This window comes from Bacillus sp. FG16 (genome assembly GCF_057809515.1).
Genome location: NZ_JBMDKC010000013.1, coordinates 1 through 57671, shown reverse-complemented (window position 1 = coordinate 57671; position 57671 = coordinate 1). Strand labels below are relative to the sequence as shown.

At 33.0% G+C, this 57671-nt stretch carries 66 protein-coding genes and 2 pseudogenes (1 of these 68 running past the window's edge); 19 read left to right on the top strand and 49 right to left on the bottom strand.

Annotated elements, in window-relative coordinates; genetic code table 11:
* Both ACODS7_RS07415 and ACODS7_RS07410 read left to right on the top strand, forming a co-directional pair.
* Positions 1–268, top strand: partial view of a (2Fe-2S)-binding protein gene (locus tag ACODS7_RS07415; RefSeq protein ID WP_029442563.1) — the 3' portion only. The gene continues 65 nt to the left of window position 1, outside the view; only the last 268 of its 333 coding nucleotides appear in the window; its start codon lies beyond the left edge, outside the window; its stop codon occupies positions 266–268.
* A complete protein-coding gene (locus ACODS7_RS07410; protein ID WP_016081262.1) occupies positions 265–1500 on the top strand; it encodes an NAD(P)/FAD-dependent oxidoreductase in 1236 nt (411 codons plus the stop codon). The genes ACODS7_RS07415 and ACODS7_RS07410 overlap by 4 nt, the downstream gene beginning before the upstream one ends.
* 24 nt (positions 1501–1524) lie before the next feature.
* Here the strand turns inward: ACODS7_RS07410 and ACODS7_RS07405 are convergent, their stop codons facing one another.
* Complete coding sequence (locus ACODS7_RS07405) at positions 1525–1833, bottom strand: YxcD family protein (RefSeq protein WP_000447759.1); 309 nt, start codon at positions 1831–1833, stop codon at positions 1525–1527.
* Positions 1821–2270 (bottom strand): hypothetical protein, encoded by a 450-nt coding sequence (locus ACODS7_RS07400; protein WP_000914478.1) that lies wholly within the window; start codon positions 2268–2270, stop codon positions 1821–1823. Before ACODS7_RS07400 ends, ACODS7_RS07405 begins: the two co-directional genes overlap by 13 nt.
* Before the next feature lie 258 nt (positions 2271–2528).
* Between ACODS7_RS07400 and ACODS7_RS07395 the strand changes: the two genes are divergently transcribed.
* The gene (locus ACODS7_RS07395; RefSeq protein ID WP_000447231.1) at positions 2529–3293 is read left to right on the top strand and encodes a DUF1836 domain-containing protein; all 765 of its coding nucleotides are present in this window, start codon (positions 2529–2531) and stop codon (positions 3291–3293) included.
* Positions 3294–3496: 203 nt separating this feature from the next.
* On the opposite strand, the gene ACODS7_RS07390 is transcribed toward ACODS7_RS07395, so the two are convergent.
* Positions 3497–3997, bottom strand: a complete 501-nt coding sequence (locus ACODS7_RS07390; RefSeq protein ID WP_016081261.1) for a GNAT family N-acetyltransferase — start codon at positions 3995–3997, stop codon at positions 3497–3499.
* Between the two features lie 36 nt (positions 3998–4033).
* Complete coding sequence (locus ACODS7_RS07385) at positions 4034–5149, bottom strand: HD domain-containing protein (RefSeq protein WP_016081260.1); 1116 nt, start codon at positions 5147–5149, stop codon at positions 4034–4036.
* A 277-nt stretch (positions 5150–5426) separates the two neighbouring features.
* On the opposite strand from ACODS7_RS07385, the gene uptA reads away from it, so the two are divergent.
* The gene (gene uptA / locus ACODS7_RS07380) at positions 5427–6032 is read left to right on the top strand and encodes an undecaprenyl phosphate transporter UptA (protein ID WP_000952913.1); all 606 of its coding nucleotides are present in this window, start codon (positions 5427–5429) and stop codon (positions 6030–6032) included.
* 168 nt (positions 6033–6200) lie between these two features.
* Entirely contained in the window at positions 6201–6425 is a 225-nt protein-coding gene (locus ACODS7_RS07375; RefSeq protein ID WP_000558692.1) for a hypothetical protein, read from the top strand.
* Between the two features lie 40 nt (positions 6426–6465).
* Here ACODS7_RS07375 and dltD read toward each other — a convergent pair whose 3' ends face one another.
* The 6 genes from dltD to ACODS7_RS07345 all read right to left on the bottom strand — a co-directional run bounded on the left by dltD (position 6466) and on the right by ACODS7_RS07345 (position 12846).
* Complete coding sequence (gene dltD / locus ACODS7_RS07370; RefSeq protein ID WP_043935655.1) at positions 6466–7647, bottom strand: D-alanyl-lipoteichoic acid biosynthesis protein DltD; 1182 nt, start codon at positions 7645–7647, stop codon at positions 6466–6468.
* A 335-nt stretch (positions 7648–7982) separates the two neighbouring features.
* On the bottom strand, positions 7983–9605 hold the full coding sequence (locus ACODS7_RS07365) for a peptide ABC transporter substrate-binding protein (protein ID WP_029442565.1): 1623 nt from the start codon (positions 9603–9605) through the stop codon (positions 7983–7985).
* A gap of 19 nt (positions 9606–9624) precedes the next feature.
* On the bottom strand, positions 9625–10626 hold the full coding sequence (locus ACODS7_RS07360) for a C40 family peptidase (protein WP_029442566.1): 1002 nt from the start codon (positions 10624–10626) through the stop codon (positions 9625–9627).
* Between the two features lie 40 nt (positions 10627–10666).
* Positions 10667–11728, bottom strand: a complete 1062-nt coding sequence (locus ACODS7_RS07355; protein ID WP_142333834.1) for a dipeptide epimerase — start codon at positions 11726–11728, stop codon at positions 10667–10669.
* A 176-nt stretch (positions 11729–11904) separates the two neighbouring features.
* Positions 11905–12231, bottom strand: a complete 327-nt coding sequence (locus ACODS7_RS07350; RefSeq protein ID WP_000271322.1) for a DUF3870 domain-containing protein — start codon at positions 12229–12231, stop codon at positions 11905–11907.
* A 258-nt stretch (positions 12232–12489) separates the two neighbouring features.
* Entirely contained in the window at positions 12490–12846 is a 357-nt protein-coding gene (locus ACODS7_RS07345) for an FtsB family cell division protein (protein ID WP_016081255.1), read from the bottom strand.
* 284 nt (positions 12847–13130) lie between these two features.
* On the opposite strand from ACODS7_RS07345, the gene ACODS7_RS07340 reads away from it, so the two are divergent.
* Positions 13131–14057: an aldo/keto reductase gene (locus tag ACODS7_RS07340; RefSeq protein ID WP_029442568.1), complete on the top strand. Its 927-nt coding sequence runs from the start codon at positions 13131–13133 to the stop codon at positions 14055–14057.
* A gap of 19 nt (positions 14058–14076) precedes the next feature.
* Here ACODS7_RS07340 and ACODS7_RS07335 read toward each other — a convergent pair whose 3' ends face one another.
* The 9 genes from ACODS7_RS07335 to ACODS7_RS07295 form a co-directional block, all read right to left on the bottom strand.
* Entirely contained in the window at positions 14077–14673 is a 597-nt protein-coding gene (locus ACODS7_RS07335; protein ID WP_016081253.1) for a DJ-1/PfpI family protein, read from the bottom strand.
* Entirely contained in the window at positions 14670–15161 is a 492-nt protein-coding gene (locus tag ACODS7_RS07330; RefSeq protein ID WP_029442569.1) for an ankyrin repeat domain-containing protein, read from the bottom strand. The genes ACODS7_RS07335 and ACODS7_RS07330 overlap by 4 nt, the downstream gene beginning before the upstream one ends.
* A gap of 537 nt (positions 15162–15698) precedes the next feature.
* Complete coding sequence (locus ACODS7_RS07325; protein ID WP_000789030.1) at positions 15699–15929, bottom strand: hypothetical protein; 231 nt, start codon at positions 15927–15929, stop codon at positions 15699–15701.
* Positions 15930–16197: 268 nt separating this feature from the next.
* A complete protein-coding gene (locus ACODS7_RS07320) occupies positions 16198–16461 on the bottom strand; it encodes a hypothetical protein (protein WP_016081250.1) in 264 nt (87 codons plus the stop codon).
* A 204-nt stretch (positions 16462–16665) separates the two neighbouring features.
* On the bottom strand, positions 16666–17430 hold the full coding sequence (locus ACODS7_RS07315) for a class I SAM-dependent methyltransferase (protein WP_029442570.1): 765 nt from the start codon (positions 17428–17430) through the stop codon (positions 16666–16668).
* Positions 17431–17656: 226 nt separating this feature from the next.
* Complete coding sequence (locus ACODS7_RS07310; RefSeq protein ID WP_029442571.1) at positions 17657–19396, bottom strand: Xaa-Pro dipeptidyl-peptidase; 1740 nt, start codon at positions 19394–19396, stop codon at positions 17657–17659.
* A gap of 319 nt (positions 19397–19715) precedes the next feature.
* Positions 19716–20558: a peptidylprolyl isomerase PrsA gene (locus tag ACODS7_RS07305; RefSeq protein ID WP_029442573.1), complete on the bottom strand. Its 843-nt coding sequence runs from the start codon at positions 20556–20558 to the stop codon at positions 19716–19718.
* A gap of 189 nt (positions 20559–20747) precedes the next feature.
* A complete protein-coding gene (locus ACODS7_RS07300) occupies positions 20748–22124 on the bottom strand; it encodes a sensor histidine kinase (protein ID WP_029442574.1) in 1377 nt (458 codons plus the stop codon).
* Positions 22117–22764, bottom strand: a complete 648-nt coding sequence (locus ACODS7_RS07295) for a response regulator transcription factor (protein ID WP_000865979.1) — start codon at positions 22762–22764, stop codon at positions 22117–22119. The genes ACODS7_RS07300 and ACODS7_RS07295 overlap by 8 nt, the downstream gene beginning before the upstream one ends.
* A 121-nt stretch (positions 22765–22885) precedes the next feature.
* Here ACODS7_RS07295 and ACODS7_RS07290 point away from each other — a divergent pair, with 121 nt between their 5' ends.
* Positions 22886–23302, top strand: a complete 417-nt coding sequence (locus ACODS7_RS07290) for a hypothetical protein (protein WP_000591761.1) — start codon at positions 22886–22888, stop codon at positions 23300–23302.
* A gap of 200 nt (positions 23303–23502) precedes the next feature.
* Here ACODS7_RS07290 and ACODS7_RS07285 read toward each other — a convergent pair whose 3' ends face one another.
* The 7 genes from ACODS7_RS07285 to ACODS7_RS07255 all read right to left on the bottom strand — a co-directional run bounded on the left by ACODS7_RS07285 (position 23503) and on the right by ACODS7_RS07255 (position 29960).
* On the bottom strand, positions 23503–23997 hold the full coding sequence (locus ACODS7_RS07285) for a GNAT family N-acetyltransferase (RefSeq protein WP_140163767.1): 495 nt from the start codon (positions 23995–23997) through the stop codon (positions 23503–23505).
* Between the two features lie 33 nt (positions 23998–24030).
* Positions 24031–24705 (bottom strand): HAD hydrolase-like protein, encoded by a 675-nt coding sequence (locus ACODS7_RS07280; protein ID WP_016081243.1) that lies wholly within the window; start codon positions 24703–24705, stop codon positions 24031–24033.
* Positions 24706–24724: 19 nt separating this feature from the next.
* Positions 24725–25426 (bottom strand): 5'-methylthioadenosine/adenosylhomocysteine nucleosidase, encoded by a 702-nt coding sequence (locus tag ACODS7_RS07275; RefSeq protein WP_029442578.1) that lies wholly within the window; start codon positions 25424–25426, stop codon positions 24725–24727.
* 20 nt (positions 25427–25446) lie between these two features.
* Positions 25447–26445, bottom strand: coding sequence for a phosphotransferase (locus tag ACODS7_RS07270; protein ID WP_050843971.1), 999 nt, complete (start codon positions 26443–26445; stop codon positions 25447–25449).
* A 15-nt stretch (positions 26446–26460) separates the two neighbouring features.
* Positions 26461–27213 carry a WecB/TagA/CpsF family glycosyltransferase gene (locus ACODS7_RS07265; protein ID WP_088114747.1) on the bottom strand — a complete coding sequence of 251 codons (753 nt, stop codon included), beginning with the start codon at positions 27211–27213 and terminating at the stop codon, positions 26461–26463.
* Between the two features lie 12 nt (positions 27214–27225).
* Positions 27226–28809, bottom strand: coding sequence for a M3 family metallopeptidase (locus ACODS7_RS07260; RefSeq protein ID WP_243168314.1), 1584 nt, complete (start codon positions 28807–28809; stop codon positions 27226–27228).
* A gap of 290 nt (positions 28810–29099) precedes the next feature.
* A complete protein-coding gene (locus ACODS7_RS07255; protein WP_016081238.1) occupies positions 29100–29960 on the bottom strand; it encodes a DegV family protein in 861 nt (286 codons plus the stop codon).
* A gap of 224 nt (positions 29961–30184) precedes the next feature.
* Here ACODS7_RS07255 and ACODS7_RS07250 point away from each other — a divergent pair, with 224 nt between their 5' ends.
* Positions 30185–30616: a GNAT family N-acetyltransferase gene (locus ACODS7_RS07250; RefSeq protein ID WP_029442581.1), complete on the top strand. Its 432-nt coding sequence runs from the start codon at positions 30185–30187 to the stop codon at positions 30614–30616.
* A gap of 402 nt (positions 30617–31018) precedes the next feature.
* Here the strand turns inward: ACODS7_RS07250 and ACODS7_RS07245 are convergent, their stop codons facing one another.
* Positions 31019–31789 carry a GNAT family N-acetyltransferase gene (locus ACODS7_RS07245; protein WP_243168315.1) on the bottom strand — a complete coding sequence of 257 codons (771 nt, stop codon included), beginning with the start codon at positions 31787–31789 and terminating at the stop codon, positions 31019–31021.
* A gap of 315 nt (positions 31790–32104) precedes the next feature.
* Between ACODS7_RS07245 and ycaC the strand changes: the two genes are divergently transcribed.
* Entirely contained in the window at positions 32105–32740 is a 636-nt protein-coding gene (ycaC, locus tag ACODS7_RS07240; RefSeq protein ID WP_016081235.1) for an isochorismate family cysteine hydrolase YcaC, read from the top strand.
* Positions 32741–33094: 354 nt separating this feature from the next.
* Here the strand turns inward: ycaC and ACODS7_RS07235 are convergent, their stop codons facing one another.
* The gene (locus tag ACODS7_RS07235; protein WP_029442582.1) at positions 33095–33874 is read right to left on the bottom strand and encodes a BC_2878 family exosporium-associated protein; all 780 of its coding nucleotides are present in this window, start codon (positions 33872–33874) and stop codon (positions 33095–33097) included.
* A 252-nt stretch (positions 33875–34126) separates the two neighbouring features.
* Here ACODS7_RS07235 and ACODS7_RS07230 point away from each other — a divergent pair, with 252 nt between their 5' ends.
* Positions 34127–34447, top strand: a complete 321-nt coding sequence (locus tag ACODS7_RS07230; RefSeq protein WP_016081233.1) for a hypothetical protein — start codon at positions 34127–34129, stop codon at positions 34445–34447.
* 54 nt (positions 34448–34501) lie between these two features.
* On the opposite strand, the gene ACODS7_RS07225 is transcribed toward ACODS7_RS07230, so the two are convergent.
* The 5 genes from ACODS7_RS07225 to ACODS7_RS07205 form a co-directional block, all read right to left on the bottom strand.
* Positions 34502–36034: an MDR family MFS transporter gene (locus tag ACODS7_RS07225; protein WP_029442583.1), complete on the bottom strand. Its 1533-nt coding sequence runs from the start codon at positions 36032–36034 to the stop codon at positions 34502–34504.
* 23 nt (positions 36035–36057) lie between these two features.
* Positions 36058–36765, bottom strand: a complete 708-nt coding sequence (locus ACODS7_RS07220) for a polymer-forming cytoskeletal protein (protein ID WP_000401031.1) — start codon at positions 36763–36765, stop codon at positions 36058–36060.
* A gap of 18 nt (positions 36766–36783) precedes the next feature.
* Complete coding sequence (locus ACODS7_RS07215; RefSeq protein ID WP_016081230.1) at positions 36784–37494, bottom strand: bactofilin family protein; 711 nt, start codon at positions 37492–37494, stop codon at positions 36784–36786.
* 13 nt (positions 37495–37507) lie between these two features.
* On the bottom strand, positions 37508–38131 hold the full coding sequence (locus ACODS7_RS07210) for a YhbD family protein (protein WP_016081229.1): 624 nt from the start codon (positions 38129–38131) through the stop codon (positions 37508–37510).
* A 159-nt stretch (positions 38132–38290) separates the two neighbouring features.
* A complete protein-coding gene (locus ACODS7_RS07205) occupies positions 38291–40027 on the bottom strand; it encodes an ABC transporter substrate-binding protein (protein WP_029442584.1) in 1737 nt (578 codons plus the stop codon).
* A 101-nt stretch (positions 40028–40128) separates the two neighbouring features.
* Between ACODS7_RS07205 and ACODS7_RS07200 the strand changes: the two genes are divergently transcribed.
* Positions 40129–41343: an MDR family MFS transporter gene (locus ACODS7_RS07200; RefSeq protein WP_029442585.1), complete on the top strand. Its 1215-nt coding sequence runs from the start codon at positions 40129–40131 to the stop codon at positions 41341–41343.
* A 153-nt stretch (positions 41344–41496) separates the two neighbouring features.
* On the opposite strand, the gene ACODS7_RS07195 is transcribed toward ACODS7_RS07200, so the two are convergent.
* The 9 genes from ACODS7_RS07195 to ACODS7_RS07155 form a co-directional block, all read right to left on the bottom strand.
* Positions 41497–42168: a YjgB family protein gene (locus tag ACODS7_RS07195; RefSeq protein WP_042968965.1), complete on the bottom strand. Its 672-nt coding sequence runs from the start codon at positions 42166–42168 to the stop codon at positions 41497–41499.
* 22 nt (positions 42169–42190) lie between these two features.
* A complete protein-coding gene (locus ACODS7_RS07190; protein ID WP_043938085.1) occupies positions 42191–43045 on the bottom strand; it encodes an aminopeptidase in 855 nt (284 codons plus the stop codon).
* A 135-nt stretch (positions 43046–43180) separates the two neighbouring features.
* Complete coding sequence (locus tag ACODS7_RS07185) at positions 43181–43327, bottom strand: hypothetical protein (protein WP_029442588.1); 147 nt, start codon at positions 43325–43327, stop codon at positions 43181–43183.
* A gap of 323 nt (positions 43328–43650) precedes the next feature.
* Positions 43651–44046: a hypothetical protein gene (locus tag ACODS7_RS07180; protein ID WP_000834885.1), complete on the bottom strand. Its 396-nt coding sequence runs from the start codon at positions 44044–44046 to the stop codon at positions 43651–43653.
* Between the two features lie 79 nt (positions 44047–44125).
* Positions 44126–44368, bottom strand: coding sequence for a GlsB/YeaQ/YmgE family stress response membrane protein (locus ACODS7_RS07175; RefSeq protein WP_000638310.1), 243 nt, complete (start codon positions 44366–44368; stop codon positions 44126–44128).
* A gap of 179 nt (positions 44369–44547) precedes the next feature.
* Positions 44548–45513 (bottom strand): nucleoside hydrolase, encoded by a 966-nt coding sequence (locus ACODS7_RS07170; protein ID WP_043938024.1) that lies wholly within the window; start codon positions 45511–45513, stop codon positions 44548–44550.
* A gap of 77 nt (positions 45514–45590) precedes the next feature.
* Positions 45591–45779, bottom strand: coding sequence for a DUF3970 family protein (locus ACODS7_RS07165; RefSeq protein WP_000621885.1), 189 nt, complete (start codon positions 45777–45779; stop codon positions 45591–45593).
* Between the two features lie 69 nt (positions 45780–45848).
* A complete protein-coding gene (locus ACODS7_RS07160) occupies positions 45849–46634 on the bottom strand; it encodes a class I SAM-dependent methyltransferase (protein WP_016081223.1) in 786 nt (261 codons plus the stop codon).
* Positions 46635–46829: 195 nt separating this feature from the next.
* Entirely contained in the window at positions 46830–47198 is a 369-nt protein-coding gene (locus ACODS7_RS07155; protein ID WP_029442590.1) for a hypothetical protein, read from the bottom strand.
* A 477-nt stretch (positions 47199–47675) separates the two neighbouring features.
* On the opposite strand from ACODS7_RS07155, the gene ACODS7_RS07150 reads away from it, so the two are divergent.
* The 8 genes from ACODS7_RS07150 to coaW all read left to right on the top strand — a co-directional run bounded on the left by ACODS7_RS07150 (position 47676) and on the right by coaW (position 53770).
* Complete coding sequence (locus ACODS7_RS07150; protein WP_000291907.1) at positions 47676–47828, top strand: YqbF domain-containing protein; 153 nt, start codon at positions 47676–47678, stop codon at positions 47826–47828.
* A gap of 169 nt (positions 47829–47997) precedes the next feature.
* Positions 47998–48432, top strand: coding sequence for an exosporium protein ExsC (gene exsC / locus ACODS7_RS07145; RefSeq protein WP_016081220.1), 435 nt, complete (start codon positions 47998–48000; stop codon positions 48430–48432).
* A 293-nt stretch (positions 48433–48725) separates the two neighbouring features.
* Positions 48726–49928, top strand: coding sequence for an MFS transporter (locus ACODS7_RS07140; protein WP_043938026.1), 1203 nt, complete (start codon positions 48726–48728; stop codon positions 49926–49928).
* A gap of 153 nt (positions 49929–50081) precedes the next feature.
* Positions 50082–50381, top strand: coding sequence for a hypothetical protein (locus ACODS7_RS07135; protein ID WP_043938028.1), 300 nt, complete (start codon positions 50082–50084; stop codon positions 50379–50381).
* A 169-nt stretch (positions 50382–50550) separates the two neighbouring features.
* Complete coding sequence (locus ACODS7_RS07130; RefSeq protein ID WP_043938030.1) at positions 50551–50913, top strand: hypothetical protein; 363 nt, start codon at positions 50551–50553, stop codon at positions 50911–50913.
* Positions 50914–51209: 296 nt separating this feature from the next.
* The gene (locus ACODS7_RS07125; protein ID WP_243168316.1) at positions 51210–52409 is read left to right on the top strand and encodes an LL-diaminopimelate aminotransferase; all 1200 of its coding nucleotides are present in this window, start codon (positions 51210–51212) and stop codon (positions 52407–52409) included.
* Between the two features lie 56 nt (positions 52410–52465).
* Positions 52466–52864: a 3-hydroxyacyl-ACP dehydratase FabZ family protein gene (locus ACODS7_RS07120; RefSeq protein ID WP_029442594.1), complete on the top strand. Its 399-nt coding sequence runs from the start codon at positions 52466–52468 to the stop codon at positions 52862–52864.
* Positions 52865–52948: 84 nt separating this feature from the next.
* The gene (coaW, locus tag ACODS7_RS07115; RefSeq protein ID WP_043938034.1) at positions 52949–53770 is read left to right on the top strand and encodes a type II pantothenate kinase; all 822 of its coding nucleotides are present in this window, start codon (positions 52949–52951) and stop codon (positions 53768–53770) included.
* Positions 53771–53784: 14 nt separating this feature from the next.
* Here coaW and ACODS7_RS07110 read toward each other — a convergent pair whose 3' ends face one another.
* The 7 genes and pseudogenes from ACODS7_RS07110 to ACODS7_RS07080 all read right to left on the bottom strand — a co-directional run.
* A complete protein-coding gene (locus ACODS7_RS07110) occupies positions 53785–54294 on the bottom strand; it encodes a 2'-5' RNA ligase family protein (RefSeq protein ID WP_243168317.1) in 510 nt (169 codons plus the stop codon).
* A 119-nt stretch (positions 54295–54413) separates the two neighbouring features.
* Positions 54414–54893: a CcdC family protein gene (locus ACODS7_RS07105; RefSeq protein WP_243168318.1), complete on the bottom strand. Its 480-nt coding sequence runs from the start codon at positions 54891–54893 to the stop codon at positions 54414–54416.
* 39 nt (positions 54894–54932) lie between these two features.
* The gene (locus tag ACODS7_RS07100) at positions 54933–55604 is read right to left on the bottom strand and encodes a DUF4052 domain-containing protein (protein ID WP_243168319.1); all 672 of its coding nucleotides are present in this window, start codon (positions 55602–55604) and stop codon (positions 54933–54935) included.
* The gene (locus ACODS7_RS07095; protein ID WP_029442598.1) at positions 55601–56473 is read right to left on the bottom strand and encodes an ABC transporter ATP-binding protein; all 873 of its coding nucleotides are present in this window, start codon (positions 56471–56473) and stop codon (positions 55601–55603) included. Before ACODS7_RS07095 ends, ACODS7_RS07100 begins: the two co-directional genes overlap by 4 nt.
* A complete protein-coding gene (locus tag ACODS7_RS07090; RefSeq protein ID WP_050843999.1) occupies positions 56470–56850 on the bottom strand; it encodes a GntR family transcriptional regulator in 381 nt (126 codons plus the stop codon). Before ACODS7_RS07090 ends, ACODS7_RS07095 begins: the two co-directional genes overlap by 4 nt.
* Positions 56851–56975: 125 nt before the next feature.
* Positions 56976–57464: pseudogene (locus ACODS7_RS07085) on the bottom strand (DinB family protein).
* A 13-nt stretch (positions 57465–57477) separates the two neighbouring features.
* Positions 57478–57615: pseudogene (locus ACODS7_RS07080) on the bottom strand (DUF4825 domain-containing protein); the annotation flags it as partial.
* Positions 57616–57671: the final 56 nt, after the last annotated feature.

Below are 57671 nucleotides of genomic sequence, written 5' to 3'. Positions count from 1 at the left end.
ATTTAACGGTCATCAATACGAAGCATATGAACATGAAACGATAGCTGCTGCCCTGTTAGCAAATGAAATACGGACATTAAGAGTTCATGAAGATAGCGGGACACCGCGAGGTATTTATTGTAATATCGGGCACTGTTCCGAATGCCGCGTGACAGTAAACAATCAAACAAATGTACGCGCATGCTTAACTGTTGTAGAAGAAAACATGGTTGTTGAAAGCGGGAAACAACATCCGAATATCGTGAGAAAGATGGTGAAAAAACGATGAGTGATGTAATTATTATCGGTGCAGGGCCAGCGGGATTATCTGCTTCTATCTCTTGTGCTCGTTTCGGACTAAAAGTGCTCGTTATTGATGAATTTATGAAGCCGGGCGGGAGATTGTTAGGACAGTTGCATCAAGAGCCTACTGGAGAATGGTGGAACGGAATAGAAGAATCGAAGCGACTTCATGAAGAAGCAGAATCACTTTCAGTACATATCAGGTGCGGTGTGTCGGTCTATAATTTAGATAAAGATGAAAACAATTGGTTTGTACATACTAATATCGGTACGTTAGAAGCGCCATTCGTACTACTTGCTACTGGTGCTGCGGAATATTCTATTCCCCTTCCAGGCTGGACACTTCCAGGAGTGATGTCAATTGGAGCAGCTCAAGTTATGACAAATGTTCATCGCGTGCAAGTTGGAAAAAAAGGAATCATTATTGGTGCTAACATTTTGTCTTTCGCCATTTTAAGTGAATTGCAATTAGCGGGAATTAAAGTAGATCATATTGTACTCCCTGAAAAAAGCGAGTTAAGTCAAAAAGCTGGTGAACCTGAAGAAGTTTTAAACTCTCTTTTAAATGCAGCACATCTCGCTCCTTCTGCTATTTTACGAATAGGTAGCCACTTTATGAAATATGATTGGATTCGAAAAGCTGGATTAACATTCTATCCAAACAGCGGAATGAAAATAAACGGAACGCCACTTCACCTTCGGAAAGCAGCTCTTGAAATTATCGGAACAGATCAAGTTGAAGGTGTACGTATTGCTAATATTGACTCTAAAGGAAATGTTATTAATGGATCAGAGAAAATATATGAAGCAGATTTTGTTTGTATTGCCGGGGGATTATATCCACTTGCCGAACTTGCAGCTGTAGCTGGTTGTCCCTTCCATTACATTTCAGAATTAGGCGGACATGTTCCTCTCCATTCCGAAACAATGGAAACCCCTCTTCCTGGTTTATTTGTAGCTGGCAATATTACAGGCATTGAAAGCGGAAAAATTGCGATGGCGCAAGGAACAGTTGCAGGTCTATCAATTGCTAAATACGCAGGTGAAAAACATGATATAGTCGACCAACAATTATATCACGCCATTCAAAACGTTCACTCTGTTCGTCAAAAAGCTGCAATTCAGTTTAATCCGATGGTAGATATCGGTAGACGAAAGATGAATGAAATTTGGCGTGATTATTCTTCTACATATGCACATACTAAAAAGAGCTGCTGAGATTATTCTCAACAGCTCTTTTCTCTACTCATCCGAGTTATTAAATTTCGCTAATGCGTAAATACCTTCTTCATCATCTAATTCAAGTTGTAATCTCGCTGCGAATGAATTGACATTATATTCTCTGTCAAGCAATAAGCGTAATGCTTCGATTAAGTTTGCTTGAATTAAAATTTGCTGGCGACCATTTACCTCTACTTCCGCAGAGAAACCGTAGTCATCGTCATACATGAGTTCAACTAACACTTCTTCTGGACCCACTTGTCTTTTTTCAGCTATATATACGCAAAGCGCATTTATTAATTCTTGTTCAGAAATTTTTATTGTTTCCATGCTACTTCATCTGCCTTCTTCTTACGTTGGTCTTTGAAGTATTTAAATGCACGAACTGCTAACATTACGATACCAGCCATTACTAACATATTTACCATAAACGCTAATACAGAACCAAGAGCTCCCATATTTGCAAATAAGCTACCCATTAGTAAACCACCAAGACCACCTAGTAATAAACCTTTCATAAAGCTTCCTTTATTACTTTTTGGTGCTGTGTTTGTTGCTTTCGTTTTTGAATCTGGAGTCGTTTTTTGAGAATTTACATTTGAGTCTTTTTTGTTTAAATCAACTTTTGACTTTTGACCTGAACTTGGTGTAAATGATTTTTTACCAGATTTGTAACTTTTCGCTGCTGCATGATCTACGAACATAAAGCTGCTAGCCCCAAAGATAACCATGAATGCTGTCATTACTGCTACAAGTTTTTTCAACATATTATATCCATTCTCCTTTTATATAGATATATGTGAAATCTATCTTTCTAGTAAATTCAGAATGATAGATTTGTTTTTAAGAACATTTTAAAGGTTCTTATGAACTTATTATATGAACTTTTGTCGAAATATGCAAGTATTATTTACTTTCAACAGTTTGGTGACAAAGGAAAAATTAAGCAAAACAGAATTGACTTTAAATGAAACAAAACATATTATAAGTTCATAAGAACTTTTTATTATTTTGGAGGTGAAAAGATGGAAACATTTCATCTCACACGAAACGAAATGGCTACCCTTCTTCTATCACTAAGAGGATGGAATACGAAAAAGCCTCTCGGTATTTTACAAGAAGCTTGGGCAAAGTCACATAAAAAAGATATTGAAAGCGGACAAAGCGTTACAGCTTTTATTACTACCGCACTTTCACCTATTTTTGAAAAGCTGATTAAAATTGACGATACTGATGTCGGTTTTTCTTTAAATGAAATAGTTGCGCTTGGCAATCAGATTGAAAACACAAGTTTCTCTGTAACTGCTATGCAAAACTGGGTGAAACGAGATATAAAAGAAATGATTGGCTCTCCTCAAAAAGGGAAAAAATATTCGATTGAACAAGCAGCCTTACTGTTCATTGTCGAAGATTTAAAAACAGCACTTGATTTTGAATCAATTCGTAAGCTATTACGCCTTATCGTTAATGACCCAGCCGATCGAAGTGATGATTTAATCAATCCTGTTCATTTATATGTAGCATACTCTTCTCTATTTGAAGAACTCAATCAAGGGAATTGCTTACAACTAAATGCAACAGATACAGTTCATACAATTGAAAACATCGTAAAAGAAAAAGCTGATAAAATCGCAAGCAAGTTCGATCAAATTAATAACGAACAACGCGAAGCAATTCGTAACGCTATTATTATTGCGACCCTTTCTGTACATACCGCTTATGTACAAATGTTAGCAAAACGTTACGTAACAGCAACGTTATTTTTACAGAACTTAGATGTGAAGCCTTAAAAAATAGGAGCAGAAATGCTTCTATTTTTTTATAACGGAAACAAGCAAGCATCTGTTCCAAATATACAACAAATGCTTGCTTGATTTATTTAAATTTAAGTTTCATTTCATATAAAGCCGTAGTATTACGCATATCTACAAGTAGTGTCATTTAAGGTTCCATATATCCCTCTAACCCTCATTACATTCAGAATTAACTTTTTTTACCGTGCTATTTTCTCATTCTTAATTCTATGCATATCATACACTTTCACTTCATTCTCTATATATGATTTTACTTTTTTAAATTCAGCTTTCTCATAACAACGAATTGCCCTTTTGTTATCTTCCCTTACCTGTAATACAACTGCTTGTATATCGGAATCTAAAAACGATTTACTTATGAAATACTTTGTAATTTCTGTTCCAAGTCCTTTTGAATATAAATTCGAAACGCCAATAAGAATAGAGTATTCCATCACATAGGTATCATCATATTTCGTCTTTTTTAATCCGACTCTTCCTATTACTTCATCTCTCACTATTATTACATGATAACTTGCATAAGACCGCGCTAATTTTTTAGTCCAATACTCCCGAAGTTCTTCTATTGTATATCGCTTAAATGGTTTCACATCTGCTATGTTATGTAATTCTTCGTCGTTATACCATTCTAATATAATTGGTAAATCATCCAATTCTAGAAGACGTTCTTCCCAGTTCACATTTCCACCCCATCTATTTTATGTTTTCAAACCATTTTAAAAAGAATATGCATATTCTTTTTTAGGTAATCTCACTATCTGTTGAATAAAAGGGGATTTTTCTACAATATCCTCTAACTGCCCCTCACTATAAACATAAATACCACCTACATATGAACTGTACGCCTTTTTCTCAGTTATTATCGCTAAATTGTTATTTTCCTTTTTAAAATCACCCTCCACTCCTTTTTGAAATGATAAACTTTTAGTTGGTGAAACATAAAGTTGAATTAAAGATACTATTTCAACATCATCTGATTTTGCAAAGCACTGTATTTCATTTAAAATTATTTCATCTTGTAACGGAAGAAAGTCTTCTACTTCTAACTTCTCTCCTTTATGAAAAAAGTTTTGAAGTTCAGGAGTATAGAACGAAAGATTTTTCTCCTCTATCATTTTAAAAATTGTTTGCAGCAATATGTCTTTTCCTATCACAAACGGGTGGCCAAATCCATTATTGTAAAGCCCTTCTTTCATTTTCATTAATTGTTCGATGAAGGGGATTCCCGATTCTTCAATAACAAGTTTACCGTCAATTAAACGCATGTTAGCAATCAATTCTTCTATCTGTAAACCTTCTAATTCAAGCGATGAGTAATATAAATCTCTATTCCAAAAATCTAATTGATCCATTCCTAATGAATTAAATAAGAGCTCATCTATAATTGGAAAAACTCCATCTTCTGTTAAAACTTTCGTTACATCACCTATTAATCCAGTTGTTTGATTTAAAATCGTACGTATTTCTTCGTCCTCTTGAATGATTCGTACCGTCCACTCACCATGATCTTCACCCGATATTTGCTGAAAACAATGTGAATATGGCCCATGTCCAACATCGTGTAAAAGGGCTACAGTAGATACTAGCTTTCGTTCATATTTCGATAAATGTATGTCACCAATCTCAGTAAGATGTTCTATCACTTTATTTACTAGCACATATACACCTATCGAATGTTCTTCCCTCGTATGTATTGCGTTCTCATGTAAAAGATAAGTATGTCCTTGTTGTTTAATATTCGCCAACCTTTGAAATGCTTTTGTATCTATCAATCGAAGGATATCTCTATCACGAATAAAGATTGGTCCATAAATCGGATCTGTAATATACATACGTTCTCCTCCTATTTTTGTAAATGAAAGACCTATACCATTATACTTAATTTTCAGTCTATTATCATTGATATATGAGAAATTTTTAATAATCTTTTCATTAACCCTTCATGAAAACGCGGCTTATATCCTTTACTATAATACTTATGAGAGACATAAAAGAATTGAAATAGCAATCCCCTATGTAAATAAGGTATAATCTACATATAGTGAACCTTTTACGTTATTAAATAAAAGGTTCTTATACTCAAAAATTCATAAACTAGAAGGTGCAACAATGTTAAGTAGTTTTATTCATTCAGTATTAACGTTTTTTGAAGGATTAGGTTATTGGGGCATTATGCTTGGACTTATGATTGAGATTATTCCAAGTGAAATAGTCCTTGCTTATGCAGGTTACTTAGTATTCAATGGTAGTATCTCATTTATAGGTGCAGTCGTATTCGGTACAATTGGCGGTGTTATTGCCCAAATCTTTATTTATTGGCTTGGACGATACGGCGGACGCCCCATATTAGAACGTTATGGAAAATATATTTTCATACATAAAAAACAAATAGATGCTGCAGAAGATTGGTTTAATCGTTACGGAACTGGCGTCATTTTTACAGCACGCTTCATTCCAGTAGTACGTCATGCGATTTCAATTCCTGCTGGTATTACAAAAATGCCTTTACTACGTTTCACTACATTAACAGCACTTGCGATTATCCCTTGGTCTATTATTTTCATTTATTTAGGTGAAAAACTAGGCGAAAACTGGGAGAATATAAACGATATTGCTGGTCCGTATGTGAAATCATTTGCAATTGGTGGCGTCGTACTTATACTTTTATACTTCGTTATAAAAAAATGGACAAAAAAGCGCAAAAATCTTGCTTAAGAATATAATAAAAACCGCTATAAATTCATTCGGAATTATAGCGGTTTTTTATTTATATATGAATTAATCTTCAGGAATTATATAACACCTTTCCATCTACATTTACATGGATAAGCAACCATTCGATCATTCTTTTCGTATATTATCTCAAAAAGGAGTGATTCCCCTATGCATTGGCAGCAAAAAATACCATACTTAATCGGACGCCCTATCGGTATTTCCTTCATAAATGGGCAAGGAACTTCTGGCGTATTATGTTCAGCGCATGATGGTCAATTATATGTGTATGAATACCTTTATCAAGCTCAGTTCGCAATGAAACATTATGATTATAGACAGGTTCAAGATATACATGCATTCCCAAATTGCCCTCACCAAAATCCTCTATACTAAAAAAATCGGAACGGCTCATAGCCATTCCGATTTCTATACTTTATTTCTCAGAATAAAATTTCTGCACTGCTTCATCAAAATAAATCCAACCTTTCCAGCCTAAATGAATCGTATCTTTTAAGAAATACTTATCATATTCATGACCAGAGAAATCAACTACTGGATATCCTGCTTTCTCAACCTGTTCTCGAACTTTATTATAATACACTTCACGGCGTTCTTTCGGGAAGCCAGTATAATCATACCAAGGCCCATTTACAGGTACAGAAATAAAGAGTGGTTTGACATTTTTCTCTTTAAATAAATCTAAAATAATTTGTAAATCATCATATTCTGGTGATTCATCATATGTTTCATTTGCTCTAAAGTTTTTTAAACCTTTTAGTTTTTTCTTCAGATTATTCTTATGATAATACGGATTTTCAATTCCGAATGTATTTGTAGTAGACTCAGCTTTCCCTTCTTGTTCCGCGTGTTTACGTGCATCTTCCCAAGAAATTGAACGAAGTCCGATATTTGTTTTCTCTTTCATCGGTTCGATTTTAAATAAAGAGTTAAATAAATCTCTATGATCTAAAATATTTCGATGCATATAAGCAAGTGGTTTAGCTAAACCTGCTTTTATGTTATGTTTTGTATCATTATATACAATACCTTCTAATGAATTTTTTAATATATCATCTTCTTGAACAACTTTATAATCTAATAGCCGTTTCGCGATTTGCTTCTTCATTTCTGGATTTATCTCATCATTAAAAATAAAATGATATGCTTGTTGTTTGGAGAAATTATTAGTGAAATCCCCTTGTGAGACACCAGTCTTTGTAAACCATTGTGGTGAAAGAACAAAGACTACTTTTTTACCTTCTAATTCATCCATAGTAGATGTCATATTTAAAATATGAGCTAAGCTTTGTGTACCGCCAGTTCCAATTAAAAACGGTGTAAAACCAGCTGGATTTACTTTGAAATAATTAGACGGATGATATGCATCCATTCGTAAAAATTCTGATGAACCGTACATCGGTAAATACTGTGAATTCTCTAACATTTTTTGCTGTAAGAAAGCACTTTGTAATTTCTCTTTTTGTAAAGAAGTTGCCGCATCTTCTACCTTCTTATCACTAATAAGCGATACTAAACTTTTCGATGGGATTAGAATGATAATGAAAAACAGCACACACGCTAAAATTATAGGACCAAAAGCATGCTTCATTTTCATTTTCTGTCCCTCTTTCTATCGTTATTAACTTGTAACCCTTGTTTTTGACACGCCATCTTTTCTCTCCTTTTTCTCTATACATGTTCCATTCTATTTATCTATTATATACATGTATGTATTTCCTTCCTTGTTCTATTAAGCCCTATATAAATAGCGCCAGAAAATGTTTCCATAGAAACACGTTAATTATACAAGATTCTACATAAATTTCACACTGGAATTTTAGTAATAATTTTATTTTTAAGTCGTGAAAAAACATATGAAATGTCTATATTTCATTCGGAACTGTACAAAAAACAGACTATCACACACGTGAAGTCTGTTTCCCCATTCTTTTATTTTTGTACATCTGCCCATTTTAAACTTGTAGATGGACCAAATTGATGTACATATAAATCTTTCACATATGGTTTTTGTAAGTAAGATAATCCACGCTGGAATACCGGTGCAATTACTGCATCATCAAGTAGCATTTTTTCAGCATCTTGCATTGCTTTCCAGCGAGCCTTTTCATCATTACCTAATTCTGTTTTAATCTTCTTAATTAACGCATCATATTCTGGGTTTGCATATTCTGTATTATTAACACTGCTTCCAGAAAGGAATACTTCTAAGTAAGTCATTGGATCTGGATAATCCGGTAACCAGCGTGATAACGACATTTCATATTCTTTCTTCTTCTCAAGTGCTAATTTTTGCGTATGTGGCTGTAATTTCACATTCACTTTTAATCCAGGTAAATTTTTCTCAAGCTGCTCTTTAATGTACTCTCCGACTTTTTTAAAGTTTTCTAAGTCATAATTTAATAGTTCTAACGTCACTTCATTTGTACCTGTCTCTTGTTTTGCTTTCTCCCAATATTCCTTCGCCTGTTTTACATTCGTCTTATTAAACTCAACAGCCGTACTTCTAAAATCTTTCTTATCTGGGCCTTTTAAGAATCCTTTTGGTACGTAATAATTTGCAGCAACCGAACCATCATTTAAAAATGAATCCGCAAGTCCTTTCTTATCAAAAACTGTACTTAGCGCAAGCCTTGCATTTTTATTTTTAAGAATCGGTACATTTTCATTAAATCGGAAGAAGTACATAACTGGATCTGTGTATTGTTTTAGCTCTTTATTATTTTTATATTTATCTACGAACTCTGTAGAAATAACAGCTCTATCAACTTTATCTGTTTCATATAAATTTACCGCAGTTGAAATTTCTTTTACAATTTGATAGTTTACTTCATCTAACTTCACTTCTTTTTTATCCCAATATTTATCGTTTTTCTTCATTGTAAAGCTAGCTTCATGCTTCCACTCTGATAATGTAAACGGTCCATTATATACCGCTTTATTTGCTTCTAATCCGTATTTATCACCTTGCTCTTTCGCATATTTTTCGTTAATTGGATAGAAAGATGGTAAAATTAATAATTTCGTAAAATACGGTACAGGATGTTCTAGCTCTACGACGAATGTTTTATCATCTTTCGCTTTTACTCCTAATTCATCTAGACCTAGTTGTTTTTTATTTATCTTCTCAGCGTTTTTCACATCGTACGCAATGTATGCATATTGAGAAGCGGTATCTGGATTAATCAATTGCTTCCAAGCGTATACGTAATCATGAGCAGTTACTGGATCTCCGTTAGACCATTTCGCATCACGCAATTGGAATGTATATGTCTTTCCATCTTTACTCACTTCATATTTTTGTACGCCTGCCTCAATTACTTCATCATTTTTCGATAGACGGAATAGTCCTTCCATTACGTTATTCAAAACGTTAAACGAGACTGCATCTGTGACTTTCCCTGAGTTTAACGACGGAATTTCACCCGTTTCTAGTAACTGTAATACTTTCTTTTCATCTTTCGGCTTTGTTGTAGTTTTTTCTTTTGCGCAGCCAACTAAAAATGAAGAAACTAATAGAGTACTAACTAATGAGTAACGAACAACTTTTTTCATTTAAAAACCCCCTCTATTTTTAAGGTAAGTAACGACGAGCACCAGCGTATTCTTCTATATATCCTGGTGTATTTAGTGGTATAATCTCTACCGACCTTTCAGCTCTTGGTGAGTGAATCATATTGCCATCACCAATATACATTGCAACGTGATGGACACTACCTTTCCCTTGATTATGCGCAAAGAAGATTAAATCTCCCTTTTGTAAGTTTTCTTTATCAACTGCAATTCCTGCTCTTGATTGCGGTCCAGAATCTCGCGGAATTGTAATGCCGTGCGATTTATAAATCGTATGCGTGAAGCCAGAGCAATCAAATCCAAAACCACTTGTACCAGCCCATATATAAGGTAAACCTAAAAACATTTTCCCTGTGTTAATTAAATCATCAGCGGTCGGTTTTGGAATATCAGTTTGAGAACGGTAAACTGTTCCATCATTTTTTCGTAGCCATGCTTTCTGACCATTTGGCAACAATACACGGTATGACATTGTGTCTTCACTTAATAGCGGCAGTCTTGTATTATAACTGACTTCAAGTGATTTATGTTTTTCAGAAGGATTTATATATAAAATCGCTGTTGGCTTTGTTATTAACACAAAAGGTTCATTTGTTTTATCTGCAAATTCTTGATTATATGTTAATTGCTTTTCAGGCATCCAGCCCGGATAACCTTCTTCATTTCGTGGTGTTGGCTGTCCATGCACTAATACCTTCACCCATTCGCCTTTCTTATCAATAACAGTTACTTCTTGACCGAGTAACGCTTGTGTTTCTAATTTATTTGCATTTGTTAACCATAGTTTCTCGTCAAGTGTCATTGATTTTGTCCATTTCCATAGATCCACTGGGTTTGTTGCACTTGGTGTATCGATTGACCTTAATGAATCAGGTGCTGTCCATAACGTTGCAGCAGATACATCTATAAATGCTTTATTATCCTTCTTTTCTTCAGCATTTGCCGATGTAAACGATGAAAATATAAATAAAGTTGTTAAAAATGCAGTTCCTACTTTTTTCATATATATCCCCCTTAAAAAAATAGTTTACTAGTCTCTTCTCCTAAGACTTACTATTCACTGTCGATTGAAGGTTTACCTTTGATCCAGAATAAGTCATTCCTTCCGGCTCTTCCATTAACCAAAGCGGTGCATCAAGATCAAAATAATGAATATTAGGATGCGCTGCCGCTAAATGCGCAACAGCACTAACGGAAAGTGAAGATTCCATCATGCTTCCCACCATACACTTCACACCAGCTGTTTCTGCGATATCTGCAATACGCCATGCTTCACGTATGCCACCACATTTCATTAATTTAATATTAATTAAGTCTGCATATCTTCCTTGAACGAGCTTTAATGCATCACTTGCTGAAAATATACTTTCATCGGCCATAATTGGCGTTTGCACACGATCTTTGACGTACTTTAACCCATCCCAATCTTTCGCGTGTACTGGTTGTTCAATAAATTCTATATTTAAATTACGATTTTCCATCTCTTGAATGATAGAGACCGCTTCTTTTGGACTCCAACCTTGATTCGCATCTAAACGTAATGTCGTATTTCTTGGTACCACATTTCGAATTGCCTCAATACGTTCCAAATCTAAATGCGCCTCTTTACCCACTTTAATCTTTAATGTTTGAAATCCTTTTTCTATATGTTTCTTCGCTTCTTTTGCCATTAATACAGGCTCATCCACACTCACTGTAATATCCGTATAAATTTCTTTCTTCCCGCCTAACAATGCATATAACGGCACATTTTGATATTGGCAATATACATCATATAAAGCGATATCTACCGCTGCTTTCGCACTTGAATTTCCAATACAACTCATTTGAATGCGCTCTAGTAACTGCTGAAACTGAATGATATCTTGACCAATTAAACATGAACGCATCGGTCCTAAAATCGCTTCTTCCATTCCACTGGTGAAATCACCCGTAATAACTGGCGTTGCGGCTGCAGCCCCCTTACCAATCACTCCTTCGTCTGTATCAATATAAACATCTATACTTTCAATTTCTATTACAGTACGAAGCGCGGTTTTAAACGGTGTATGAAGTTTTATACGTCTACGATTTACTTTTACGTCTGTAATTTTCATTTTGTTCATCCTTTCGTTCTCCAATGAAGTGAAATCTTAATCCACCGGAAATTTATACCCACAGATTATTAGGTAAACCTATTGAGCATTTACTCTCCTATCTCTCTACTTTGCTTTTGATGTAGGACTTTAATGTGGAATAAAAAAATCCAGCCATAAGAATGATTCTTACGGCTGGATTTTGTCTATGATTGAGTAGACAAAGCAGCAATCTGATTATATTTTTTCTGTGCATCTTTTAGCGCTACAAGTAACGCTTTTTGAGAAGAACCGAAATATCGATTCTTTACTTCCATTACTAACGCCGGGTCATTTATATTTTTATGTAGAAATAAATATTTAACAAATTGAGATGTTAATGCAATTGTCGCTGAGCAGTCTGCATCTACAATTTCCCCTGTATCCTTAACAAGAACAAATGCTACGAAATAGCTTTTAAACTTTTCAGTAATGGGATTATTTTGAGGTGCTTTCGCATCCCCTACGACATAAATTGTATTTGAAGCGTACACAGCTACCTTCCTTTCTTATACGAGGATAACGGGTTTCTTAATAGTCGTATGAGCGATGAACTCAACGTTGATTAAAAAATGTATCCGCTTATCTTGTATTATAATACAATTAACAGAATTTTAACAATATTTATTTCAGTGTATATTCCATAATTGTGAAAATATCTCAAACTCTTCATTTTTACAATATGTGATTGTTCCTTGTACCATGACATTTAAACATGAAAAAACAGTTAGCTATGGCTAACTGTTTTTTCATTACTTTGGCATCACAAATATAGTTTCATTTGACTTAGAAAATTGATACTCTTTTCTCGCAAACTTCAAAATTTCTTCTTCATCGTCTGTTAAATTTTCTATGTTAGTCTTTAAAGAACCTTTATCTTTCTTTAAAGATACTAATTGTTTCTTTTGATCCATAATCGTATCTTTCTTTTTATCAATTATTTCTTGTTGTTTCGTTAAAATATATTGAACGTACAAAGTAGTTGCCGCAATAAAAAGGACCATTAAAATAAGTCGCCTTAACTTCTTTTTATTTACCCTACGCTTGTCACTAGGTTGTGATAATTGCTCTGGTATATTAGGAACATTTACTCGTTTGAGTTTCCTCATTCAAATCCCCCTAACCCATATTTTTCACTACCATCGGCACGTTTTCTTACTAAACTAAATTCTATTCTTATAAAATAAACTCCTTCACAAAAATATCCCATAAATTAACCAATTAAAGATAGCATTCGACGACATTTCCATATTTACATCGAAATTTTTTATGTATGCTGCTATAAAATAGTAGTTTCTGTAATTCTTTTTCTACTATTGTAGAAGAGTTTTTTTACACACAAAAATCCTTGCCTACATATCCATGTTATAACATGCTTATAAGGAGGGAAAATATGCATTACCGTACATTAGGTAAAACTGGAATAACTGTTTCTGAAATAGGTTTTGGGGCATGGGCAATCGGTGGTGATGAATGGGGACCGGTTAACGATAAACAATCTATAACCGCTATAAAAAAAGCAATTGAGTGTGGTGTGAATTTTATTGATACTGCGGATGTGTATGGTTTAGGACATAGTGAAAAGTTGGTGGCTACCGCGATTAAAGGACATCGTAATGATATTATCCTATCAACGAAAGGTGGTTTAATCGGACACCACTACGACCCTAATGGAGTTCCTGTATATGATACTCCCGAAAAAATCATCGCCGTATTCGAAACAAGTTTACAACGTCTTCAAACAGATTATATTGATCTTTATTTTTGTCATATTTGGTGGCATAATCGTAGAGAAACAGAAGCATTTCTACGTGCATTTGACATATTAAAACGTGATGGAAAAGTAAGAGCAGTCGGTGTTTCGACTCATGATTTACAATACATTCATCATTTCAACAACAACAACGAAATTGATATCGTACAACTTGATTACAATATATTAAATCGAAAACCAGAAAAAGATATATTACCATTCTTACAAGAGAAAAATCTAGGAGCTATTATTCGTGGTCCATTAAAAATGGGCATTTTAACTGGAAAATTCACAAATAAAACAATTTTTCCAGATGGAGATTTACGCAAAGATTGGCCAAATGAAACTTGGTTTCAAGAAGACTTACAAACCGTAGAGAAACTTCGGTTGCTCTCAAATAAAAATCAGACCCTAGGGCAACTTGCACTTCGCTATGTACTCTCTCATCCGGCAGTAAGCGTTGTAATTCCTGGTGCCAAAACCGGAATGCAAGCACAAGAAAATGCAAATGCATCTGTTCGCCCTATTTTGAGTGATGAAGAGCTTAACTATATTCATTCAATATAAAAAGCCCAATCCGGGCTTTTTAATTTGGCAAACTAATATCATACTCCATTCGCTTCGCTGTGTCCTCCGCAACATGCACACCTAACAAGTTTTTCACAATATGAAATGCCATATTAATTCCAGCTGAAATTCCGGCAGATGTTATAATATGTCCTTCATCTACAAACTTTACATTTTCTATAACTTCAACATTTTGAAACTCATTTTTAAACTTTTCAATACTAGCCCAATGTGTTGTTGCTTTTAAACCTGCCAATAAACCTGCTTTCGCCAGTAATAGCGCTCCTGTACAAACTGACGTCATCAGCTTTACTTCTTTCATTTGCTGGCCAATCCATTTTATTACTATTTCATTTTTTATTTCATATTCTCTAGCACCTAGCCCACCCGGAATTATTAAAATATCCACTGGTGGTAAATTTTCAATACTATAATCTGGCTGTACCTTCAATCCGTTCCTTGCTGTAATCATTTCCCCATTCTCGCTAACTGTATAAACAGTAAATGTTTTTTCTTCATTCACCTCAGTTACAGAAAAAACTTCAAATGGCCCTGCAAAGTCTAACACTTCTACTTCATTAAATAAAAATATACCAACACTCCATTTATTCATCATAAGTTCACTTCCTGTTTCAAATGATGTAATAGGTGATCGTATCCTTTTTCTAATGCAATTTCATACGCTGTTTTCCCATCATTTTTCTTAATCATCTTATTAGCTCCATTTTTAAGGAGTAACATAATTATTTCTTCATTTCCTAATAATGCTGCTTCGTGAAGTCCTGTCCAGCCACCACTTTGCATAATATTTACATCTGATCCTTTTTCAATTAAGAAAGTGACAAGTTCACTTTGCTTGTTCGCAATTGCTGCTTGCAAAGGTGTATTTTCATTTTCGTTTTTTGCTCTACTATGTATATCTGCACCGCTTTCTAAAAGAAAACTCGCTATTTCTTTCTGTCCAAAATAAGCTGCTAAATGAAGTGGTGTCCAGCCATCTTCACTACATTCGTTAACAATACTTGGACTCGCCTTTATAAACTCCACTACTTTTTCCCTATTACCACTTATAACAGCTTGTGCTATTGATTGTAAATGCTTCATAATAATCTCCCATCCTTCAAAATATTTAAGCATCCCCCTTCTACATGTTCTATTAATTATTACATTTCCCTTTTAAAGCCCTAAGTTTACATAATAATATTATATATTACTTTTTGTACTTAATATTGAATAGCAATAATGTTAAAAATAATGCCTTTAAACAATGAAGACTATGATTTCATTATAGTTACTGAAAAAGCAATCAAAAAAAACTATACACATAGTTTTCATCATATTTGTCAATTGCATGAACTAAAACAGGTAATTTCTATTACTGCCATTCATGCTTTCAACATATCAAATAATATTATTCCAATAAAAAAACAATCCTTTTTAAAATGGATTGTTTTTTTATTTCTGTTTTATGCAGTTTATTTTATTTTTGTATTTTCAATAACGAAATAATTACATTCACAAAAATGAAATGCTACTAACTTAACCACTCTTATAGTAAGATTCTCGTTTGAAAACAAAAAACACATTTTCGCCTTACGATTGAAAAAAACATATGTAAAAGCTTCTAAAACAGCCGCCTTATCATATTAATCTATAGCAATTCTGTCTTCTTCCCTTACCTGTTTCCTTTAACACATACGATTTTAAAACTAGCGCCGTTAATGAATCTGTTAATGTTTTATATGATAAATTTGATAATGCCAATAGATCGTTCGTATATAACATTCTATGCTTCTCTAATAGTAATAGTACTAATCGTTCAGACGGTTTTAATGCCTCATCACTTTCTAGTATAAAGTCTATATTTTTCATTTCTCTAATTATTACTCCTTATATAAAAAAATACTTTAAGTGCTAATTTAATATAAAAATAATACACAACAAACTTTGAAATATATTAAAATAACATTACTTTAAGACACTATTATACTATAACATATAAAAAGCATTTGCCGAAATAGGAAATGCTTTTTATATTGCTTATATAATTCTTCAAAAACTACATTTAAAAACGGTTGGTCATTCTCTAAATATGAATGACTAACCGTTTTCCAGCTTCTTCTCAATTACATGTTTTACCTTAAATATTTCTTGCAATATGTGGCTTACTGTAATGACTTGTTCCACCGCCACCTACTACTACTTTACCGCCTTTTTCGAAAATTAATAATTTACTTGAACCATCTGCAAGAAGTACTATTACTTCAGCATTATTACTTGTTGCTACATAAATTACATAACCACTCTTTGATATACAAGTTTCCCAATTCGCATCAAATTCTGATCTTACTACACGATTTGAATACACTTGATTTTCAATTCTATCTTGTTCTATATTTTCCAAATTGATTCCTCCCACTTCACTAAAATAGCATTTATAGGAAAATGACAGCCCTATATAAAATAGTAGCTGACTTTAACATAAATAGTATATGTAGTAAGTAGCAGAATGCTTGGACAATGAAAACCTAATAACATGTAAGCGATATACAATTAAAATAAGGCAATCGATATTATATCAATTGCCTTATTTTCATAGATAGTTCTTTTATTTCTCGTTTCGCACAGCTTCAAAAGTAATCATTTGATTTGCATTTGACGGTTCTTTTTCATAATCATATTCGGCAGAGCAAGTAATGTTAGAGAAACCTATACTTTCTAAAAGGAGTTTAAACTCTACTATTCCATACCAGCGCAGCGCAAAACGTTGTAACTCTGTTTGTACTAGCTGTCCTTTACTCCACTTTTCATATTTCAAATATGATACAGTAACTTGGTTCAGCCAATCTATTTCAATTGATTTATTTTCTAATGTGATTCCGTCTCCGCTCGGCAAAGAAAAAGTCGATGTATGAATTTCCCCAGTCTTCCAGTCATGCGGAAGCATAATATCTACGATTAATCGTCCGCATGGATTAAGATGTTCATAAAAACATTTCAATGCGTTTATAGAATCCACACGATTTTCAATTAAACAAAAAGATCCAGTAGGAATGATAATTGCCTCATATTTATACGGAAGTGAAAATTGTTGCAAGCTTCCTTCATATAAATTAGGATGTAAGCCTCTCTCTTTACACCGCTTACGGCAAGAATCAAGCATTTCAGGTGAATAATCTATCCCATCAACTTTAAAACCAGCTTCAAGAAACGGAATAATGACACGTCCCGATCCTACTGCAGCTTCGAGAATTCTTCCCTTACAATTTTTTAAACGTTCTTTGTAATACTCAATATCACCATTTAAAGAATAACCGACTGGTTTTGTGTAATCATACAGTTCCGTACAAAGTGTACTATAAAAACTAAACATTTATTTTCTCCTCCGTTTTTACGTACGGAAGATTTCAATTAAACTAATCTTCTCGTACCTCTAATTTTAATGCGCTTTCGAAAGAGCTGACTGTCATAATATATCACTCACTTTCCATAGAATATAATGATATTGTATTACATAACCTTCCAATCCGAAATATAAAATTAAAAATTCAGACTATAAAATAAAAAGCTTACTTTAGTAAGCTCTTTGTAAAAAATATTTATTTCACAATCGGCAATGTCACTTCACTTAATTTCACTGTAAGTTTCGTGCCCGCTTTCGGTCTAATTGTATAATCATAGTCGCTAGCAATTAAAACAACCCCTATTTGATGTCCAGCTTTAAAGACATAATCATCTGGCTGCATGTCCCATGTAAATGTATAATCTTTGCCCGGTTGAATCACTGTTGAATTTTCTATACTCTTTAAGTTTTGTGGATCCATCCAGCCTCGTGTTACGATTTCCGGCTTCGTTCCTCCATAGTCAACAAGTAATGCTGTTAAATTTGATACAGATCGATCAATATTTCCTGTAATTGAAATCTTTGGTGTACCACTTATGCGTGTATCTTTTTGAAGTACAGGCATTGTATATACTAATCGATTGGCTACTTCTAATTCTGGGTTTGCTACTAATTGATTTGATTTCATTTGTGCATCATCTAAGAATGAGAAAACTTTATTAGCCGATCCCATACTTAGTGGCAAATTGACTGATTTATTACTTAGATACATACGGATTTTTGAAGGTACAGCCGCTGGATCTGGCCAATTTTTTATCTTTTGCCACGATTTATTTTCTCTTTGCACATCAACCATTGGTTCATCCATAATTCCATTTTCAATTCCATACAACCAATAATCTAACCATTTATTTTGTGTTTGCTGCCAGTTATTACTTGATGTCCCACCATGACCACCTTGGTGTAGCCACATTTTACGAGGAACATTATTTTCTCCGAGTGCATCCCACCATTGCGCGAACTGCTTCGTCTTAACATTCCAATCATTTAAACCATGAACAACAAATACGCTTGCTTTTACATTTTTAGCATCTTTTACATAATTGCGTTTATCCCAAAAATCATTATAATTACCAGTTTTCCGGTCCTGACCAGCTGTTAACTCTTTTATTACTTGCCCGCAAACCTCAGGATTTTCTCTTGTTAGTACTGCTTCTGCCATATTATCTGTATCTTCTCCTTGATATCCACCTGGCGCAATGACTGCACCATTTGCACGATAATAATCATACCAACTACTAATTGCTGCGATTGGAATAATTGTTTTTAAACCTTCAACTCCAGTAGTCGCAACAGCATTTGGTAATGTACCATTATAAGAAACTCCAGTCATACCTACATTTCCTGTAGACCAATTTGCCTGAACTTCCTCACCCTGTTCTGTAAATGCTTTCGCGCGACCGTTTACCCAATCAATAACAGACTTTGTACCGAGTATTTCTTGTTCATCTCCAGTTGTAGGGCATCCATCTGATTTTCCAGTACCGATACTTTCGCCTAGAATAACTGCATAACCTCTTGGCACGTAATAGTTCCCATACGAACCAAGATTAACCGCTCCATACGGTTTTCCTTCATACGCATACAATTCTTCATCTACATTATATACAGGAACATCTTTTAATCCAGATCGATATGGACTCATTTCATAAATAACAGGAACCTTCACATTCGGATCTGTCTTTGGACGCATAACTTTTATCGATACTCTGTCTTTCTTACCGTCGCGATCACTATCAACTTCTGTCTCTACATATAAATTTTCGATAATGGCTTCATCGAGAGAATAAATCGGTTTTGTCATCCCATTTTCTAATTCAATTTTCGTATTTTTAGTCTCTTCCTTCTTCTCTGCATGCACATCCATAGTAAAGCTAGGTATAATTGTTGCAGATAGCATTGCTGACAGTGTAATTGCCATTTTCTTTTTACTCAAAATGTTCCCTCCCCTTATTCGTTCTCTTTTACTATATAACAAAATAACTGAAAATTCAGTTTTATTTTTATATAAAAGTTGAGAAACTCAAAGATTTCTTGTTAAGTAAAATTCAATACAGGTGTGAAAGTATTTTCCCACTCCCAGCTTCTATATAAAGTGAGCCCTCACCAATCGGGCGTTTACGGGCAGCGGGGCCCCCACCTAACTTCTTTGCTTCCGCTGAATTTTGAGGTGGGGTCTTACTGCCCGGCAAATAGCGGGATAAATAGAGAAAAAGACAACCAATATTTCTATCGATTGCCTTACATTCCATTTATTATTTTTCCAACTCTTTAAAGGTATCTTTCAAGTCTTTATCAGATACCTTTATATCTGCATTTTTAAGCAGATCTCTAGTAACTTGTTGATGGAATTGAGGATCTTGTATACGTTGCTGTTCTAATTCTTTACGAATATTCTCTTTCTCTTCCTCATACGGTTTAAGCTCTTTTTTATCCGTTAACTTAATAATATGATATCCGAAAGAAGATTTAACAGGTTCACTCAATTGACCAACTTCTAACTTATATGCAGCATCCTCAAATTCTTTCACCATCATACCAGGTCCAAATTCAGATAGTTCTCCACCTTTTTCTTTAGAACCTGGATCCTCTGAATATTGTTTAGCCAATGCCGCGAAATCTTCGCCACTATTTAATTTTTCTTTAATTTCTTTTGCTGTCTTTTCATCTTTCACTAAAATATGGCTAACTTGAAGCTTTGGCTTATAGTGATCTTTAATATCTTTTTCCGTTACGGTTGCTTTAATAGCTTTTTCAAAAGCGAAAGTAAGCTTTAATTTCTCTTTCAACTGATCTTCATTTTTCACACCATTAGATTCCATATATGTACTAAAATTATCGCCCATCTTGTCTTTTAATTCTTTCAGTTGTTTCGTTACCTCTTCATCCGTAACTTTATATTTATCATTTAATACTTTCTCTACTACCATTTCAGATAAATTCTGTTTACCGTAGTTTTCTTTTAATTTTTTGTTAAAATCACTTTCTGAAATGCTTCCTGATTTTGTAGTTACAATATTATCTGATGAACCACATGCAGATAAAGATAACGTCATCCCCATTAAAATGCTACCAATTACTAATTTCTTTCTTTTCAAATCCGAATACCTCACTTCATTAAATTCAAATGTAACTATGTAAATATAACGTTTCCCTGTGAACTTCACGTGAATTTAATGAAAGTAGAACATTTGCTAATTCTCCATTTAATACATCTATTCTGAAAATTAAGGTGATTCATCCTGTATCGCTAACCTCTAAAGCTGCAAAAAGGACTAATATTTTCATTAATCCTTTTTCACATTTATATAAAATTGAATTTCTCCATCTATAGAGGAAACTCCATATTCAAAACCATGTCTTTCTAAAATACTTTTCACTATCGCTAGTCCTAATCCTGTACCTGATTTTTCTTTACTACGAGAAGATTCTAGTACGTAAAAAGGCTCCCAAATTTTATCGATATCTTTAATTTTTTCCGTATGAATGCCATTTTTTATTTGAAAATATATACTTTTATTTCTATCTTCTAAAGTAATTATTATGTTTTGATTTGCTGAATATTTTATTGCATTAGAAATTAAATTTTGAAACACCATTCTCATTTTATTTAAATCTGCATAAACGATTGTATCGCTCGTATTACAGTTTACTTGCAAGTTAATTTCTTTCGAATCCAGTTCTATCTGATGCTTATCTAATATACTCTGGACCAGTGATTCAATGGGGAATTCTTCTTTTTGTAAAATATCTCTTTCTAGTTTAGAAAATCGTAATAGTTCTTCAATTAAATTTGATATTTGATCTGTTTGTTTAATAATTGTATCTACGTAAGTCCCATCATCTAATCCATCTTTAATCCCCATAGAGTATGCTTTTACTAATGCGATCGGTGTCTTTAATTCATGCGTCACATCACCCATAAATCGTTTTAAATGTTCATTACGATCAGTTAAGTCTTGATGTGCTTCATGTAGTTTTTCACTCATGATATTAATACTATTGGCCAACTCTCCTATTTCATCATTCGTTTTCACTTTCGTTCTTTTAAACTGCAAATGTGAAATATCCTGAGCCACATCACTTAGCTCCTTCAGTGGCGTCGTTATTATTTTTGAAAGTATCCACACAAGTAAAATAATAAGAAGGAGCGAGAAACATACGATGTATAAGTAAAATGTATTTAACGTATTTATAATTTCATTTGAATTCGCAATGGAAGTCCCAATTAAAATTATCGTATCATCCTTCGCAATATATTTAGCAAAAAAACTCGCTTTTACCTTTCCTTGATCGTACAGTTTATTCGATTGTCCTTCCGTCTTCACTTTCATAACTTCGTCTTTCGTAATCCAAAGCTTATTTAAAGTTACTTTCTTTTTCGTAAGTTGCATGCGTAACGCTTCGTTCATAGCATCTTCTGACTGATTAATTGGCGTATACGCAATTGTAACGTTATTTTCACTTTCAATTGTATGAATAACATCCTCTATATTTTCCACTGTTGTATTTTGTATTTGTGTTGTAAATTTATTTAAGTTTTCACGTGTTTTATAAATATTATAGTTCGGTAAGAGATTGTTAATGAATAATAATGAAATCATAAAGATGAGAATAACAGTTGCAGAAATACTGAAAAATAACTTTTTCCCAAGTTTATTCACTTTGTTCCTCCAAACTATAGCCCAGCCCGCGATGCGTCTTAATAATATTTTCTCCAATTTTTTTACGCAGCCTTCTTACATGTGTATCAACCGTTCTCTCTTCTCCAAAATAGTCAAATCCCCATACAATATCTAGCAATTTTTTACGAGTTAAAATCGTTCCTTTATGATTTAAAAAGCATTTTATTAATTCGAGCTCTGTTTTTGTAATTTCTAACTCTATATCATTTTTATATACTTTATTTTTGGCGAAATTTATCTTTACATCTTGTACTTGAATAATATCATCATGCTGAATAAGTTTTTTCGCTCGCGTAATTAGTACTCCTGGATGAAATGGTTTTTTCACGTACTCATCTGCCCCGCTTTGAAGTGCTGCTAATTCATCTTCACTTTCACTTTTCGCCGTAAGCATTAATACTTTTACGCTTGAATTCTTTTTTATTTCCTGACAGACAGTAATACCACTATGTTTCGGCATCATCCAATCCAAAATAGCTAAATCAATTTTTTCATCATAAAATATTTGAAGTGCTTCCTCTCCGTCTTTTGCTAATAAAACTTCGAAGCCTTCTTTTTCAAAATAAGCTTTTAAAATTCTTAACATATCTTGTTCGTCATCTGCAATTAAAACTTTCATATTTTTTCCTCCATTGCTTTTAAACAAAAACCAATTGTATCATACAACATCTTTGTTACATGAATGTGACAGAAAAATATTTAAAGCTTTTGAGGGGATAGTAATGGTGAGGTGTTGTATTATGATAAAAAAAATCGGGGTCATTTCTCTTCTTTTATTTCTATTATCAACAAATGCATTCGCAAATACAAATCAACAAATTGAAGTGTTTGATTGTCAAAAAGAAATGGTCATTCAAAAACAATCTTTAGATCCAATAGTCCAAAAAGAAGCAGTTCAATACGCTAAAGCAATTACTGGTCCATTTAAAAACTTAAATGTCGTTCCAAAAGATGGCTATATGATAAAAATCCCATTATCTAAGCCGGTTTCTATTACTAATCAATGGTTACACACTACAATAGACGAAGTACTTATACTGCTCCCACTAAATGAAAAGCCTTATATTATGCTTTATGATGATGAAAATAATCCGCATTTTTATTATGTAAAAGGTAAACCAGGATTATTATTGAAACAAATGAACGTTAAAACGTAATTGACTGAAAAGGAGTCACCTTATAAGCTAAATTTTAAAAGCTAAGGTGCTCTTTTTTATAATAACAATTTAGTAAATGAAATTATAAAAGTTGTTTTTTAATATAAGGGTCGCAACTTCATATATATCTCAGCGATTTTTAAGATATATCGATTTACCAACAAAAACCCTGTTCGTAGCTATTCTTTGGATAGAACTCTCTATAATAGTTTGTAGTGACTCGATCCCTTATATAATCCCCCTTTTACAAATCCATTTGCAGTATAAAACACATCCCCTTGCTTTGTGTCAGCATATAATACAATCACTTCAAAATACTTTTCCGCATGACATAATAGTTGGTTTAATAATAAGTTCCCTAACCCTATACGCCGAAAATCCTTTGAAATATAAAATCTCCTTAACCGCCCAATCTTATTGTCTTTTGTGTAAGGATCCTCATTTAAACCTCCAACTCCAATTAACATATCACCTCGGAAAACACCATATAAACATTCTCCAGTTTTATTGAATACATTTATTTTGTTTTTATATTCATTTATTAGCCTTATAAGGAAATTAAAACCTTCTTCTTCACTGTCTTGAACGAGATGACTGAATTCATATTCCATTAAATTTTCTATTTGTTGAATATGTATATCTTTCAAGTCCATTCCCCCTAAGTATGAAAATACATAAAAACGCTCGAGAATCATTTATTCTGAGCATTTTTATGGTTGTTAACTTATTTAATTCATAGCGTGCGTATTCTTCACTTCAGATAATATCCCCTTCAACTCCATTAAATCATCTATTACTACATCAGCCTGAGCAAGTTCATCTTCTTGCGCAAAATCAAAATTACACCCAATTGCAAGTAAACCGTTGTCTTTCGCTGCATTTATATCAGATAGCCGGTCACCAACTACCGCTGCCTCTTTTATATCATATTTATTCATAATACTTTTAACTAAGTCACCTTTATTTAGCGATTGTATTTGTTCAATACTAAACGTTTCAGTCACCCACTTGTCTAAAGCATAATAAGTTACGATTGCTCGTAAATATTCTTTCAAACCATTACTAGCAATGTAAATTGAACAATTATTTTCTTTTATATATGTAAATATTTCTTTTACATTTGGATATAAAGCGCCTATTCCACTTTTTATGTTTTCAATAAGTCTATCTAAAAAATACGCATCTGTTTGTTCTCTTACTTCAATAGAATGGTCCGGTAATAAAGCTTCCCAAACTTGCGGTAACGGCACACCCATAATTTCTCTATATTTATCAATTGGTGTTACTGTATCCCATAATTGTAGTGATCTTAAGTGATCAAAAGTATCATCTAATGATAATTCTAAAATTTTATCTGTTTGAAATAACGTTCCGTCCATATCAAAAATTAATGCTTGTAACATCTCATTCTCTCCTTTTGAACTATAGTACAGTTTTACTCTTTATATTTTTAAGCATCTCAATAATAATTTCTGAGCAATAATTCGCAGCAGTTTTCGCGAAGTCATCATAAGAAATTTGAGCTTCATCATCTGCGCTGTCAGAAATACATCTTATAATGAGAAACGGTATATCATTTATGTAGGCAACATGTCCAATTGCTGCCCCTTCCATTTCTGTACAATGAGGTGCGTATTGGTCTATTAATTTCGCCTTTAACTTTGAATCTTCAACAAAACATTCACCGCTGACAATTCTTCCTTCATGAACTGCAATCTGTAAACTACTACTAATACAAGCTTTACGTGCTAACTCTACCAATTCCTTACTTGCTATAAATTCCTCTTGGAACGGAAATAAATTTTTCATTTGAGTTTTACTTACATCATGATGAGTAACGTTAGTTGAAATAACTATATCGCCGACTTTTACATCTGAATGTAATCCGCCAGCAACGCCCGTATTAATAATAGAGTCTACCTCAAATTTATGAATTAATGTTTGCGCGCATGCAGCTGCATTTACTTTCCCTACACCAGAACGTGTAATAATTACTTCTATTCCCATGAATTCTCCAATATAAAAAGGCATTCCCGCTATTGTCTGTTCCTCTTGTATAACTAGTTTTTCTAAAAGTAAATCTATTTCAATTTGCATTGCTCCAATAATGCCGATTCTGTTCATGTATGTAGTCTCCTCTTTATTTATAAGTCGGCCAATATATTATGTAATACACCATAATTTTCAGCTATCCAATTCATTTCATCTGCAAAGCGTGAAGGTGGTACACTATGCTGATCCATATTGGCATGAATCCACCAAGTACTTTCCATGTACCAAAGGATTTGAATTGCCCGAACAATATTCCCTACTGGAAAGTCTACTTCATTGCGGTAACCTTCTAAAAATGATGCAACAAGACTCTTATTTAATACTCCGTCACTTAATGCACACGATATAACTACACGGCCAATATCTAACTCTACATAATCGTAATCCATGCGATCAAAATCAAGAATCGCTGATACTTTATCATTAAGAAACAAGAAATTATCTACCCATAAATCACGGTGCACCCATCCACATTTGCTATTATGAAATTGATCTACACTTACCAATTGTGTTGCCTCTTGTTGTAATTTTATATAAGGGAGAATGTGCTCTTTTCCTAGATTCTCTACTTCTCTCCTTTTATCTTCCCAATGTTTCAATCTTGCCTCTTTAGTAGGTGGAACAAATTTAGGATTTTCTCCTTTTATTAAAGAGCCATCATTTAACAAGTTATGCATATAACCTATCGTCTGACCAAGAGAGTGAATTTCCTTTTGATTCACTTTTCCTGGTGAAACTAAGCTACCTTCCTTATGTTCTAATACTATAAATCTTTCATCACTTTTTGATATATGCATTACATTATTTTTATAAATTAATACCTTTGGACAACTTACACCATTATTATGTAATCTTTGCTGTTGTTGTAATGCTTGTATTAAAAGGTCCGAGTTATACATTTTGTACCGTTCTTGATTATATTGCTTTAATACAAAATCCCCTGCATCCGTTTCGAGTTTCCACTTCAAATTTAGCCAACCACGATGAATAGGTATTGCATTTCGAATTTTAAATTCAAATAAAGTTTCGCATTCTACTTTCAACTCTTGAAAAATGATTGTAGCTTTTTCATTAGATAACGGCTCTATCATCTTACTTGTCCTTTCTTAACTTGGCATTCCTTTCACTCTCTCTAACATAACCGACAATAAAAATTTCGGAAGTACAAGTTGTCTCTTTAACCTTTTTGGCTGTGAGAGTAACCTATACAGCCATTCAGTTCCAGTATCCCTCATTATTTTCGGCGCTCTTTTTACAGTACCAGATATTATATCAATCATGCCTCCGATACCAATAGATAGCGGAACGTTTAATGTTTGTATGTTTTCATAGATGAACTCTTCTTGTTTTGGTGAACCTAGTCCTACGAGTAGTAAATGCGGCTTGAATTGCTTAATTTTTATTTTTATTTTTTCTATTTCTTCACCATTTACAAATCCATGCTGTCCTTTAAACTGTGCTCCTGGGAACTGCTCATTTAATTTTTCTAATGCCTTTTTATTACTTTCTGGAGCGGCTCCAAAAAGAAAGACACGATATTCATTGTCGTTACAATATTTTATTAAATCACGAGTTAAATCCGCCCCAGTAACACGTTCTTTCAAAGTTCCTTTTAATATTTCCGAGCCAATTATGACACCAATCCCGTCCGCTGTTATTAAATCCGCAGATAGTAACATCTTTTTAAAGCGCTTTGCTTTTTCCGTATTTTCCCTTGCAGACATAACAATTTCAGGATTTGCAGTTACTACAAACCTTGGTTTCTCTTGCTGCTCATGTAGCCAACCTTTTAATAAACTTATAGCTTTTGCATATTCTAAAGTTGAAAAAGGTATACCTTTTATAAACTGCTGATCCACTATACTCTCTCCTTAAATAAGCTGCAAATATTCATCAATGTCTTTAGAAATTTGAATAAAAGCCTTATTCCAAAATTCATAATTCCTTATATCTATTTCAAAATATTTTTTCATAAGCTCCTCTACTGGAGCCTTTCCTGTTTCTCGTAAAAACTCTTTATATTTCGGATGAAAAGTACTTTTACTTTCTTGAGCTATTTCTAATAAACTAAAACTTACTAAATATCCAAATGTGTATGGATAATTGTAAAAAGGAACATCTGCTATATAAAATTGAATATATTTCATCCATACAAACGGCTGGTATTCACTTAAAGCATTTCCATATGCTTCTTTTTGTGCCATTATAGATAATTTCTCAATTTTATCAGCACTTAATAGACCCTCTTTACATTTTTCATAAAATGTTTTTTCAAACTGATACGATGCTCGTATTGCCATTACATAATTAAAACTATTTCTTATTTTCCAGCTAAGCAATGTCTTTTTCATATCTTTACTATCCGTTGTTTCAATTAGATAATTTAAGAGTACCGTTTCAAAGAAAATAGATGCTGATTCAGCCATACTCATCGGCAAATAATCATCTAAAAAAGATGTAGATTGTTCAAAACTCATATTATAAAAATGCCAACCATGTCCTAATACATGAGCCAGCACTCTTACACTATCTATGCTCCCATCATAACGCATGGAGATTCTCGATTCTTTCTCACTGAAAAATGGAGCACAAAACCCACCTGATGGTTTATTCTCTCTCGGTTCAGCATCTATCCATCCACTTTCTATCGCATTACGTGCAAATTCTGCTAATTCTTCATCAATATTTTTACATGCATCATAAACGTTTTGTACTGATACTGAAAAAGGAATAGTAACCTCATTACTTTCCTTTACTGTCATAAGTTCATGCCATGTAATCGAAGCCTTCCCTTTCTTATACATGTTTAAAGCACTTACTAATTTATCAAGATTTTCTTCTGTCACATTCCACATTTGTAATAATACAGTTTCTGAAATGCCATTCGCATGAAAAGATTGTGTTAAAATCTCTCTATCTTCTATGTCATTACTCTTTGTATTACGCAATCTTCCTATTTGATTTAATACAGTAGCAAAGATTTCTTTTTCTTTATTTAATGCATTTGTAAGTAACTCGAATACTTCTAATCTTTCCTTTTCATTATCACTATTCATTGCAATAGTATTTGCTTGTCCAAAGGATAATAGTTTATTATTGTGCTCTATTTCTATTCTATCCCGTAATTGTATGTACATATTTTCCCACGCATTAAGTTCATCTTTTATTAACTTAGTATTATCTGAAGTTTCCACTTCATTATGTTTTATTACTTGCTGTACTTCACTTTTTAGTTCCTTCACTTTCACAGTCAATTTAGTAAGGTCAGATGAAATACTTTCTTCAACCGATTGACAGTAGAAATAGTATTCCGCTTTTTCAATAGCTTGTATAAGCTTTGAAAGAACCTCTACATCTTTTGTTACAAAATATTGCTCTTTCAACTCCAAAATCGGAAATAGAATATCCTCATTCAAATACAATCGATTTAAATCCCATCTAGAAATTTCTTGCATTTTTATAGCCGCCTCCTATTTTTACAAATAGTTACAGATATTTCTCCCTACACAATTATATATGAAATGACAAAATTTCGATATCATTAAATATTCAGATTTCTATAAATACATTCGTATTTATACTCTTTTCTTCTACCATTAAGTATCATTCCACATATAAAAAATACTCCCTCTACAAGAGGGCATTTGATATAGGAAAACTTCAAAGATTTTATCTTCATCAATACCATATCGACCGATTATCACAGATTAAAAAATAAAAAAGGATTGATCAAAAGATCAATCCTTTACTCTACTTCATTTAAGAAAAATAACGTTATAACGCCAGGACCTGTATGTGCTCCGATTGCTGCACCAATTGTATTTACGATAAATACTTCACAGCCAAATCTTTCCGTAATTAATGATTTTAATGCTTCAGCTGTTTCTAAGTCGTCGCCATGAGTCATAGCAATTGTTTGACCTTTAAGGTCTTTTCCGCGCTCTTCCATAATATCTACAATTCGGCCAAGTACTTTCTTTTTCCCTCGTACCTTTTCAAGTGGTACAAGTTTTCCTTCTTCCACGTTTAAGATCGGCTTAATGTTTAGTAAACCACCGATAAAACCAGCTACTTTACTTAAACGTCCACCTCTAACAAGGTACTGTAAGTCAGCTACAGTAAAGATGTGCTCCATATGGTTCATTAGAAAAGCGACACGGTTTAAAATATCTTCTTTTGATGCGCCGTCTTTTGCCATTTTAGCAGCTTCTAAAACGACAAGACCTTGACCAAGCGAAGCACATTTCGTATCAATAATTTCTAAATCTAAATCTGCATATGTTTCTTTTACTTCCTCTTTAATGACAACTGATGATTGATATGTACCAGATAGTTCAGATGAAAAAGCTAAATATATACAAGGATTACCTTCTTTTGCATAAGAAACAAATTTTTCTTGGAAAGTTTCAAGTGAAGGCAATGACGTTCTATAAACAGCGCCTTCTCTCATTTTTTGCAATAATGTAACTGACTCTAATGTTACTCCATCTAAATACTCTGTTTCTGCTTCATCATATACACGGAGTGGAATTAAATCAATATCATATGCTTGCAGCAATTCTACTGGTAAATCCGCCGCACTATCCGTAATGATTTTAACACCCATTTTTAAACCTCTATTCTGTTATAAATATAAAATAATAAAATAAAAATAGTACTTTTAAATTATATACGTAAAACTTAAATGAAGAAAGGAAAACACTTTATATTGTATGCACTATTCTTCAAAACTTGAACTATTAATGAAAATTATGCGATTCCAACTACTTTTTTCCTAAAATTATTTTCTATATAATGAAAATAGCGCAAGTTGGCCAAAGGAGGATGCACATGAGTATTCAACTAGCTACATCTAATGATTTAGAATGGATTAATAATCAATATGAATCGATAGGATTTGTAAGAAGTGATTTAAAGAGAGATAAAGTTGCAATTATTACATATAACAACGAGTATGCAGGTGTTGGACGATTAGTCCAAATAGATGCAGATACTTTAGAAATGGGCGGAATTTTTATTCTGCCTCAATTTAGAGGGCTACAATTAGCTGGTGAGCTTGTTTCATTTTTAGTAGAAACTGCGAGAAAATCACAAATACAAGATGTATATTGTCTTCCTTTTGAGGAATTAGAAAACTTTTATAAGAAATATGGCTATACTGAAGTCGATACTACGAAAGAAGCAGTCCATCCAATTATTCTAAAAAAATATAATTGGTGTTTGGAGAACTACGAAAAACACGTTCTACTATTTAAATTGTAAATGTAATAAAGTGAAACTTTAATCAGTGGGGGTTTTACTGCCCTTTAATGCGGAATAAAAAAGTATATTCTCAATCGTTTTTCTATCAGTACTCCTAATCGGAGCCTAAGGATTAATCAAAGATATTTTATCTCTCCTTTTATAAATGGCTGATTAAAACTTAATGTTCCGTCAATACTATAGGTAACATGATTGTATTTCTCCATTCTCCCTTGGAGAGGAGCAGTTAGCTTTTGCTAGCTGCTCTTTTATTTTTTCAAAAAGTTACATAAATATCTTTAATTCCAAACATTCAAAAGATAAAATGTGATAAGATTGTTATGAAGATATTTACCAACTAATAAATGCGCCCTAGACTTATGTACTAGGGTGCATTTATTTTTTAGTATGTAATTCCTTCACTCATCTATTATCCACAAAATAAGTATCATACGCTTTATCAAAAACATATCCTAACTTTTCTGCCAGGTTAGCAGATGTAGTATTCGCTGCGTCCCAGTTTGGATACTTTCCATTTTCTAAGCAATCCAATATAAGAGCTGCACTAACTACAGTTGCCAAACCTTTTCTTCTATGATTGTGATCAGTCGCTACTTCAATTTCAATTCCATCATTATAAATACTATACGAGGATGCACCGCATACAACTTCTCCGTTATATAAAATGCTATAACCTATACCACGGTTTATATAATCTTCTACCGACTGAAATTGACTTGTAAAATCTTCGGAGATCTTATGTAATGTAGGGCTATTTGCGATATGCTCATCTATTCTTTTTAACTCATATCCTTTTGGAAGTATTGATATAAAAGACTGTAATTTTGAACGATTAAAACCTTCTGAATTTCGTTTGAACTTATAGCGTAAAAACTTATCTATTTTTCTTTCATGGAATGTTTCTAAGCGTTGTTTCCACTCTTCACTATTTACGATAACTAAAATTCTTTCAGGAATATTACGTAATAACTCTTCTATTTCTTGCACATTTGGGTCTCCAGCGTAAAATGTGAAAATTCCTACCGTAACTTGTGCTACTGTTGGATTTTCAAGATCATTTACCCAAGCAGTACCCATATGCCCTTGTAAATAAGAAAGTAAAACAACGTTATTGAAATCATTAAACATAGAAACTAGTTTTTTTCTTGTATCCATATCCGCTTCATATATCATTTACATTCCCGCCTTCTATAAAATCAATCTTATTCTAAATCTTTAAGAATCAACTTATATAATTTTTCAATCGACCATTTACCATATAAGCAAACACCTATCAAACTAAATTTTTATATAATTATAAATTATTCGCAAATATAAAATTATTATAACATCTAATAAAAAAAGAGTACCTCACTTTTTTGACTTCAGAATATATATCTTATTATCTAAATGAAACCTATTTGTTGATAAAGTTTTAACCATATATCCAATTAAGCTGAATAAATGTAAGATTAATTTATAAATAAGCTTTTTAAGGGGGATTATAAAATGTCTGATTTCTATTCTCGTCTTTCAAAAAGTGATGCCGCTGTTCTTTTAGTGGATCATCAAACTGGTCTTATCTCCAGCCTTGTGCGTGACTACGGTGTTGATGAGTTCAAGAACAATGTTTTAGCGCTTGCTAATACCGCTAATTTTTTTGATTTACCAGTTATTTTAACAACTAGCTTCGAAGACGGTCCTAATGGTCCACTTATGCAAGAATTAATTGAATTATTTCCCAATGCGTCTAAAATAGCGCGCCCTGGACAAATTAATGCATGGGACAATGAAGAGTTTGTCAAAGCTATTGAGGCAACTGGTAAAAAACAATTAATTATCGCAGGAGTAGTTACTGATGTTTGTGTTGCTTTCCCAGCGTTATCAGCTGTAAAGGCAGGTTATGAAGTGTTTGTTGTAACCGATGCATCCGGAACTTTTAGTAAACAAGTTGCTGATGCTGCCCTAATGCGCATGGCCCACGGAGGAGTCCAATTAATGAACTGGTTTAGCGTGGCAGCAGAATTACAGCGTGACTGGCGAAATGATATTGAAGGCTTTGGAAATTTACTTGCTAAACATCTCCCAAGTTACCAAAATATCATCGGAAGCTATAGGACAGCTCAAAAAGAATTTAGTAAATAATTCAATTCTTGATCAAACATTATATCAGTTTTGGAAAACTTTATAAAAACAATAAAGACTTCTAAGAGCTAATTACATAATTAAAAAAGGGCTGCTTAAATAGCCCTTTTCTTATTTGTTTTACCTATATTATCTGTTACGCCCTTACTATATTTAGATTACTTAAATAGTATTTCCCTAGCTTTACTGAAATAATTTATTGTAATAAACAGTTCTGTAATAGGAAATTACTCTTACCTATTAATAATTAACTTTTAACACTCCTATTAACAAAGCACTTACTTTAATACTACAATCCACCTCATATATGTAAAAACCCTCAATATAATGTAAGAGGGTTAATCAATAGATATGTTATAACTCATTTTTATAAATAAAAGATTCCGTCGCGCCGTTCTTATATACTTTAGTCAATTTAACAACCGATTTGTACGTGTTATCGTCATCCTTTATCATTTTTTTCAGATCTTCTATTTCGGCATTACCAGTTCCACTATCTATTTTTAAACAGTTCGAAATGGAAAGGTATCCACTTGATGCCAATATAAAAATAAAAATTGCATCAGGAAAATTAATAAATAACAATCCGTAGTTTAAAGGATCTCCAGCTGGATGCGATAAAAGCAATCGAAAACCTAACAGTTCAGGCACTTGAACGAAATCCCTAGAAACAATCGCCTCGCCTACTATAGTAATTTGCTTTACTACATTCCCAAGTTCATCTGTAAATTCAGTACATCTAGGTGGATTAATTGTTGTTGCTTGGAAAGACACATTTAATTCCGGATTATTAAAATCGAAAAAGATTCTACTCCCCTCCGTTAAACATTGCGGGCAAACATTTCCTAGCAGGCTAAAGTCCTCTTCAATATATTTAACTTTCGATTTGCAACTACAAACTTTTCCTATTCGGATTGCATCAATTTTTGAGCAATCTACAAAAATAACCTCACTGTCTTCTTGTACGAATGATACAATCCCTTTCATCGCATTAAATGAAAGAAAATAGGATACAACGATTTCGTTTCCTGCTATTACAATACTTTCAACTTTAGTATACGGTTCTAGACTTTGTAAAAATTCACATATACTATTTTGGCAACATCCACAATCACGTTTCGGCTCACAATCCACTTACACTCCATCCCTTCTCTATATAGAATAACTAATACATATATATGAAAGGAAAACAAAAAAGCTTGGACAATATAACTTTAACGTAGGAATATCGTTACCTATTCATAATATTAGTAAGGTAATTACACCAATAATGAGTAAGAACACATAATTTTTACTATAAATACATATAACAATTTCATCTTTCATGAAAAAAACGTTATAATGAAGTGTAGCCTCTACGATTACGTTATAAAGGAGATTAAAACAATGGCTAAAATTAAAGTATACCAAGTAAAAGAAGAAAATATGGAAGTAGTAAAAAACATCATTGATGTTGAGGAACAAAACCCAACTGCTGAAAACTTACAAAATCTATACGCATGTGTATTAGAAACTGAAGATATGGCATTGCCTGAATCATACATTGAAGAAGATATCTTAATCGATTCTATGGAAGTTATGGTTAACGCTTCTCAAAGCAAAGTAAGAGACTTAGGTGCATACGATGTAATCGAAGTTCAAAACAAAGGTAAGAAAACACAAATTTTATTACTTGCAGACGAAGAATACGAAATTATCGAAGGCTAATCTAACACCATACATACGAAAAAGCTCCTTTCCAATTGGAAAGGAGCTTTTTCATTACGCTTTTGATGTTTCGCTCTTTTTATTTTTTTGTTGTTTCTTAATTACCATGCGCTCATTTCCCATAAAGAAAATGAATATGAATGCTAATCCAGCTGGTACCAATGCCCACATGAATGTTTGAACAATTGAACTAGAAAGAGCGTCAATAATCTTATCTAATATTTGCGGAGGTATTTGAGATCTTGCCGATTCTGATAAAATGGCTCTTGAATCCCCTAATTTTGTATTCATTCCCCCGCTCATACCTTTAAACGCTTCTTCTAATTGATCTTGGAAACCTGTTCTTTGGATCATTCCGAAGATTGTAATACCAAGTGTCATACCTAATGAACGAATGAAATTACTCGTCGAAGTCGCAGACCCGCGCTGTTCCATACCGAAGTTGTGAATAGCTGCCATACTTAGTACAGAGAATGAGAAACCGACTCCAAATCCGATAATAATCATATAAACTGTTAATAATGCACGACTTGTTTCTGGCGTTAACGTGCTTAATAAGAATAATCCAATTAGCATAATAACCGCAGAAATAATCATGATGTTTCGGTAGCTAAGTTTAGTTGTTAAAAATCCGCCTAACTGCGCCGTTACGACTGATCCTAACATCATCGGTAAAAGTAATAATCCTGAGTTTGTTGCGGTACCACCGTATACACCTTGAATAAATAACGGAATGTACACAGTTGCTGACATAAACGCAGCTCCGTAACATAAAGCAATAATTGTACTCATTCCGAACAAACGTTGTCTAAACATCTCAAATGAAATGATCGGTTCTTCTACTTTACGTTCAATAAAAATGAATGCAATAATTAAAATAGCGAATCCACCAAATAAACTTAAAATAAAGTTAGAATCCCAATCATACTTTTGTCCGCCAAGTTCAAGTGCAAACATTAAAGAAACTACTGCACCAACTAAAGTAATTGCGCCAAACCAATCAATTTTTTGCTTTCTATGAACTCGTGATTCTTTATAAAAGAATGTAATAAAAATAAGTGCTAAAATGCCAAGTGGTAAGTTAATATAAAATACCCAGTGCCAGCTTATGTAATCTGTAATATACGCACCAAGTAACGGCCCAAAAATACTTGATAAACCAAATACCGCTCCGAATAACCCACCCATTTTCCCGCGCTTTTCAGGAGGGAAAATATCAAAAACGATAGTAAACGCGATCGGCACTAATGCCCCGCCGCCAATACCTTGAATCGCACGATAAATACCTAACTGTGTAATATTTTCAGCAGTACCACAAAGTGCCGAACCAATCATAAAGACGATTAAACCAAAAATAAAAAATCTCTTTCTACCATACATATCTGATAGTTTACCGAATATCGGCATACCTGCCATTTCTGCGACCATATAGGCAGAAACGACCCATACAAAGTTTTCAAGGCCTCCTAAGTCACCAACAATTGTGCCCATCGCTGTTACGACAATGGTATTATCCATTGATGCCATTAAAATACCTAGCAATAAGCCCGCCACAACAAAGCCGAGCTTATTATTCTTCTCAACCATAACCTTGCTCTCCCTCGTACTACTTATATTTGTTTATGTTCTTTTACAACTGCATTACCTTTTTGGTTAAAACTAGTATGATATTCTACAACACTAATTTCACATCCTGGACCAATGGTAACGTTGTTTCCTCTTACTACTTCAGCAATCGTATGCTCTAAATAAATCTCATCTCCTTCAATGATAGACGTTTGGAGGCTTCCAGCATGATTTGTAAATGGAATAAATCTCGCTTTTTTACGAACGGTAATCTTCTTACCGCCAATTTCTCTTACTTTGCTACCTTCATAACGAAGTGAAATTTCAATATTTTCAGCATTAAGTAATCCATCACTTTCAAGGCCACCAGTCAGTGATAGTTCTTCAACTTCAATATCTCCTTTTACATTTAAAGCGCCTTTCACATCTACGAAATCACCAGTTAATTTCCCCTTAACTTCTATCATACCTCTTACTTTTATTTTTTCAATATGAGCATCACTATGCATTTGTGTATTTCCGTATACTTTTACATATTCCGCATCTACATTTCCTTGTACTTCACTATCTCCATACACGACATAACTTTTCACTTTCATATTACCGCACACTTCACTCGTGCCGTACGTTTTAAATTCATTACAGCTCATGTCATTAGAAATCGTTCCTTCACCGCGAATCTTCACTTTATTATAATCTCCGCCTGCTGAACTACCAGAACCATTAACAGTAAGACTATGTTGATGTTCCATATCATTTTCTCCCTTCCATTAAATCTGCTTAATTTCTTTTACATTTGCGCTTTTATCAACAGTAAGAACACCCGTATATTCGATCAGTTCAATCTCACAGTTCGGTCCTACCGTAACATTATTTCCTCTTACCGTTCTTATGTGAGCATAATCAATATCGATATTGTCACCTTCTAATAGTTCAGCCTCTAATTGCATACCAAATACTGATTTAAACAGCCTACTAAAAGTACTTAGTCTATGTTTTACTTTAATCGTTTGACCACCAATTTCTTTCGCTCGACATGTACCGTGAATATTAATATTTATTTCATCAGCGCTTAGTAATCCACCAATTGTAAATTGTCCTTCTGAAGAAAACGTATCCACTTCACAATTACCATCAATTGTCGCTTGACCATTGACTTTAAATTCTTCACCAGTAACATTTCCACCTACCGTACCTTTTCCTGCAATTTTCAAACTGTTTGCCTTCACATCTTGCGTAATTGTTGCTTTTCCATCAATTCGCATCGTTTCAGCATGAACTGTACCGTCGATTTTACCTGATCCACTAATTCTTGCATTGCTACTTTTCAAATTTCCAGTAACGGCACCGTAACCGTTACATTCAAATTGGTCACATTCAACATTTCCATTCACAGTACCTTTTCCGTTTAATTGCACTTTATGAAACTCGCCACCATTCGATGAACCGTAACCATTTATAATCAAATTATCTGTACGCATACTTTCTCCTCCACTACAACAATTTCGTTTTTAATGCTTCGGTATATTTCATAATCGCTTCGCGTAAAACGATTTTAGTGCCTTTTTCAAAAATTAAATCTTCCACGTTTGAAACTAATAAACATGTAGAAATCCCTAACTTTCGTACAATGATTAAATCACAAGTTTTATGTTTAATTGCTTCATAATTTTCACGTAAAACTTGCAAGACCATTTTTCCTTCTTCTAAACTAATATCTCCCGATTGTAATAATTCTTCTAACATGTACACATAAAGAATATCTACAAATTGAAACTCTGCTGTTTTATTCGTTTGTTCTATGAAAAATTGTAAAACTGGTTCTGATGCAATCTCCTTACGTAAAATGTCTTCCTTTGTTAAAAGAATTTCTCTCACACTCGGTGAAAACATATTCGCTAGTTCATCAAGTGATAAATCCTCTTTCATCGTTTGGATTTTATCAATACGCTCTAATATCTTTTCTTTCGGAAAAAATGTCTCTTGACCCGTGAATGTTGACTTTCGTACAAACCAATCTTCCGGTATTAAATTTTTTCTTTTCCACCTATATAACTGTCCGTATGAAATGCCAGTTAGTTCTAATAAATCTTTTTTTGAAATCAAATCTGTACTCAACTGTATAACACTCCTTCCTGATAACAATGTAACATAACACTGTTACGCTGTAAATAGACTTTTATCACAAGTAGCGTAACAATGTGTAAAACAAACCTATTCCCACATACAAAAAAGACTCTTACACATCTTATGAAAATGCGCAAAAGCCCTTATATATCAAGATTTAAACCAAATATTATAAAAATCAATCCAACCTTGTGAATTAATCATTATATTTTGGACTTTTTCATGTGTACTTACCTCTTGTTTATTACGATACAAAGGAATAATATGAATTTGACGTAACAAAGTATCCTCAATATCGCGTAACAATGTAACTCTTTTCTCTAATTCTTCTTGTTTAAAATAAATAGACAACTTTTCATAAAAGTCCATGTTGCTTTGTCCATGAATAAAACTATTTTTTGTAAGAAACATATATAATAGACTATCTTCTATTCGTTCGCTTATTGTGGCACTATCATGCATCATATCAGCCTTTTGTATCGTACTTACTTCCAATAGCTCTTCTATATCAAGAAAATTATTTTCTACACGAATCCCGTACTTCGCACACTCTTTTTGTATCCATTGTGCATCTTCAACATGATCTCGTCCTGTAAATGTGTAGAGCTGTAGCACTTCATTATGATAAGTACTCCTTTTAATTAAACTTTCTACATCTTCCTCAATCTCTACAATGCTTTCACCTGCTAATATTAGTTTCTTTGCCACTTCTCCACGTTCTCCGCCGAGTTCTTGAACGATTGTATAACCATGAATGATTTTATATAACGCTTTCCGAAATAACTCATCTTGCATTGGTCCTTCTTTCGTAAGATTACATGTTATATATGTCACGTTCGACTCAAGCCGAGACAATTCTTTATTATGTTTTTCTTTATCTTTATACTGCGCCTTTACTAAAACATCGTATGTACTTACACCTTGTTCTACATTCCACAACTCAACACGATCTAAAAAAGGTCTTTCACGAAAATATAAAGGATGACCTTCTAAAATGAACAGATTTTCATTACTTTTATATAATTGAAAAGGCCCTGTTCCAATTAGCTCTCCTGCTTCATCTTCATTCACGATAGAACACTGTTCTGCACTTATCATATGTAAAAACATTTTATTTTCCGTATGTAATTGAATTTCGACAACATAGTCATCCACTGAACGGATACTTTCAACGTGTTGTAACATCCATGCGTGTGCATTATTTTCCAGCTTCATAAATCGATTCAATGAGTATATAACATCATGTGCAGTAAGTTGTTTTCCATTCTGAAAGTGAACTCCTTTTCGTAAATAAAACGTCCATATTTTTTCAGCGTCATTATATTCCCAGTGAAATGCCAGTCTTGGCTCTATAATGTTTGTATTACCGTCTACATACACGAGTGTGTCGAATATATGTTTTACCATATGACATTCTGAACGCATTGTAGCGTATACAGGATCTAATGTGATATCTAAATTCATTTGTACTTGCAACCGGAGTACATCTCTTCTCCCTTCAGATGTCATTTCAATCTTATGACCAAATATTGAATCCACCCAGCAGTGATATTCTCCCTTTACTGACGGAAAATGTGAGCTATAGCGTTCCACAAATATGCTTCCGCTTTTCACATCCCCTTTTTTCGTTATTTCTTTTCCTCTATCTAAAATTAAAGATATCGGGTGCTTTTGAAATATTAACTTAGAACGATTTCCCCTGCCGCGACCTGGAAACCACTTGATCCAATTTAACTCATCTAATTTTTTTATAATTAATTTACTATTACGCTCTGTACAAAATAATGTTTCAGATATATTTTGCACTGTTACTTCCAATCGTTCTCCCTCTTTTTTCCCTTTTCCATAAGCAATCCATAGTTCAATGTATTGATCTAAAATAAACATCATAATCCCCCTAAAAGGTGAAAAATACTCCCTATTGTTTCTACCCTTTTTCCAATTCTTCTTTCATCTTATCATTTCAATATAGAAAGGAGGAATTAATATTGAATTATCTCTTACTTCGTTACAATAAACCTATTTTTATTAGACTGTGTGGTGAATTATTAACCCGAACGACTGAATCTATGCTAGCTATCATTATGATTATTTACGTTAATAAAATGTTAAACGGCAATGTAATAATAACTATGCTGATTTTCGGATTACAGCCACTTTCAGACATTTTATTTACACTTATTGCTGGAGGGATTACTGATAAATATGGTCGAAAAAAGATTATGTTACTCGGCTTATTGCTACAAAGTGTTGCAATCGGTAGTTTCGTTTTCGCTCAATCCGTTTTTATATTTGCACTGTTATATGTCATTAATGGCATTGGCCGTTCCTTATATATTCCGGCTCAACGTGCACAAATTGCTGATTTAACAAAAAAAGAGCAGCAAGCAGAAATTTTTGCTCTTCTACAAACGATGGGAGCAATTGGATCTGTAATCGGCCCTTTAATCGGTGCAAGTTTTTATAATACTCACCCAGAATATTTATTTATCGTGCAAAGCGTAACCCTTACGATATATGCCGTTGTTGTTTGGACACAGCTCCCAGAAACCGTTCCACCTATAAGTAAGTCAAAACAAACAGTTGAGGCAAGTTCACCAAAGCAATTTGTTTTTAAACATTACGCCATATTCGGTCTTATGGTTTCTACACTTCCTATTAGCTTTTTTTATGCACAAACTGAGACGAATTATCGTATTTTCGCAGAACATGTATTTCCTAATCTCGTATTCATACTCGCATTTATTTCAACATGCAAAGCCATTTTGGAAATCATTCTACAAATCTTCCTCGTAAAATGGTCTGAACGATTTTCTATGGCGAAAATCATCCTTATTTCTTATACCTGCTTTACAATAGCTGCAGTTGGCTTTAGTTATTCAACGACGATATTGTCGTTATTCTTCACCTTACTCTTTTTAGTCATTGGAGAAAGTATTGCTCTAAACCATTTATTACGATTCGTTTCAGAAATTGCACCTCCTGATAAACGTGGGTTATATTTTTCAATTTACGGTATACATTGGGATATATCTCGAACGTGTGGACCAGTTATTGGTGCAGTTTTATTAAGTAAACTAAGTGGTAGTATGCTTTTTTATATTTGCGCTTGCTTCTTATTAGTTGGGGGCATCGTTCAAGCACTGTTTGTTCAACATTTGGAACGTAAAAAAATCGTGAACCATCCTACACATAATTTATAGGTTACTACTTTTTCAGTAGGTCAACATTCCTTATTGGATGCATGCAAAAAAACAAAAGTGAAGTATTTCGCATATGAAAGGAGAAGTTCCTTGTTTACAACTAAAAACACCTCACTTAAAGAAAGTGAGGTGTTTTTGAAATCACTTAATTTCTTATCCTGCCATTTTATTAATACTATCCTCTGGTGAAAATACGGAAATATGATCTACCTTACCAGTCGATTTTGGAATGACAAATTTTAATTCATACTGGTTATTTACTTTGTATACATATATTTTGTCTTCACCATTCTCTTTAACTGAAGATGGTTTTCCTAATGCTTTTTCAATTTCTTGTAATGTAATCGATTTCAGTTCTGCATGATATGAGCGTACATCAAAAACTTGTGACCCTTTATTAAATCCAAAAACAACATTTTTATTTGTAAAAGTTGCATATATTCCGTTCCCTGCTTGTTCGGTTTTATTCGCTTTCCCCCATGCTTTTTCTATTTCTTCAATATCCCCTGTATGGGCTCCAAATGGTACATTAGGTACTTTTCCTTCTTTTGCTAATTCAAACAAATCTTTAACGTGGTTAATCGATTTTTGATTAAATGTTCTATTTTTCGAATCTGGCTCAGTTGATGGTTTTGTTGTTTTTTCATTACTTGGTTTTGCTTCAGGATTTTTCTGTTCTTCTGAAGAATTGCTTTGTTCATTTTTATTATTTTCCAAGGTCGGATTTGTTTCCTTTTTTTCGTCTGTCCCTTTACATGCTGCTAGCGCAAACATGCATGCTAAAGCCAAAAATAACATGACTATTTTCAAATACCCTTTCATCATTTTACCCCCTATTGCATCTTATTCATTTCGATAACCAACCCATTACACTACTTTTCAAATTATGTTTGTTCCAAAAAGTCAGTGCTTCATTCTCTCCAAAGGCTTGTACAAAATATGTTACAAGAGCTGTTCCTAAAAAGTAACCAAGTCTGTTATATCCGAAATAACTACCTCCCGATAAACGGAACCATTCTTTCTCTTTTTCATCTGTCCATCCTTCAACATAATCTTGTAAAAAACGTTTCTTTATTTTCTCTTCATTTTTTTTATAATATTGTAGCCATGGATCCCCGTCACTATTATATGAATAGTAAACAGACTCATTTAAATCTTTAACGATTTTTTTTGATAAATAAGTTGCAACACCTTCACGATACAAACTTACCGACGCATCGGTCCACTCAGCCCTAGTCCAATCCATCCCATTATTTTGTAGCATAACATTATGATATATATGACCTATTTCGTGAGCAGCAATAACACGAAGATGATTCAAATCTGGAGATAATTTTTCTGCCGCAAAAAATATATCTCCAATGATTTCCCTTTCTACAAATGCATTTGAACCAAATCCACCAACGAATAAATGAAATTTCATATTTACATCAAAGTTATATTTATTACGATATTCATTTGTTACCTCTTGAATAATGATTGGTAATGATTCTGCAATAATACGAATATCTTCTATTTTTGCGGGATATTGTTTAATGGCATTTGAAAGACGTTCTTTCGTTTTAGGACAATGATACTTAAAGTATTCTTCAAATATCTCTGAATGTGAAGTAAAGTATCGATTAAGGACTTCTAATTCTAAATCGTCACTTTCCCATAATTTTAAAAAACTTGGAATTATATTGTTAATCACTGTATTCATCTCCTTATTTAAACCTTCTCTTCTCAATGATAATATCCTCTATCTATAACTTAAAACATGCTGTCACAACAGCTCCTTGAAACAGAAAAAAACCAGTAGGAAGTGATTACTCTTTTCCTACTGGTTGAAATGAAATTAAACGGTAAATCTTAGTTTCTTAAAAAATGTAGCGATAGCGCTTTTTACAGTTTCAAAATTATAAGCAAATGCATTATCTCCACTTAATGATGAAATACATGTTAAACCTGCAGCTTTAATAAAAGCTTTTACATCTACAAGCATAGAATTAACCTCCATGAATTTAATTATAATCATTATAACAGGTGTTTTACGATGCTAACATGAAAGTAATAAATAATCCTACTTAACAAATAAATTTCTATTATTAATTTATCCCGCTATTTGCCGGGCAGTAAGATCCCCACGTGGAAGCAAAGAAGTTAGATGGGGGTAAGGGCTGCCCGTAAAAGCCCGATTGGTAGGGCTAATAATCAGTGGGGATGAACCCCCCCACTGATTAAAGCTTCACTTTATTTAGCTCAAAGTACACCATTTCAATGTCATATAAAAAAGCTGCCCCAAAAGGACAGCTTTAAATATGTATATTACACTTCGATTGACTTACCGTCTTCAACAATATGATAAAGTAAGTGAGCTAAATGATGAATTGGACCATATTCTTCCTCTTCCTCATCTGTTTCACCTTGGTATTCCAGATCATTTAAGTATAGTGCTAAAAATTGATAGTATAGTTTTAAATCAAATCCATAACACGCAGTTGGTTCTTCATGATCTCCTTCATATTGTAACATTAAGTATTGATCATTTCCTTCTGCATCTTCTGCATCAAAGAATACGAAGAAGCCAACGTTTGTATCTAAATCAAATAAATGACGAGTACCTTTTTCAGTTGCTTTATTGAAGTCCTCTTCACTTAATTTATGTACTGTTGTCGCTTTTGCATTATCTTCTTGATGGAAATTTACTGTAAATGATTTCAATGCTGACACCTCCTGATTGTATAATACTAGCATAACATATAAAAAGGACTGCTTACAAATGTAAACAGTCCTGCTACATTCATTTCCGCATTGCTCGTAGTAAAAAACTCACAATGAAGATCAAAATAACCGCACCAATTAAAGCAGGAATGATTGCAAATCCGCCTATTACAGGACCGAAACTACCAAGTAATTTCGTACCAATCCAAGAACCGATAATACCAGCAATAATATTACCAATTACACCACCTGGTACATCCCTTCCAGTAATTAAGCTTGCAAACCATCCTAATAAACCACCAACGATTAAAGACCAAATCATATAATAACCTCCTTTATATTTAACCAATCAAAATATAATTAGAAACAATTGCTTACCATTAGTTATGTGACATTTTTCATAAGTTATTCATGCTGCTCAACTATAAGATTTTTGAGAATAATACACACCGATAAACTATTTTTCGAACTAACGATTTATCCGACTTGTTATTACACACATTAAGGACAATCTGGCTTCAATATTGTTCGCATAAACTCTTCTTTAAAAGCAGGATAGTTAAAACCAACAGCAATTCTCTGAATCGGCCGATCATCAAACCTTGTTGGTTCAGCTATTTTTCTAAAGTCAGCTACACTTTGGCCCCTAGTCACATCATTTGTCGTACTAATCCACACTGCCGATTTTTTATATTCGAAAATACTATCATTTATAAGCGAGACAAACGGTAGTAAATCGTGTATAGGACTTCCACCAATACCCGGATATTCTTTTTTATAAAAATTCTCATAATAAAAATCAATCATTGGTTTAATGAGTTTCGCCTGTCCAGTTCCTTGTTTATCTATTATATTGGCCATTTCAGGCGTAATAAGCGCACCCTGTGTTACATTTAACGGGTATATAGTAGCGTTTTTCGCATATTTCATAACAATATTTGCTGCAATTGGATCACCATAAAAATTCGCTTCAGATACTGGTGTAACATTACCTGGAAATAGGAAAGCGCCGCCCATTATATAATACGAACAAATACGATCCATTATATTTGGATACAATAAAAATAACGTAGCAAGCGTCGTTAGTCTTCCTGTCGCCACAATTATAATATCTTCTGGACAAGGTTCGATTAATTTGATTAATTCACAAAAATTTTCTCGTTTACAAATTCTCATCTCAGGTGGAATAATAGGACCTAAACCGTGATCCCCATGGATTTCAGGGAAAAACAAAGGTTCTTCAGCTGTCATCGGCCTACTCGCACCTTCAATAATTTTCACTTGTGTAGCATAGTACCTTTCTAAAAAATAAACATTTTCCGTAACGATATCTCGTGATACATTCCCGTACTCTGCAACAATACCTAGAATATCTAATTTACATGTTTTATTTGCATAAATTAACGCTACGGCGTCATCAATACCAAAGTCTCCAAAAAAGATGATTTTCTTATTAACTATTCTCACCTCTCTTCAGCATAATCTACTATTATTATTATGTGAAAAAGACAAGGCGGTGAAACAGCGCAAACTAAAAAAGCCGCCTATTTATTGGCGACTTCAATCTTTTTATAAGACAAATATGCTAGTACATTTTTACTTGAATCGTATTTCGGGTTATTTCCTTTTCTTGGCTCTCTCATATGTGTCTTTTCAAATCCAGGAATGTCCGGCATTTTCCCCATAAATTCAAGCATTTCTTCCTCAGTACCTTCAATGCGTACACGAATCATTATAACTATTCCTCAATTCTCAGTTTCTCTGTACTTAGTATATCGTACTTCAGAAAGACTGCAACACATTTATCTTTTTATTGTTTTACTTTTTTTACATATAAACATAGCCATTTCAGTATAGAACGAATCTACTTTATTATTTTTAAGTTGAATATTAAAATATTCTTTCATTTCGTTTGGTGCTTTCATCATACATTCTGTTAATTTTTCACGCTTTTGTACAGGGACATCCATCATATTACACCACCAGTCAAAATCAAACTTCTTATCAAAAGTAAGACATGACTGCATTTGCAAACCGTTTTTTTCTAATAAAGTAAGCCATTCTGTCTTTTTTAGAGCTCGTTCATGACTTGGGTCCCGCTTTTTTTCTATAAAATTATAAAATGTATCATATTCATTATTTTCTGGCGAAACATTATCTATTAAGATGAACAACCCATTATCCTCCAACGTACGATTTACTTCATAAATAAATTGAGCCGGATTCGTAAAATGATGGGCTGCAATCCGGCATGTAATTGTATCAAAAAAATGGTCTACAAATGGTAAATCCTCTGCGTTTCCTGCTACAAAAGACACATTTTCATGACCATTCTGCTTTATAAAACCTTTTGCTTTTTCTAACATCTGTTCTGTTAAATCAAGTGCAACTACTTCTTCAAACATAGGTGCTAACATATTCGCAACATGTCCGCCACCAGTAGCAACATCAAGAAGACGATTATTATGGCGAGATTCAACTTGTTGAACTACATGCTGTAAGTCCTGTCCTTTAGCATGTATTTTACTATTCACATACTTATCTGCATTTCTGCCAAACTGTTTTTTCACAAGTTCTTCTTTACTCATATTATCATCTTCTTTCTATTGTTATTTACATATACGATTCATATAATTATTACAATTCTCTTCATGTATTTTCAAATCCTCTTTTCATCTCACTTCTCATCACATTTACCTAGCATTAAAATAGCATAATTTTACGTTTTACTATTAAACAAAAAAGGCTACGGGAACTTGTCCCATAACCTGACTAAATATTTATTACATTTTTGTTTCTTCGTATATATCTATATAATATAAATCCTCTTTCAACTTCATAATAACATCTACTTCGTTATAAGTAGCCTCACGAGCATGTAAACCTAATTGATTCATGCCAATCCATATCCACCCAGGTGTATGATATAAAACATCTATGTTAAAATAATCTAATTTAGTAAGCTCCGATGTAATAAATTTATCTTTATTAGCGATTTGTTTATCTAGTAAACCATATTCTTTTCCATTTTCAAATAGTGATATAAATTTCCCTACAATCGGATGTTCACGAACGATAAAATGATATTCCTTTTCCTCTACATTTGCCACAATCAAACGAGAAACAGATAAATCAGCCCCCGAATTCGACATATTTGTTTATTCACCTCCTTATATAGGTTTCTTCGATATAATAACAAATGAATATTCAAATTAAATTAATATAATGTAAAAAATAAAAAAGCTGACTTCCCTATAGAAATCAGCCTTTACAATTTGATCAACTTTATACTTTTACAAATCATTATAATGTTTCTTTTTCCTCATCATTTCCGGAAACTAAACTTCCTATAGCATCTGCTGTTACTTCCACTACAAATTCACAAATACCTGCTACAACTTCTCCAATTACTTCATCCATCTTTTTACCCCCTTATTTTATGTAACTTATTTGTAGTATAAAAGAAATTGATGAATGTAAACTATCGAAAAAGGTGACATAAACCTTACAGAATTGTAAGCTCTTTCATCCCTTTACCTCCCCCCTTTGAAACTCCAAGTATTTTTAGAAGACATATAGGCCATCATAATATGAAGCAAGTAATAATCAAGTATAAGGAGGCGTTTAATATGTATTACGTAAAATTAATTAAAGGTCAATCATTCTACGCTTTTGATCATCGTTTCTTAGTGTCTGAAGAAGAAAAGGTTTCAGAGAAAATTTATAATTACTTACGACGCAATGAATTTTTTGAAGTACGTAAAGAAGAATATTCTGCTTAATTACAAAAAGCATTAAGAAAAACATCATCTTATTGTGATATATTCTTGATGCTTTTATGTAAATTACTTCTTTTCAACAATTGTTGTGTACTCTATTAAAATATTCTAGTATTTGTCCAAGCTAATTCATCACTGCTTTCATATTTTAGTATATGAGGAGGTGACGAACATGACTCATATCATTGATTACCAAGCTACTCAACCTATTAGTAAAACTGGTGAAACAACTTTTGCAATTCCAGCTTCTCCAGATAAAGCAATTCTTGCACAAATTAAATTAAAAATTTCAAGAAGAGACGCACGTAATAATCGTGTGGAATTAATTGCTACAGTTGGAGTTGAAGGTATAACTGAGATTTCACAAGTTTTATTCCGAATTTTCCGTGATAACGTTGAAATTTTCAATGCACAAGTAGGTATTGAATCAACAGACTCTGAACAATTCTACGCTCAAACATTTCAAGCTATAGATCAAGATTTAAACTGCGGCACTCATGTATATTCATTAACTGTAGAAAACCTTACTAGTGGTGCAAGTGCAGAAGTTGTTGGTCCTCTATCTTTTAGCGCTTTAGCTATTGGACAAGAGCGTAAATGTTGCTAAGTGAAATTAATGTTTAATTTTGTACTTGAGAAAAGCAAGACGTAGTTATACGTTCTTGCTTTTTTATATTTATCCTTACTTTCTATTAGCTTTAATCATAATTTTTTGCATTTTGATTCACTTATTTCATCAATTAATACATTAAATTTTTGACAAATCAAAAAGATTGAAATCCAATTATGAAACACGTAATATAGACTCTGACTCTAAAAAAGTTCGTATAAAAATACTACATAAATAAGGAGGTTTTATATACGAGTTTTTCATTTTAAAAGACGGAGAGGTTTTATGTTATGTGGCGTAATAAAAACGTTTGGATTGTTTTAATTGGGGAGTTTATTGCAGGTCTAGGATTATGGCTTGGTATTCTTGGCAACCTTGAATTTATGCAAAAATATGTCCCTTCTGATTTCATGAAATCAGTTATATTATTTATCGGACTATTAGCCGGTGTTCTAGTTGGACCTATGGCTGGCCGTGTCATCGATCAGTATGAAAAGAAAAAAGTTCTTCTTTACGCTGGGTTTGGTCGAGTTTTAAGTGTTATTTTCATGTTTTTCGCTATTCAATTTGAAAGTATCGCATTTATGATTGCATTTATGGTTGCTCTTCAAATTTCAGCAGCATTTTATTTCCCTGCATTACAATCTGTAATTCCACTCATCGTACGTGAGCATGAGTTATTACAAATGAACGGTGTACATATGAATGTTGGTACAATTGCTCGTATTGCAGGTACTTCACTTGGTGGAATTCTTTTAGTTGTGATGAGTTTACAGTACATGTATGCCTTCTCAATGGCAGCATACGCCTTATTATTCCTCTCGACTTTCTTCCTACAATTTGAAGACAAGAAATCAACAGCACCAAGTAAACAAGCTGCAAAAGATAATAGCTTTATGGAAGTATTTCGTATTTTAAAAGGAATTCCCATTGCTTTTACAGCACTTATATTAAGTATCATCCCTCTATTATTTATAGCGGGGTTTAATTTAATGGTTATTAACATTAGCGAAATGCAACATGATCCTACAATTAAAGGGTTCATATATACAATTGAAGGTGTCGCATTTATGTTAGGTGCCTTCGTAATTAAACGTCTATCTGATCATTTCAAGCCTGAAAAATTACTATATTTCTTCGCAGTTTGTACTGCTTTTGCACACCTATCATTGTTCTTTAGCGATATAAAATGGATGGCTCTTACATCATTTGGTTTGTTTGGGTTTAGTGTTGGCTGCTTCTTCCCTATTATGTCGACGATTTTCCAAACGAAAGTTGAAAAAAGTTATCACGGTCGCCTCTTCTCATTCCGTAATATGTTTGAGAGGGTTATGTTCCAAATCGTCTTACTTGGCACAGGGTTCTTCTTAGATACAATTGGGTTACAATATATGGTTCTCATCTTCGGAGTCGTTTCATTATTGATTATTTCTATTTCCCTTTCTAAGCAGAAAGATTATGAAAAACAGCATTCGCAATCTGCGAATTTATAAAATAAACAAAGAAGTATGGATATAATATTGAATCCATACTTCTTTGTTTTATAATACGCCTATTTATTACGTTTATTGAAATTACCTAAAGGAGTATCCCCCTTTTATTTCGAATAGATTATAAAAAGTACTCTTCATAAAAGGAGTGGTAAAGTGTCTGATGGCATCGAAGTATTTATTGTCCTGCTCTTTGCAATTGCTCTGTTTAGCATCCTAAACTTTTTAGCCATTTCCTTATCTGGACATAGTTTAAAAAAAAGAATCGTGGCAGGTTTCATATTTTTACTACTGACTCCCATTATCTTTTTGACTATCACAACATTTGCTTCTATATTCGATAAAGCAGGATTTGGTGCAGGTACTTTAGCCTTTATGATTGCAAGCGTATATATATTAAATGGAATAGTGATCCTGCTTTCCTCTTTATTTATCCTTAAAAAAGACATAACGTAGGCTATAGTACTAGCATGAATCTGACTTTACACTAGATTCATGCTTATTTAATTTCTCCTAAATTTTTATATGAAATTAAATAATTCTTTAAAAAAATTTAAACTTTATTTATTATAATATCCCTATCGTATTCGAACGTTTATTCAAATTTAAAAGAAAGGAGCACAAAATGAAAAAGGTTCTACTTACAATTCCTATACTAATCATCCTACTTAGTGGATGCAGCAATAACGATATATACGGTTCTTGGGAAGTCGTTGACAATAAAAATGGTGAATGCCCTGTATATTATAAATTTGAAACAGTTGTCAAAAAAGAAAATAAAGAGGAAATTGTGCAAAATTTAGTAGAAATGCAAACAACAAAGAATAAAAACGATTTATATAAAGGCTCATTTGTCAAAAATTCTAATGTATATCACATTGATTATGGTAATTCATTTACATCAGAGCAAACTTTAAAAGTTGCCGACGATACATTAAATGTATACTTTTTGACAGCTGAAAAATTATGCACGTATAAAAAGAAATGATTACATTTCAGAGGAAACGCAGAAAATATTTTCTGCGTTATTTCACTTTAGAAATCTTCCACAAATACTTAATAAAAACTATAAAATAACTTAAGTTATATAAAATGAATCATATAATAGATATTTCAATTAACACGTCTACGCTATTTACATCGATACTTTTTCAAAACAGGCTAATCCTTCCTCTAAATTTGTCAATCGTTTTAATTTTCATAAAAAAATGATAAAATGTAAACATGTGTTTTCAGAATAATTAAAAACGCAGAATGAAAGCACTGTTTTTAGGAGGGGTTTTGATGACTTACACGTTAGCAACTAGAATGAAAGCATTCCAATCTTCTATATTTAGTGAATTAGGGGCCTATAAAAAAGAAAAAATTGCAGCAGGTCATAACATGATTGATTTAAGTATCGGAAATCCTGATATGCCGCCCGCTGATTTTGTAAGAGAAGCAATGGTACATACAGCGAGTGAAAAAGAGAGCTACGGATATACATTATCAGGTATTCAAGAATTTCACGAAGCTGTAACTGAATATTACAATAACACTCATAACGTTTTATTAAATGCGGATAAAGAAGTTTTATTATTAATGGGTTCACAAGACGGGCTCGTTCATTTACCTATGGTTTATGCAAATCCAGGTGATATTATATTAGTTCCTGATCCAGGATATACAGCTTATGAAACAGGTATTCAAATGGCTAGTGCAACATCTTACTACATGCCTTTAAAGAAAGAGAATGATTTCTTACCAGACTTAGAAGTCATCCCTGAAAAAATTGCCGATCAAGCGAAGATGATGATTTTAAACTTCCCAGGGAATCCCGTTCCAGCAATGGCCCATGAAGATTTCTTTAAAGAAGTAATCGCATTCGCGAAAAAGCATAATATTATCGTTGTCCATGATTTTGCTTATGCTGAATTTTATTTCGATGGTAATAAGCCAATTAGCTTTCTCTCTGTACATGGTGCTAAAGAAGTTGGCGTAGAAATCAATTCTTTGTCAAAAAGTTATAGTTTAGCTGGTAGCCGTATTGGATATATGATTGGAAACGAAGAAATTGTTCGTGCACTTACTCAATTTAAATCCAATACCGACTACGGTGTATTTTTACCAATTCAAAAAGCGGCATCTGCAGCACTAAGAAATGGCGCTGCATTTTGTGAGAAAAACCGCGATATTTATCAAGAACGGAGAGATACTTTAGTCGATGGATTCCGAACATTTGGCTGGAATGTCGATAAGCCAGCTGGTAGTATGTTTGTCTGGGCTGAAATTCCACAAGGATGGACTTCTCTAGACTTCGCTTATGCATTAATGGATCGTGCGAATGTCGTTGTTACACCAGGTCACGCATTTGGACCTCACGGAGAAGGCTTCGTACGTATTGCACTCGTTCAAGATAAAGAAGTGTTGCAACATGTTGTTGAAAACATTAGAAATAGCGGCATTTTCGTCCTTGAAAAAGTAAATGAATTAGTTAAAAATTAGTTCCCACTCCCCTGCTTAACTTTAGCAGGGGTATTATTAATTGGAGGTACTTTCATATGCATATTAAAGACACACTTCCCCATCGTTATCCATTTTTAATGATTGATAAAGTAACAAATGTAAAACAAGATGAATTCGTTACAGGATATAAATTCATTACAAATAACGAATGGTTTATAAATGATAGTCACAAACATATGCCTCATATGTTAATTGTAGAAGCACTTGCTCAGCTTAGTGCATTTGTACATACAAGTGATTCTGAAGGACTAGGATTCCTCTCCTCTTTAGATGGAGTTGAATTCCATGGAAAAGCATATCCCGGTGATAAACTTGATTTACATTATGAGCTAACGCGCAATCGCCGAGGTTTTGTTCTTGGTAAAGGTATTGCAACTGTAAACGACCAGCCTATTGTAACTATAGAAAAACTATTAATATATCAAGCAGATTAAAGTGTTCCTTATATCAGTTGGAAATATCTATTCTCAACCAATTAAATAAATAGGAAAACATATTACGTAGTTAGGAGCAGGAAAATGGAACGTACTATCGGTATCGATGCTGGAGGCACATTAACGAAAATAGCTTATTTTAACGAAAAAAAGCTACTAACTTTTAAAAAATTTTATTCTCATGAACAACATAAAATAATAGATTGGATTAAAAACAACAATGGCATAAAACAAATATGTATTACGGGTGGTAAATCGAAATTATTACAGCAACTGCTTACAGGTTCATATAAAATAATAGAGCTAAACGAATTTGAATCTACTCTTGCAGGTGTCCAATACATATTAAAAGAAGAAAAACATACTATAAACAATTTTATTTTAACCAATATCGGTACAGGTACTTCTATCCATTACGTTTATAATGAACAATATATTCGCGCTGGTGGAACCGGAGTTGGCGGTGGGACTATTATGGGACTTTCAAAATTGTTAACAAATATAGATCATTTTGAAGATGTAATCCCTCTAACAAAAGTAGGCTCTAGAAAAGAACTAGATATTACGGTTGGAGATATTTATGGTGGTATTCTTTCCCCTATCGATAATAACTTAACTGCTAGTAACTTCGGGAAAGCAGCTATTACAGAATCAAATAATAGTAGCTCCGATATACTAGCTACTGTACAAGGACTTGTCGGTGAAGTCGTTACTGCATTAAGCCTTCAATTCGCTGAAACAAAAAACATTGAACATATTATTTATATTGGTTCGACTTTATGTAATAACGTACAACTTCAACATATTATTAGTAGCTACACCGAATATCAAAATAAAACACCAATCTTTTTACAAGATGGTGGTAATAGCGGTGCAATTGGTGCATTACTTCATGCTACGAAATAAAAAGCTGACTTTTGTCAGCTTTTTAGAAATGGCACTTCAAATTCAATAATTGATTCCCCGTTCTCTCCAATTCGCTCCACGCTTATTCTATCAATCACACAATTTAACTTCCCATGAAAACTAGGAATCTCCTTCACTACTTCAGCAGCTAACACGGCACTTTCTTTTCTTCCGACTGTTACATGCGAGATGTACGGAATGTCTTCTTCCAAAAATTGTAATAAAGGTCCTGTATATAGAATATTATGTAGTTCCTCTATTTGTTCTTTTCCCCTTTCAACTCGTAAAAACAAATATTCTCTTTCACTAGTAATTTGATTCTTAAATTCAATTTCTATATTCTGTATCGGTTTTGATACATTTATAATATGTAATTTCAGCTCATCATTTGAAATCGAACTTTCAAATGGGAATACAATTGTAATATGCGGTGGAATTAATCCAAATAAAGGATCATGTTTTTGCCTAATGTTCTCGATTTCGCTAATGAACATGTTGTTTAGAAAAAGTAAAATTGTACGCATTTTGATACTTCCCACTTTCTCGCGTAGTTTTTATATTTATCATATTGAATAGTAACTTGCACTTCAACAAATTATTTCGCTTACACATAAAAACAAAAAACTTCTCAAATAAGAAGTTTTCATATAGCATGATTATTATTTTCCCGCCAAACTATTCTAAACTTTATATAACAAGCAATTCTCCATGGAATAATATACGAGACAGCAACAACGTAAAATAATAAACCAATCGTTTGTTGATCTAAATCAACGATAAATTGTCTTGAACCATATCTTAAAACAACAAGCGCAATAAAAGTAATTAAAAAAGCTGCACTTTTTTTCGTATAAATATTCCCATCATCTCTTCGCTCATAATTTGTTAATACTATAAGCGGCACAGCAAAAAGCACACCAATAAATACCGCTATAATTACTTGTAATATAGCTGGATGTACGGGACCTAAAAACCACACTATACCTGGTGTTAAAAATAGTAATGGCCATAAAATACGTTTTCCCGATCCCTTTATTGGCTTATGCATGGAGCGATAACGACGCCAAAATATTAGTAGTGCAATGCATAAAAAGACGGTTATTAGTGAGGACGTGTCTCCCATATATTTTCCTTCTCCCTAAAAGAATAATCTATCACTATTTTAAACTGTTCGTTCAAATGATACTTTACGAATAAATATACTACTAGTTATGATATAAAGAATTGTTAATCCAATTGAAATAACAATAAAATAAGGGATATCTATTAAAGATACATCATTTGTAAATAACAATCCTTTTATCCCTACTTCTCCATACAGCACACTATTTGTTGAAAGGAAAAGCGACCCACCAATCATGAGACCAATCCATTGAAATCTTTGCTTAAAAATTACTACTACTTGAAAGAAACATGCTATCGTAACATAAAATAAAAATTGTAAAATAAACTGTTGTATTAATTGCTCTCCAAAGTTAACATTTACTAAGTTATATTTTATATCTTGTAAAAACAGTATTTGAAGGAATGAAAACAATGCGGATTGCAACACAATATAACAAATCGCTCCGATAAAATATTGTATTCTCGTTATACCAAATGAAACTGCTAAACGAAATAAATCATCTTGAACAATGAAAACACTCCCTACTATAAAAATCATAATTGCAATTGAAGGATTATTGATAATTTCGGGTAAATAACCAACTTTCGCTTCATTTAAATGAGCAGCATATAAAGCTCCTTTTATTAATAAAGCTAAAATCCAAAATATTAAAATTGCTTTATAATGAAAATTTATATGTAACCTCAATTGTTTCATTAACATCGTCATTCCACTTCACCACCAGTCATGTGAATAAATAGTTTTTGTAATGTAATTCTATCAATTACTAAACCTTCTTTTTCAAGAGAGTAACAATCTTCATTAGAAAGCTCTTCCCATATAACAGCAATACCTTTATTCCCATAAATTTCTTTATTTATAACTTTTTTATTAATCAAGAACTCCTCCACTTTACCTTTTTGCCCTGAAATAATATGACCTTGTTGCAATAAATCTTCCACTGTTGATTGAACAACAAGTGCACCTTCTTTTATGATAATTACTTCTTCAATAACATGGGTTACTTCTTCTACCAGATGTGTTGATAATATAATTGTTCTGGGATACTCCCCGTAATCTTCTAGTAGTAAACTATAAAATAACTCACGATGTGCTGCGTCTAATCCTGTAGTTGGTTCATCAAAAATAGTAATTGTCGCTCTGCTTGCTAACCCTTTAATAATTCCTACAACTGTTTGCATGCCATGAGATAGTTTATGGTATTTCTCTGTTATATTAAGCTGAAATTTACCCGCCAGTTCTTCTGCAAACTTCTGATCCCAATTTTTATAAAACATGTTACATATCTTAAAAATTTCTTTTACTCTATAACTTAAATGAGACTCTTCTTTTACTCTAACGAAACAAATATTTTGCATTGCTTTACTATTTTCAAATACATTTTCACCAAATACAGTTACGCTTCCACTACTTGAAGTAATTTGTCCTGCTAGTAAATTTAATAAAGTCGTTTTCCCTGCTCCGTTCCTTCCAAGCAAACCATATATTTTATGCTCTTCCAATGAAATCGTTACTTCATTTACAGCTATTTTCTTTTTATATTTTTTCGTTACATCTTTCGTTTCAAGTGCAATCATTCCTCTTTCCCCTCCTTCGTAATCTTTTGAATCATATCCATCAATTCATCTTTTGATATTTCTAGTACTTTCGCTTCTTCCCACACTTTAGGTAAATATTCAGTCATAAAATTATTTTGTCTTTTTTTAAGTACAACTTCTTTTGCTCCTTTTGCAACAAACATCCCGATCCCTCTCTTTTTATATAAAATCCCCTCATCCACTAATACATTCACCCCTTTAGCTGCAGTAGCCGGATTTATTTGTAACATCTTCGCAAATTGATTTGTCGATGGAACTTGTTCTTCTTCAAGCAATATGTCTTTTAAAATATCAGATTCAATCGTTTCTGCAATTTGTATGTATATTAATTTATTTTGTTCTAGAGTCGGCTTCACATTTTCACCACCTTAGGTTCATAGGTTCATTACTTATGTAATTAACCATATCACATAGAATTATTTTTTTCCATAAATTTCTTTTACAAAAAAAGAGAGTCATTCAATTAAGAATGTCTCTCTTTCTAAAAATTCGAAGTTTCAACTCTTGTTCTCAAATTCTTTTCATTTATACCATTTTGACAAAAATTAAACTGTTGTCCCTCAATACATTTTGTACGATCTACTACTTGCCCTAAATGATAGCTTGTATGCTCAACTAAATGTAATAGACTTTGAAGATCAATATGCCTTTTTTCTTCCCAGACCTGTATATATGCTTTGCCCCACTCATCAAATATTTCTTCAACAGTTTTTAACAAAGCTTCAGAGCTTATTTGTTTCACTGGAAAATATTCTTCAATTCCATTTTCAAAAACTATATTTGGATCCTTATAACGCCTTGTATTTCTCTATAAATGTTCACAAATATGTAGTACGATTCCACCAATTGAATTAACAGAGGTCTCTTGTTTCCACAAATCTTCTTCACTAACGAGCCTAATTGCCTGTACTAATTTAGGTAAATAATGATCCTGCATTCTATGATAAGAAATTTTGTATACTAACTCCATCTTCTCCCCTCCATTATTTCAACTGGCTCACTGGATATTTAGCAAATAAAGATTTCCGAAAATCTTTATCTTCCACAAGCATTTTAATTTTTTCTTCATTGCCGTTAAAAAACTTTATAACTTTATTTTTATCCCATATATCTTTTTCTTTGTATAAATGCTAGTTTAAATGTACACATTAACACTTGAATAATCATGTACATTTTC

Excerpts from the sequence above, each read along its gene's own strand:
- ACODS7_RS07410 (WP_016081262.1), top strand. The coding sequence starts at position 265 with ATGAGTGATGTAATTATTATCGGTGCAGGGCCAGCGGGATTATCTGCT.
- ACODS7_RS07405 (WP_000447759.1), bottom strand. The coding sequence starts at position 1,833 with ATGGAAACAATAAAAATTTCTGAACAAGAATTAATAAATGCGCTTTGC.
- ACODS7_RS07400 (WP_000914478.1), bottom strand. The coding sequence starts at position 2,270 with ATGTTGAAAAAACTTGTAGCAGTAATGACAGCATTCATGGTTATCTTT.
- ACODS7_RS07395 (WP_000447231.1), top strand. The coding sequence starts at position 2,529 with ATGGAAACATTTCATCTCACACGAAACGAAATGGCTACCCTTCTTCTA.
- ACODS7_RS07385 (WP_016081260.1), bottom strand. The coding sequence starts at position 5,149 with ATGTATATTACAGATCCGATTTATGGACCAATCTTTATTCGTGATAGA.
- uptA (WP_000952913.1), top strand. The coding sequence starts at position 5,427 with ATGTTAAGTAGTTTTATTCATTCAGTATTAACGTTTTTTGAAGGATTA.
- ACODS7_RS07375 (WP_000558692.1), top strand. The coding sequence starts at position 6,201 with ATGCATTGGCAGCAAAAAATACCATACTTAATCGGACGCCCTATCGGT.
- dltD (WP_043935655.1), bottom strand. The coding sequence starts at position 7,647 with ATGAAAATGAAGCATGCTTTTGGTCCTATAATTTTAGCGTGTGTGCTG.
- ACODS7_RS07365 (WP_029442565.1), bottom strand. The coding sequence starts at position 9,605 with ATGAAAAAAGTTGTTCGTTACTCATTAGTTAGTACTCTATTAGTTTCT.
- ACODS7_RS07360 (WP_029442566.1), bottom strand. The coding sequence starts at position 10,626 with ATGAAAAAAGTAGGAACTGCATTTTTAACAACTTTATTTATATTTTCA.
- ACODS7_RS07355 (WP_142333834.1), bottom strand. The coding sequence starts at position 11,728 with ATGAACAAAATGAAAATTACAGACGTAAAAGTAAATCGTAGACGTATA.
- ACODS7_RS07345 (WP_016081255.1), bottom strand. The coding sequence starts at position 12,846 with ATGAGGAAACTCAAACGAGTAAATGTTCCTAATATACCAGAGCAATTA.
- ACODS7_RS07340 (WP_029442568.1), top strand. The coding sequence starts at position 13,131 with ATGCATTACCGTACATTAGGTAAAACTGGAATAACTGTTTCTGAAATA.
- ACODS7_RS07335 (WP_016081253.1), bottom strand. The coding sequence starts at position 14,673 with ATGATGAATAAATGGAGTGTTGGTATATTTTTATTTAATGAAGTAGAA.
- ACODS7_RS07330 (WP_029442569.1), bottom strand. The coding sequence starts at position 15,161 with ATGAAGCATTTACAATCAATAGCACAAGCTGTTATAAGTGGTAATAGG.
- ACODS7_RS07325 (WP_000789030.1), bottom strand. The coding sequence starts at position 15,929 with ATGAAAAATATAGACTTTATACTAGAAAGTGATGAGGCATTAAAACCG.
- ACODS7_RS07315 (WP_029442570.1), bottom strand. The coding sequence starts at position 17,430 with ATGTTTAGTTTTTATAGTACACTTTGTACGGAACTGTATGATTACACA.
- ACODS7_RS07295 (WP_000865979.1), bottom strand. The coding sequence starts at position 22,764 with ATGAAAGTTTTAATTGCAGATGACGAACAAGATATGTTAAGAATTTTA.
- ACODS7_RS07290 (WP_000591761.1), top strand. The coding sequence starts at position 22,886 with ATGATAAAAAAAATCGGGGTCATTTCTCTTCTTTTATTTCTATTATCA.
- ACODS7_RS07285 (WP_140163767.1), bottom strand. The coding sequence starts at position 23,997 with ATGATTCTCGAGCGTTTTTATGTATTTTCATACTTAGGGGGAATGGAC.
- ACODS7_RS07280 (WP_016081243.1), bottom strand. The coding sequence starts at position 24,705 with ATGTTACAAGCATTAATTTTTGATATGGACGGAACGTTATTTCAAACA.
- ACODS7_RS07275 (WP_029442578.1), bottom strand. The coding sequence starts at position 25,426 with ATGAACAGAATCGGCATTATTGGAGCAATGCAAATTGAAATAGATTTA.
- ACODS7_RS07270 (WP_050843971.1), bottom strand. The coding sequence starts at position 26,445 with ATGATAGAGCCGTTATCTAATGAAAAAGCTACAATCATTTTTCAAGAG.
- ACODS7_RS07260 (WP_243168314.1), bottom strand. The coding sequence starts at position 28,809 with ATGCAAGAAATTTCTAGATGGGATTTAAATCGATTGTATTTGAATGAG.
- ACODS7_RS07255 (WP_016081238.1), bottom strand. The coding sequence starts at position 29,960 with ATGGGTGTTAAAATCATTACGGATAGTGCGGCGGATTTACCAGTAGAA.
- ACODS7_RS07250 (WP_029442581.1), top strand. The coding sequence starts at position 30,185 with ATGAGTATTCAACTAGCTACATCTAATGATTTAGAATGGATTAATAAT.
- ACODS7_RS07245 (WP_243168315.1), bottom strand. The coding sequence starts at position 31,789 with ATGATATATGAAGCGGATATGGATACAAGAAAAAAACTAGTTTCTATG.
- ycaC (WP_016081235.1), top strand. The coding sequence starts at position 32,105 with ATGTCTGATTTCTATTCTCGTCTTTCAAAAAGTGATGCCGCTGTTCTT.
- ACODS7_RS07230 (WP_016081233.1), top strand. The coding sequence starts at position 34,127 with ATGGCTAAAATTAAAGTATACCAAGTAAAAGAAGAAAATATGGAAGTA.
- ACODS7_RS07225 (WP_029442583.1), bottom strand. The coding sequence starts at position 36,034 with ATGGTTGAGAAGAATAATAAGCTCGGCTTTGTTGTGGCGGGCTTATTG.
- ACODS7_RS07220 (WP_000401031.1), bottom strand. The coding sequence starts at position 36,765 with ATGGAACATCAACATAGTCTTACTGTTAATGGTTCTGGTAGTTCAGCA.
- ACODS7_RS07215 (WP_016081230.1), bottom strand. The coding sequence starts at position 37,494 with ATGCGTACAGATAATTTGATTATAAATGGTTACGGTTCATCGAATGGT.
- ACODS7_RS07205 (WP_029442584.1), bottom strand. The coding sequence starts at position 40,027 with ATGTTTATTTTAGATCAATACATTGAACTATGGATTGCTTATGGAAAA.
- ACODS7_RS07195 (WP_042968965.1), bottom strand. The coding sequence starts at position 42,168 with ATGATGAAAGGGTATTTGAAAATAGTCATGTTATTTTTGGCTTTAGCA.
- ACODS7_RS07190 (WP_043938085.1), bottom strand. The coding sequence starts at position 43,045 with ATGAATACAGTGATTAACAATATAATTCCAAGTTTTTTAAAATTATGG.
- ACODS7_RS07185 (WP_029442588.1), bottom strand. The coding sequence starts at position 43,327 with ATGCTTGTAGATGTAAAAGCTTTTATTAAAGCTGCAGGTTTAACATGT.
- ACODS7_RS07175 (WP_000638310.1), bottom strand. The coding sequence starts at position 44,368 with ATGATTTGGTCTTTAATCGTTGGTGGTTTATTAGGATGGTTTGCAAGC.
- ACODS7_RS07165 (WP_000621885.1), bottom strand. The coding sequence starts at position 45,779 with ATGATTCGTGTACGCATTGAAGGTACTGAGGAAGAAATGCTTGAATTT.
- ACODS7_RS07160 (WP_016081223.1), bottom strand. The coding sequence starts at position 46,634 with ATGAGTAAAGAAGAACTTGTGAAAAAACAGTTTGGCAGAAATGCAGAT.
- ACODS7_RS07155 (WP_029442590.1), bottom strand. The coding sequence starts at position 47,198 with ATGTCGAATTCGGGGGCTGATTTATCTGTTTCTCGTTTGATTGTGGCA.
- ACODS7_RS07150 (WP_000291907.1), top strand. The coding sequence starts at position 47,676 with ATGTATTACGTAAAATTAATTAAAGGTCAATCATTCTACGCTTTTGAT.
- exsC (WP_016081220.1), top strand. The coding sequence starts at position 47,998 with ATGACTCATATCATTGATTACCAAGCTACTCAACCTATTAGTAAAACT.
- ACODS7_RS07140 (WP_043938026.1), top strand. The coding sequence starts at position 48,726 with ATGTGGCGTAATAAAAACGTTTGGATTGTTTTAATTGGGGAGTTTATT.
- ACODS7_RS07130 (WP_043938030.1), top strand. The coding sequence starts at position 50,551 with ATGAAAAAGGTTCTACTTACAATTCCTATACTAATCATCCTACTTAGT.
- ACODS7_RS07125 (WP_243168316.1), top strand. The coding sequence starts at position 51,210 with ATGACTTACACGTTAGCAACTAGAATGAAAGCATTCCAATCTTCTATA.
- ACODS7_RS07120 (WP_029442594.1), top strand. The coding sequence starts at position 52,466 with ATGCATATTAAAGACACACTTCCCCATCGTTATCCATTTTTAATGATT.
- coaW (WP_043938034.1), top strand. The coding sequence starts at position 52,949 with ATGGAACGTACTATCGGTATCGATGCTGGAGGCACATTAACGAAAATA.
- ACODS7_RS07110 (WP_243168317.1), bottom strand. The coding sequence starts at position 54,294 with ATGCGTACAATTTTACTTTTTCTAAACAACATGTTCATTAGCGAAATC.
- ACODS7_RS07105 (WP_243168318.1), bottom strand. The coding sequence starts at position 54,893 with ATGGGAGACACGTCCTCACTAATAACCGTCTTTTTATGCATTGCACTA.
- ACODS7_RS07100 (WP_243168319.1), bottom strand. The coding sequence starts at position 55,604 with ATGACGATGTTAATGAAACAATTGAGGTTACATATAAATTTTCATTAT.
- ACODS7_RS07095 (WP_029442598.1), bottom strand. The coding sequence starts at position 56,473 with ATGATTGCACTTGAAACGAAAGATGTAACGAAAAAATATAAAAAGAAA.